Below are 57,182 nucleotides of genomic sequence, written 5' to 3'. Positions count from 1 at the left end.
GGCTCGAATGCCGGCGACTGGCAACCACGGTAAACGCCTCGCCCGCCGCCGGCACGTCACGTACCCGGATCGGCAGCGGCGCCGCGTCGGCATCCGCACGCCAGGCGCCCAGGCCGGCACCGCCGAAATAGCAGCGACCATTGGTCGGCATCGACACCACGCCAAACACCACTCGGCCCTGCTCGATCAGGGCAATGTTCACCGTGAACTCTTCGCTACCGGCGATAAATTCCTTGGTGCCGTCCAACGGGTCCACCAGCCACCAGCGCTGCCAGCCGGCCCGCACGGCCAGGGCGATATCGGCGTCCTCTTCGGACAACACCGGGATGCTCGGGTCCAGCGCCGTCAACCCATCGAGAATCAGGTGATGGGCAGCGATATCGGCGGCGGTCACCGGCGAGGCATCGGCCTTGTCCATGACCTGCACATTCGCCCGCCAGAACGGCAGGATCACCTCGCCGGCGCGGCGCGCCAGGTCGATCACCGGGGCCAGGTAGGGGTGCGGCAGATTCGAAAAAAACTCACTCACGATTGAAAAACTCCACGCTGGGTCAACAGGTCTCGCGCCAGGTACAACGCCGCCAGGGCCCGCCCCTCGCTGAACTGCGGGTTCTGCACCAGGGCGGACAACTCACGCAGATTGACGCGCTCGACCCGCATCGGCTCCGGCTCGTCGCCTTCCAGGCGCTCTTCATACAGGTCAGTGGCCAGGACCACCTGGATCTTCTGGCTCATATAACCGGGCGACAAGGACAGTTCGGTCAGGTGCTCCAGTTGCCGCGCGCCATAACCGGCTTCTTCCTTGAGTTCACGCTCGGCCGCCGCCAGCACGTCCTCGCCCGGCTCGATCAGACCCTTGGGCAGGGACAGCTCGTACTCGTCGGTGCCGCCGCAATACTCCTCCACCAGCAGGGCATGCTCGGCATCGATCATCGCCACGATCATCACCGCCCCGTAACCGGCGCCTCGGCCGACCAGGCGCTCGTAGGTCCGCTCAACGCCATTGGAAAAGCGCAGTTGCACTTCTTCAACACGGAACAAACGGCTGCTGGCGACGATTTCGCGGGCGAGGACGGTGGGTTTCTGGCGCATGGGGCGGCTCCTGGGCGTGAACGGGTTACTATACCGTGGCTTTTCCGATTGTCTGTGTCGGATATCCTTTACCGTTCGAGAAGTTTCCCATGCCCTCATTGCCCTGGCGCGACATCGACACCGTTCTGCTGGATATGGACGGCACCCTGCTGGACCTGCACTACGACAACCATTTCTGGATGGAGCACCTGCCCCAGCGGTATGCCGATCTGCATGGTGTCAGCCGGGAACTGGCCGAGCAGGAGCTGACGCCGTTGTTCAGGGACCATGCCGGCCAGTTGAAGTGGTACTGCCTGGACTTCTGGAGCGCCGAGTTGAAGCTGCCGGTGCGTGAGTTGAAGCTGGAGACGGCCCATCTGATTGCGCTGCGCCCGGATGCCGATACCTTCCTGGCAGCCATCCGTCGGGCTGGCAAGCGGGTCATCCTGATTACCAACGCCCACCGCGATTCCTTGTCATTGAAGCTGGAGCGCATCGAACTGGCGCCGTATTTCGAGCGTTTGATCAGTTCCCATGACTACGGTTTCGCCAAGGAAGACCCGCAGTTCTGGGACGCCTTGCAGGCCGATATCGACTTCGACCCGGCCCGCAGCCTGTTTATCGACGACACCTTGCCGATCCTGCGCAGCGCCCGGCGCTTCGGCGTGGCGCACTTGCTCGCGGTCAGCGAGCCGGACAGCCGTAAGGGCCCCAAGGACACCGAGGAATTCAACGCCGTAGGTGATTACCGGACCTTGATCGAAGGCCTGGAATAAGCAAGTTCGAAGCCAGGCGCGCTAGAATCCCCGGCTGTACAGCCCGCGGAGCGACGATGGACATCAAACAGCTGAAATTCCTGATTGCCCTGGACGAGACCCGACACTTCGGCCAGGCGGCAGCGCGCTGCCACATCACTCAGCCGACGCTGTCCATGCGCCTGCGCAGCCTGGAAGAAGAACTCGACCTGCAACTGGTCAACCGCGGCCAGCGTTTCGAAGGTTTCACCGCCCCTGGCGAACGGGTCCTGGCCTGGGCTCGTACCGTGCTGGCGGCCTACGACGGCCTGCAGGCCGAAGCCGCCGCCTGTCGCGGCAATCTGGTCGGTACCCTGCGCCTGCAACCCATCGCCGAAGCCCGGACCCTGGCCCGTCTCGGCCTGATCATGCGCCGGGGAGCACCACGCTCGGCCTTGGCGGAAGCCTGTTTCGCCCTCCACCAACGATCATCGAACAAGGCTTGATCGACGAGCTCTATCGGAAGATCAGTACTAGCGATTAGACGCGACCCTTTGTCGCGCCTAATCTTGACACTGGATATTCCGCCGGTAATGCCCCCATGAACGCCAAGGATCCCACCTGCGCGCTCCCTGCCGCCTCGACAGCCGTGCCCGCCGCCAGCCAGAGCTACCAGTACAGCGACCTCGATCGCAGCGAAACCGCTGAGACGGCGCTTGCCGAAGAAGTGGCCCTGGCGATTGCCTACAACGGCATCAGCCAGGCGGTCATGCTGGTCACCCCCACGGACCTCGAAGACTTTATCGTCGGCTTCAGCATCGGCAGCGGCATCATTGCCGACGCCTCTGAAATCTACGACCTGAAACTCAGCGGCAGCGGCTCGGCCCAGTACGCCCAGGTGGAAATCGCCAGTCGCGCGTTCTGGAACCTCAAGCAGCAACGCCGCCAGCTGGCCGGCACCAGCGGCTGCGGCCTGTGCGGCGTGGAAGCGCTGGAACAGGCACTGCCCGAACTCCAGGTGCTGCCCGGCGCGCCCTTGCCGCCGGCCGCCTGGCTCGACGGCCTGCGCCAACGCATCGGCGCCTTCCAGCCCCTGGGGCAATATTCCGGGGCCGTGCATGCTGCCCTGTTCATGAACGACCAGGGCGAATTGCTGCTGGGCCGTGAAGACATCGGCCGGCACAACGCCCTGGACAAGCTGATCGGCGCGCTGATCCGGCAGAACATCCCGACCACTGGCGGCCTGGCCATTGTCACCAGCCGTTGCAGCCTCGAACTGATCCAGAAAGTCCTGCGCGCCGGCATCCAGACCCTGGTCAGCCTGTCGTCGCCTACCGGCCTGGCCCTGCAGTGGGCGCGCCGGCACAACCTCAATCTCATCCACCTGCCGCAAAAGAATGCGCCGCGGGTCTACAGCCCTGCGATGGAGAAACCCGCGTGAGCAATCATCAACAAGCCGATCAGACCCCCACCCCGCGCTACAAGCCCTACAAGGGCGCGGCCGGTGGTTGGGGCGCGCTGATCAGCGTGGCCCAGGCCTGGCTGACCAGCGACAACGCGCTGAAGAACCTGCGCATGATGCTCAAGACCAACCAGAACGGTGGCTTCGACTGCCCGGGCTGCGCCTGGGGCGACTCGCCGGAAAGCGGCATGGTCAAGTTCTGCGAGAACGGCGCCAAGGCGGTCAACTGGGAAGCCACCAAACGGCAGGTGGACGCGGCGTTCTTTGCCAAGCACAGCGTCACTGCGCTGCTCGATCAGAGCGACTATTGGCTGGAATACCAGGGCCGCCTGACCGAACCGATGAGCTACGACCCGCTCACCGACCGCTACAAGCCCATCAGTTGGGAAGCCGCCTACGCCAAGGTGGCCAAGCACCTGCTCAACCTGACCAGCCCCGACCAGGCCGAGTTCTACACCTCGGGCCGCGCCAGCAACGAAGCGGCGTACCTGTATCAACTGTTCGTGCGGGCCTTCGGCACCAATAACTTCCCCGACTGCTCGAACATGTGCCACGAGGCCAGCGGCGTGGCCCTGGCCCAGAGTGTCGGGGTCGGCAAGGGCACCGTGACCTTCGACGATTTCGAACACGCCGACGCGATTTTCGTCTGGGGCCAGAACCCCGGCACCAACCATCCACGGATGCTCGAACCGCTGCGTGAAGCGGTGAAGCGCGGTGGCCAGGTGGTCTGCATCAACCCGCTCAAGGAGCGCGGCCTGGAACGTTTCCAGCATCCGCAGCACCCGCTGGAAATGCTCACCAATGGCGACAAGCCGACCAACACCGCCTATTTCCGCCCGGCCCTGGGCGGCGACATGGCCGTGCTGCGCGGCATGGCCAAGTTCCTGCTGCAATGGGAGCGCGAGGCCCAGGCGGCGAATGAGCCGTCGGTGTTCGACCACGACTTCCTCAACGAACACACCGCCAATGTCCTCGACTACCTGGCCGCCATCGATGACACCCCGTGGGAGCAGATCGTTTCGCAATCGGGCCTGCCCCTGGTGGAGATCGAGCAAGCGGCGCGGATGTACGTCAAAGGCAAGAGCGTCATCATGTGCTGGGCCATGGGCATCACCCAGCACCGGCACTCCGTGCCGACCATCCAGGAAATCGCCAACCTGATGCTGCTGCGCGGCAATATCGGCCGCCCGGGCGCGGGCCTGTGCCCGGTGCGTGGCCACAGCAACGTGCAGGGCGACCGCACCATGGGCATCAACGAGCGTCCACCGGTGGCGTTCCTCGACTCCCTGGAGCGACGCTTCCAGTTCAAGGTACCGCGCAGCAACGGCCATAACGTGGTCGAAGCCATCCACGCCATGCTCGACGGCCGGGCCAAGGTGTTTATCGGCCTGGGCGGCAACTTTGCCCAGGCGACCCCGGACAGCCCAAGGACCTTCGAAGCCCTGCGCAATTGCGAGCTGACCGTGCAGATCAGCACCAAGCTCAACCGCAGCCACCTGACCCACGGCAAGGAAGCGCTGATCCTGCCGTGCCTGGGCCGTACCGACATCGACATCCAGAGCGAGGGTCCGCAGGCCGTCACCGTCGAAGACTCGTTCAGCATGGTCCACGCCTCCAATGGCCAGTTGCAGCCACTGTCGAAGCAGATGCGTTCGGAGCCGGCGATCATTGCCGGCATTGCCGCCGCGACCCTGGGTACCCAGCCGGTGGACTGGCACTGGCTGGTGGCCGACTACGGGCGCATCCGCGACCTGATCGCCGACACCATTCCCGGCTTCAAGGACTTCAACCAGCGCCTCGCGCACCCGGGTGGTTTCCATCTGGGCAACGCCGCCGGCACACGCCGCTGGCACACCCCGTCGGGCCGGGCGAACTTCCGCTCGAATATCCTGCCGGCCGACCTGATCCACGAGCGCATCCATGCCACCGGCAAGGTGCCACATCTGATCATGCAATCGATGCGTTCCCACGATCAGTACAACACCACCATCTACGGCCTCGATGACCGCTACCGGGGGGTCAAGGGTCAGCGCGACGTGCTGTTCGTCAATGAGGCGGACATCATCCGCCTGGGCTTCAAGCCGGGCCAGAAGGCCGATATCGTCTCGCTCTGGGAAGACGGCCGCGAACGTCGGGTCAAGGGCTTCACCCTGCTGGCATTCGACATCCCCGCCGGACAGGCCGCCGCCTACTACCCGGAAGTGAACCCGCTGGTGCCGCTGGAAAGCATCGGCGACGGCAGCCACACCCCGACCTCCAAGTTCGTCGCCATTGTCCTGGAGCAGGCCAGCGAAACCGGTCTGATCATGGCAAAAGCAAGCTGATCCGCGAATGGCGGGGCGCTGCAACGGCGCCCTGCCAAATGGCAGAAGCAACGGGCTGCGGACTTCCAGGAAAATTCAGGCAAGTAAAAGAGCTCTTTCTGCATCCACCTTTTGAACCTGTTGGTGAATGATCAGCCACAAAGCCCATGCCTCAGCGCCGCCAACCTGCGCAGGTACACAGGGTGGAGGTGATCTGTGCTGATGCAATCGGTCGAGTCTCTTTTTGATGAACTTCGTCTACTCGATGAGCACCCGCGCATCGAGGCGAAACGTGCCGGACAAGTTGGTAGCTCAATCATGCAGACCCTCTGTGCCTTCGCCAATGAACCAGGGTTGGGTGGCGGGTATCTACTGCTGGGCGTGTGCGAGCCGGACGAGTTGCACGATAAGTTCTGGCTCGATGGCGTAACAGACATCGACAAGCTGCTGAATGACATTCAGGTCAATTGCCGTGAACAATTCGAAGCTCCCATTCCGGTGCAATGCGAAGCCGTAGTGCTGGAAGGCAAACGGATCATCGCCGTTTATGTGCCCGAGCTGGACGCAGCGGCAAAGCCTTGTGTGTTCAAGGGCAAATTCGACAGCAAAAACAAACGTAAGACTGGCGTCTGGCGGCGCGGTCTCAATGGTGATTACGAATGTTCCCAGCAAGAGCTTGAGCCTCTGTTACTGGCTAAGTCAGGACTGAGTTTCGAGCAGGTCGTTCTCCCGGATGCCGAGTGGGAGGACCTGGATTCTGGCACCATTTCTCTGTATCGCCAGCTACGCGCAAGGGTGCGTCCGCAGGCAGAGGAGTTGCTGGCTAACGACGAGGAAATGCTGCGCGCACTCAATCTCGTCAAGGAAACCAACGGACGCCTACGCCCTAACGTTGCAGGACTTCTATTGCTAGGCAAGTCTCTGGCTCTTCGTCGTCTATTGCCAGCCGTGCGCGTGGATTATGTGCGAATCCAGGGTGTGCAATGGGTGCAAGATCCGACACAACGTTTTGCGACCACCCTGGATTTCCGCGAACCATTGATTCGACTGATAGCACGACTGGAGGCCACGATTCTTGATGACATACCCCGGCACTTTCGTTTGCGTGAGGGAGAAACACAACGTTCCGATCAACCGTTGTTGCCTCAGAAAGTGATTCGCGAGGCGGTTGTGAATGCGCTCATGCACCGGGACTATCAGATCAACCAACCAACACTCGTGGTGCGTTACAGCAACCGACTGGAAATCCGCAACGCGGGCTACTCACTCAAACCCACGACGATGCTCGGAGAAATGGGCTCGCTATTGCGCAATCCGGTCATTGCCAGTGTGCTCTATGACTTGGATTTCGCCGAAACCAAAGGCACCGGTATCCGCACCATGCGCCGCTTGCTTCAGGAGTTGGGATTGACAGCCCCGGTGTTCAGCAGCCATCAACTGGAAAACCAGTTCACCGCTCACTACCTGCTCCACCAATTGCTGGGTGAGGAACAGTTACGCTGGCTTCAGCAATTCAACCACCTGCACCTGACTGATGATGAGGCCAAGGCCCTGATTTTAGCGTCGGAAACCGGCGCGGTTGATAATGCGGCCCTGCGTGATATCAGTGGACTCGACACGCTGGCGGCCAGCCAAGTGTTGCGCAGGCTGCATCATGATCGCGGCCTGCTGGTAAAAGGCGGTGGTGGTCCCTCAACCTATTACCAACTCGCCGAATTGCCCGCACCTCCATCTTTCGACGCACGACAAACCACCTCGATAGTCACAACCGACGCCACTAAGGTCCCAAATACGAGTGACCTGGCCCCAAATACGAGTGACCTGATCCCAAATACGAGTGACCTCACCCCGAATACAAGCGAGTTCCCCCCTACACTGCTGGTCGCGATCAAGACGCTCTCATCCAAAGCGCGCAAGGAAAAGCTGTGGCCTTTAATCCTCTGGCTTTGCTCAATCCGGCCACACAGCGCCGAACAGCTGGCCAGGCAATTACACAGGCAGATGGGGCCGCTGAAGACTGGGCATATCAACCCACTGCGCGACAAAGAAGGCTTTCTGGAATACCTACATCCCGAAGTGGTCAATCACCCGCAACAAGCCTATCGAACAACCGAGGCCGGCCGCCTGTGGCTTGCGGAACAAGGAATATCTCCTATCCCCTCGCCTCGACAGTAATAGGCCGATCATGGCCAAGGCGAGCTGATCGACACCCCGCGAGGCGCTCTATAACCAGGGCGTCGGATAGCCGCCTGGGCAATAGCAAAAGGCCATTCGACAAACCGCGGGCCCTTTACTAGAGTCTGCGGACGGTGCTGCGAATGTGATGTCCGGCACCCGCCCAGGGACCCTGCCCGCCCGTCGGGCCCGTCCTCCCAGCACGGATTGCGGAGCGCATTTATGTCTATCACGCCCGGTCATACCACGCACTACCACGGCGACACCCCTTCCTCCCCCAGCAAAGACAATCGCATCGTCAGCGCCGCGATCCACCCCGCCATCGGCGTGGCGCGGGTCGGCAACAGCGAGGCGGAATACTTTGTCGGCCCCCTGGTGACCTCACCGCGACCCGAGCCCCTGGGCTTCTACCGCGATGCCCAGGGGGCGCTGAAGCGCCAGGCCGCCGAGTTCCGGCTGTATGGCTACAACCTGGCCGGAGAAGTGGTCGCCGAGCTGACCGTGGAAAACGCCGATATCGTCTGGTCGGCCCATGTCGCCAACAGCAAGGCGCAGTGGTACCAGTGGCAACTGGCGATGGACATCCCCGAAGCCGCCACCGTGGTGCTGCCCCTGCGCAACGCGAAGATCACCGACCCCAAGGCCCGCGCGGCCCTGACCATCGACGGCGGCCTGCAAAGCATCAGCGGGCCGAACCAGAGCGGCGTCGAATTCAACGGGCAGTACGAAGACACCCCGGTCAACCTCGGCGAACTGCGCACCGATGCCCAGGGTCGGCTGCTGTTCCTCGGCGGGCGCGGTGTCTCGGCCTCGCCCGCCGGCACGCCGATCTTCAATCCCGCCGACGGCAACAGCTTCATCAACGCCGACGGCTGGTTCGACGACACCTCCGATGGCCCGGTCAGCGCCCAGGTCAGCATCGGCGGGCGCTCGATCCCGGTGGAGTCGGCCTGGGTCGTCACCGCGCCACCGAACTACGCGCCGCAGGTCAAGGCCGTGCGCACCCTGTATGACCTGACCTACGACCTGTTTATCCAGGCCGGCTGGCTGACGCCGAACACCTCGGTGTCGTTTCGCCATGACGTCTATCCGATCCTGCAACGCCTGTCGGGCCTGCAATGGGTCAACCAGGGCTTTGCCACCCAGTTCGGCCACAACGGCCGCTACAACTTCGAAGACCCGGCCTTTATCGCCCAGCTGGCGAGCAAACCGGCACCGGGTAACTATGACCTGTTCGCCGAAACCCGCCGGCAGATCTTCAACAGTTTCCGCCAGCCCGAACCGACCGATGGCAACGTGCTGCCCTGGCCATGGATCTATGGCGACTTCATGAGCTCGGTGCCCAACCAGAGCCCACGGCAGAATTCGGCGATTACCCAGACCCAGTACCTGGTCCTCTCCAGCTGGGCCGCCGGGACCTTCGAAGCCGACTGGACCCGCGAGCCGCCGCCGGGTCACCTCGACTCGGTGCCCCTGGCCGAACAGCCGGCGATGCTCGACCGCGCAGCCCTCGACTTCTGCCTGGCCGATGCCTTCCACCCCGGCTGCGAACTGACCTGGCCGATGCGCCACCTGCCGCTGTACGCCAAGCCCTGGCGCATCCGCCAACGCGCGGCGGGCAGCCCGCAGCCCGACTACGGGGCGACCCTGGACCAGACCCAGGCGCTGGCCGTCGGCGGTCCGCTGTACGGACAAGCCCCCGGCGACCTCAACCGCTGGATGGGGCTGCCCTGGCAGGCCGACACCGCGTATTGCCGTGGCGGCTACGACCAGGCCTACAACCCGTTCACCTCGACCTTCTGGCCGGCCCGCGTACCCAACCAGGTCCTCAGCGATGCCGATTACGCCCTGGTCATCGATCCCTCGGTGGCACCGGAGCAACGTCGCGACGCCTTTGCCGATCGCAGCAACTGGAACGCACCGCTGGACATCAACTATCCGAAAAAGACCCCGACCGCCGTCCAGATGCAGACCATGGTCGATATCTTCGGCTCCATGGGTTTGCTGGAAGTGCGCCAGGGCATCCCCGGTAACCCGGTGTATCCCGACACGATGATGGTCGCCAGCTATGGGCCGGCCATCACCCAGGCGCAGACCTTTGCCAGCCCGCAATTGGCCGCCGATTTCGCCGCGGCGGGCCGTCCGCCGAGCGCGGGCCCGCGTCCGCCCAAAGGCGCCAACTTCAGCAGCCCGGAAGAAGCGTTGCAGGCCCCTCGCGCCGTCAAACCCGGAAGCCGTCCGGTCTAGATGGAGCACTACGACGTCGCCATTATCGGTGGCGGCCCGGCTGGCTCGGCGACCGCGATTACCCTCGCTCGCCTGGGCTGGCGGGTGCTGCTGGCCGACTCGGCGCCCGCCGGGCGCTTTCGGGTGGGCGAAGGTTTTCCGCCTTCGGCGCGCTCGCTGCTCAGTGATCTGGGAGTGCTCGAGGGCTTCCTCGACGCCAGGCATCGCACCAGCTACGGCAATGTCTCCGTGTGGGGCTCGGATGAGCCACACGCGGATGACTTCATCTTTCACACCCACGGCCAGGGCTATCAACTGGACCGTGCGGCTTTCGACCAGCAACTGCGTGCGGCGGCGCGACAAGCCGGGGTATCGGTGCACGCCTCCACACGACTGAGCCAGAGCGCCGCCGAAGACGGTTTCCAGCTGCAACTGAGCCGCGACGGCCACGAACACCTGGCCCACAGCCGCTGGCTGATCGACGCCGGCGGCCGCCCGGCCGTATTCGCACGCCAGCAGGGCGCGCAACGCCTGACGGATGATCGACTGGTGGCGTTCTATCTGTTGCTGCACAGTTCACAAGGCAGCGACCAGGACGGTCGGACCCTGGTCGAGGCGGTCGAGCACGGTTGGTGGTACAGCGTGCTGCTGCCGTCGGGGGAACGGCTGGTAACCTACCTCAGCGATCTCGACCTGCTGGATCGCCAGCAACTGCTGAGCAGCGAAGGTCTGTGGCAGCAGTTGGCACAGACTCGCCTGCTATGGGGACTGTGCCAAACCCACGGCTACCGACCCGGAACCTCGGTCCACGGCATGGACGCCAGCAGCGGGCGGCTTTCGCTGTTCCACGGTGAACGCTGGGCGGCGGTCGGGGATGCGGCCTTGTCCTTCGATCCGTTGTCCTCGCAAGGTATCGCCACCGCCCTTTACTGCGGCCAACACTGCGCCCAGGCCGTGCATGCCGCGCTGCAAGGCGACCCCGAGGCATTGCCCGGTTATGCCGATCTGCTGACACGGATCTACGCCGCTTACCTGGGCAACCGGCAGCAGTTCTATGGGATGGAAAAACGCTGGAGCGAATCAATTTTCTGGAACCGGCGCTAGGTCCGGAAAAGCTCTTTTCAGCGGCGCAGGACGCGCAAAACAGGCGAGTTCAAGCGACGTGAGACTGACTAAAATCGACTAAGTTCCCCAGTAAAAACAGTAAGTTATGATTTTGTATACAACCCATGTTATTCGTCGGATTTCCATTGTAACTATTCCTACACAAGCCTCAGGATCGCGCCGTCATCCCTTGGAGGCTCCTCTCACATGAAGTTCTCGTCGATTCTCTTGTTGTCCCTGAGCCTGGCCAGTGGCTTCGCCTCAGCCGGTGGTACCGCCGAAGCCGGTATCGGTGGCGCATTGGGCGGGGTACTCGGTTCGGCCGTCGGTCAGTCCCTGGGCGGCAACACCGGCTCGACCATCGGCGCGGCCCTCGGCGGCGCCGGTGGCAGCGCAGTCGGCGCGAATAAACACAGCCGTGGCGAAGCCGCCATCGGCGGTGCCCTGGGCGCAGCCGGTGGCAACGTTGTCGGTCGCAACATGGGCGGTACCAATGGCGCCTTGCTCGGCGCGGCGGCCGGCGGTGGCGCGGGTGGCGCACTGGGCAACTACATGGGCAACTCCAGCGAACGCGAAGGTCGCCATTACCGTGGTGATCGCCGCGACTACCACGGCGAACACCGCGGTCATGGCTACGGCCATCGCAAGCATCGCCGACATTGGGATGACTGATCGCCCGGCCAATGCATAAAGCCCGTCACCCTGCGTCCAATCATGCAGTTTGCATGGGCTTCAGACCCTCTCGAAAATCCAACCTGTTGATAACACTGATAATTCAGCAATAAAACAGGTTGGCACGCGCTCTGCTCAGTCCTGCATGAAGGCTGCACGTCTTTCATTCATGGAGCAGAACAACAATGATCGAGCACACTCAATACCCATCTGCCATGCGCCACGATGCGTCGACTCACTCAGGGGTGTCCTGGGCGGCGATCTTCGCAGGCGCCGCCGCGGCCGCGGCACTGTCCCTGTTGCTACTCATGCTCGGTGCCGGGCTGGGCTTCTCGACGATGTCCCCCTGGGCCGGCGAAGGCCTCGGCGCCAAGGGCCTCGGCGTGTCGGCGATTATCTGGCTGGCCGTGACCCAGATCCTCGCCTCCGGCATGGGCGGCTACCTGGCCGGTCGACTGCGGGTGAAATGGGTCAACCTGCATGACGACGAAGTCTACTTCCGCGATACCGCCCATGGCCTGCTCGCCTGGGCCGTCGCGACCCTGGTGACGGTCACCCTGGTCGCCGGCTCCGTCAGCGGCCTGATGGGCGGCGGGATCAAGGCCGGGGGGGCAACGGCCGGCAGCAGCGTCCTGCTGAACACGGTGACGGACAGCGGCGACTACTACATCGACAAGCTGTTTCGTGATGGTCGCCCCGTGGCCGTCAGTGAAGACGCCGCCCATGGCGTGGCCACACGCATCCTTGCCCGCAACCTGAGTGTTGGCCCATTGAGCGTCGAAGACCATGCCTACCTGGCGCAACTGGTGACCCAGCGCACCGACCTCTCGCGCACCCAGGCGGAACAGCGGGTCGACCAGGTCTACGGCGAAGCCCGCCAGGACGTCGACGCCGCCACCAACAAGGCCAAGCAGGCGGCCGACAGCGCCGCGAAAGTGGCCGCCTGGTCGACCCTGTGGCTCTTTATCGCCCTGCTGATCGGCGCCTTCTTCGCCAGCCTGGCCGCCACCTTCGGCGGACGCCAGCGCGACGGCGTGCACTTTGTCGAAAGCACCGACTACCCAGCCCACACAACGACGCTGAGTTAACCCAAGGAGAACAAAAATGCGCTCATTACTGCTGTTTTTTCTAGGCGTGCCGATCCCGGTCATCATCCTGATTGCGTTGTTTGTGCACTGACAACACGCGTTATAAGGCGGCCACCTAAGCCGCCTGACAACACGCAATCCTGTAGGAGCCTGGCTTGCCAGCGAAGGCGTCCGCAAATTCGCTGCAAGTCTTACGGGCCTCATCGCTGGCAAGCCAGGCTCCTACAGGGTCGGTGGTGTGCTTGAAGGGGTTACACTCCATTACATCTTTTCCGTTACCGAACCTTAAGCCTAATTCCTAGAAACCGCCGACTAGAGCCGTTGCGCCATTCTCCCAGCAACCAGCATAGTTATTGACCGCCAGCGCAAATAGCTAGCCGGGCAGTCAATTTGAAAAGCGGCTTACCCCCCCGAAAACTGGACCTCCCGCCCTTTCGGATTAAGGGTTATCCCGATATTGATATCAATATGCTACCGATATGATCCGCCGATCTTGAGCTATGCAATGGAAGCAGGAGATGCGGATCTATCTTGGAGGTTGGCTAGGCATCGGGATAAGCACTGTCAGGTTGTTCTGCGATCAGTCCCTCCTCACTGGAGCAGGCCCGGTCATTGTCACGATGGCCTCCCCCGCCCTGCGCACCAGCCAACGTCGGAGCGCCGGGCCGGTCCCTCCCCTTACTCCACTGTCCGATAGCGACGCGGCCGATCTCAGGTTCCTGCCCGGTGCCACTACCCGCCTGGATCGTCAAATCGTTCCGACCCCAGCCGCCGCTGCCCGCCATGCAGCAGCGGCCAGGGTGATCACATTGTTCGAAACCCGGGACTGCTGAAATGTCCAGCGAGCTCAAGCTGCCCATCCTGGGCGACAGCGACTTCCGCCGGCTGCAAAAGCTCATGGCCGAGGACTCAGGTATCATCCTGGCACCGGCCAAAGGGCCGCTGCTGGCTGGGCGCCTGATTCCGCGCCTGCACCATTACCGACTCGACAGCTACGCCGACTACCTGTACCTGCTCGACCAACCACGCCACCTCGAGGAGCGGCGGCTGGCGGTGGAGTTGCTGATCAGTCACGAAACCTATTTCTTCCGTGAGCATCCGCACTTCGACTATCTCGGCAGCTGGCTGGCCGGTCGGCGAGGCCCACTGAGATTCTGGAGCGCGGCCTGTTCCTCCGGCGAAGAACCCTACAGCCTGGCCATGGTCGCCCAGGAACATTTGCACAACGGCGACTGGTCGATCCTCGCCAGCGATCTGAGCCAGAGCATGTTGGAGAAGGCCGCCGCCGCTATCTACGACATGGCTCAGGCCAAGTACTTTCCCCACGACTGGCTGCACCGCCATTGCCTCAGTGGCACCGGTGACATGAGCGGGCACTTCCGGGTCCAGGGAGCCCTGCGCGAGCGGGTCAGACTGCGCGCAATCAACATCGTCCGGCCGCTGCCCGATGACCTGGGGCAATTCGACGTGATCTTTCTACGCAATGTACTGATCTACTTCAACAACGACGAAAAGCAGCGCATCGTGCAACGCTTGGTCAACCGATTGCGTCCCGGCGGACTGCTGTTCATCGGTCATGCGGAAAACATCCACGGCTTCGACGTGCCGCTACGGCTGCTTGATCCCGCGGTCTACGAGCGCCTATGAGGGCACCGCTGTTTCCGTGCCCCGACGACGACTGCCGTGGTCGGCACGAAGGTCGCGGGAACACCCGATTCAACAGCAATCATGTGACGGTCTGGAAATTGCCACCGTTCAACATCCGCTGCAAAGGCACTCGGCGGCCCTCCGGTCACCCGGCACAAGCCATCGGTGGACGTGTTGTTTCGTTCAGTGGCCAGACACAAGGCATCCGGCCCTTGAACCCGACATAAACACCGCAGCCCGCCAAGGCGGCTGCGCCCTTCCCTTTGCGTCATTGGGCTTGAGCTTATGCTTTGTCGAATACTGCTTGCCGACGACTACCCGCTGTTTCGCGCGGGTATGAAGGCACTGCTGGAAAAACAACAAGAGTACGAAATCGTCGGCGAAGCAGGCGATGGCCAGGCGGCGATCGAGCTGGCCTCACGGCTCAAGCCGGATATCGTGTTGTTGGACATGTCCATGGAGCGGATGAACAGCGTGGCGGCGCTCAAGGAGCTGTCGTTGCACGCGCCGCGCAGCAAGGTGCTGATGCTGTCGATGCACACCGACAGCCACTTCGTGATGAAGTGCCTGCAACTCGGCGCCCACGGCTACCTGCTGAAAAACGCCACGGTGCTGGAACTGGAGCTGGCGCTCAAGGCCTTGCGCCACGGCGGCCAGTACCTGTCCTCGGCGGTGGTGCCGCTGGTGGTCGACCAGGCGGTGCGCCAGACCCACAACCAGCCGATCAAGGCCAACCAGGTCGCGCTGACGGCGCGGCAACTGGAAATCCTCAGGCTGATCGCCCGGGGCGAGACCACCCGCTCCATCGCGGTGGGGCTTGGCCTGAGCGTCAAGACCGTGGAGGCGCACCGCTCGCAGATCATGCACCGGCTGCGGATTCACGATATTGCCGGGCTGGTGCTGTTCGCGGTGCGCGAAGGGATCATTCAGCTCAACGACTGAAGGGCCTCGCGCAAGGTGGCAGGGATCGTCACCGGCTGGTTCGAGGCGCGATCGACGAACACGTGGACAAAGCGTCCGGCCGCGCAGGCATCGTCTTCACCGGCTTTGAACACCGCCAGTTCGTATTGCACCGAGCTGTTGCCCAGCTTGCCGACCCGCAGGCCGATCTCGATGTGTTCGGGGAAGGCGATCGAGGCGAAATAATCGCAGGCCGAACTGACCACGAAACCGACGACTTCGCCGTCATGGATATCCAGGCCACCCTCTTCGATCAGGTAGGTGTTCACCGCCGTGTCGAAAAAGCTGTAGTAGGTGACGTTGTTCACGTGGCCGTAGACATCGTTGTCGTGCCAGCGCGTGATGATCGGCTGGAAGTGGCGATAGTCGGCGCGTTGCGGCAGGCGGTCGGTCATGGCGGACTCTTGGGTCATGGCTGCAGGTGCTCGCTGATAAAGCGGAAATAGCGTTCGCGATAGGCCGGGATTTCATTGGCCAGGTGGTGCCGGGCGCCGGGCAGCATCAGCACTTCGGGATGGTCGAACTTACTGCGCAGCACGTCGAGGTTATGCGTCCAGTCGACGGTCATGTCGGCCTCGCCTTGTACGATCAGGGGTCGGCGCGGGCTTTTCACCGCGGACTCGATACCGGGGATCCAGCGGGCCAGGGCACCAACCCAGGCGGTCGGCAGGCGCTGTGGCTGCAAGGGGTCGGCCTGGAGGAACGGCATGAACGCCGGGTCATTGGTGTTCTCGCTGAAACGCCGGGCGATGCCTTTGACGAAAGGCTTGAGCAGGTAATAACTGAACTTCGACCAGCCCCAGGCCCGTGGCCGCACCAGCGGCGAAAGCAGGACCGTCTGGCCCTGGGCCGGGCTGTCGCTGCCGTGTTTGAGCAGGTGGTCGATGATAATCGCGCCGCCGGTGCTCTGGCCGAACAGGTGCCAGGGTTGCGGCAGGCCGAGGGTGCGGGCCTCGTTGAACAGGCCTTGCAACGCCTGCTGGTACTGGCCGAAGTCATCGATGCTGGCCCGCTCGCCGCTGGACAGGCCGTGCCCCGGCAGGTCGCAGGCAATCACCGCGAAGCCCTGGTCCAGCGCCCAGTCCACGACATGGCGAAACAGGCCCATATGATCGTAGAAGCCGTGGAACAGGAATAGCGTGGCCAGCGGATCGGGCGGCAGCCAGAGCTGGCTCGCCAGCTCGAAAGTGCCGCTGCTGAAGCGGCCCAGGCGACGCACGACAGGCGACTTGCGCTGGGGCAAGTCGAGGCCATAGAAACGCTGATAGGCTCGTGCCTCCTCCGACAACGGCTGCGCCTCGGCCAAGGGTCGCAGGCTGGAACGCAGGGAATCGGCGGCAAAGGTGGCGGACATAGGCTTTCCAGATAAAGGCACGGCAACGCCAAGGGCGTTTTACAGACCTGCGATATTCATCTGTCAGGGCAGGCATGGCAAGCTACGCGACCTTCGAGGACACAATCGTCATGCCCCAGATGCGTCACAAGACATTACTCGCCGGGTTGCTCGCCTTGATCTGCGCGGTGGGGCTGTGGTTCGCCTATGACTGGTTCCAGGGTCGTTATATCCGCGCCTTCAGCGAGCAGACGGCACTGTTCGCCGGCGACAACCTGAGCCTGCCGGCTGAGCTGGCCGGGCCGGGGCCGATCCGCCTGGTGCACTTCTGGGACCCGGCCTGCCCGTGCAATGTCGGCAACCAGCAGCACCTGGGGGAGCTGATCGAGCGGTTCGCGCCGCTGGGCGTTGAGTTCTACTCGGTACGGAAGCCTGGGACCCACGGTCAGTTGCCGGCCACCTTGAGTGCGATCAAGGCGCTGCCCGGCTTGCCGGGGGCCGAGCACCTGACGGTCAGCCCGGCGGTGGCGATCTGGGACCGCGACGGCAAGCTGGCTTACTTTGGCCCCTACAGCCAGGGCGCCACTTGTAATTCCAGCAACAGCTTTATCGAGCCGATCCTCCAGGCGCTGAGCGAAGGACGCGCGGTGAATGCCACCCACAACATGGCGGTGGGCTGCTATTGCCCGTGGCTGTCGTCCCCGTAGGGCGAACCGGACTTTTTACAGTAATCGCCCATTCGGCCGATGCATCCCCATACTCTCCTGTGCTAAACCTTCCCGGCCCAGTCCCGGTAGCCACAAGGATTCATGCATGAAACGCAGCCTGACCGTTCTCGCCGTCCTGATCGCCGCCATTGCCGGGGGTGGCCTGTGGTACGTCCAGAGCAAGCAGCCGATGCGTCAGGGCCAGGTCACGCTGCAGAACCTGCAAGGGTCGGTCACGGTGCGCTACGACGACCGTGGCGTGCCGCATATCCGTGCCGAAAACGACGCCGATCTCTATCGCGCCCTGGGTTACGTGCAAGCCCAGGACCGGCTGTTCCAGATGGAAATCATGCGCCGCCTGGCCCGCGGCGAACTGGCCGAGGTGCTCGGGCCCAAACTGGTGGACACCGACAAGCTGTTCCGAGGCCTGCGCATCCGCGAACGGGCCGACCAGTACGTCGCCCAGCTCGACAAGCAGTCCCCCAGCTGGAAGGCCCTGCAAGCCTACCTGGACGGCATCAACCAGTATCAGGCGAGCCACGCCAGACCCGTGGAGTTCGACCTGCTGGGCATCGACAAGCGGCCGTTCACCGCCGAAGACACCATCAGCATCGCCGGCTACCTGGCCTACAGCTTCGCCGCCGCCTTTCGTACCGAGCCACTGCTGACCTACGTGCGCGACAAACTCGGCGCCGATTACCTGAAGGTCTTCGACCTGCAATGGCGCCCCCAGGGCGCATTCGGCACCCCGGCGCCCTTGGCGGATGCCGACTGGAAGAGCCTCGGCGCCCTCGCCCAACTGAGCGACCAGGCCCTGGAACACGCCGGCCTGCCGCAGTTCGAAGGCAGTAATGCCTGGGTGGTGTCCGGCAGCCGGACCAAGAGCGGCAAACCGCTGCTGGCGGGCGACCCGCATATCCACTTTTCGACGCCCTCGGTCTGGTACGAGGCGCACCTCTCGGCGCCGAACTTCGAACTGTACGGCTATCACCAGGCGCTGGTGCCCTTCGCCTTCCTGGGCAATAACCAGGCGTTCGGCTGGAGCCTGACCATGTTCCAGAACGACGACCTCGATCTGGTCGCCGAGAAGGTCAACCCGGACAACCCTAACCAGGTCTGGTACCACGGCCAATGGGTCGAGATGACCAGCACCCAGCAGCAGATCGCCGTCAAGGGCGAGGCGCCGGTCACCGTTACCCTGCGTCGCTCGCCCCACGGTCCGATCGTCAATGACGCCCTCGGTGCCAACGGTGGAACCAAGCCGATTGCCATGTGGTGGGCCTTTCTCGAGACCCCGGACCCGATCCTCGACGCTTTCTACGAACTCAACCGCGCCGACACCCTGGAGAAGGCTCGCACGGCCTCGTCGAAAATCCAGGCCCCGGGCCTCAACGTGGTCTGGGCCAATGCCAAGGGCGATATCGGCTGGTGGGCGGCGGCGCTGCTGCCCAAGCGCCAGGCCGGGGTCAACCCGGGCTTTATCCTCGACGGCAGCACCGGCGATGCCGACAAGGACGGCTTCTACCCGTTCAGCGCCAACCCCCAGGAAGAGAACCCGACGCGCGGCTATATCGTCTCGGCCAACGCCCAGCCGGTATCCCCCACCGGAATGGAGATTCCCGGTTACTACAACCTGCCCGATCGCGGCCAGCAGTTGAATCGGCAACTGAGCGACAGCAGCGTGCGCTGGAGTTTGGAAAACAGCCAGAAGCTGCAACTGGGCACCACCACCGATTACGGCCCGCGCCTGCTCAAGCCGCTGCTGCCGGTGTTGCGCGAAGTGGTGAAAGACCCGTTGGAACTGAAGCTGGTGGAGCAGTTGGCACAGTGGAAGGGTGACTACCCAATGAGTTCCACCAGCGCCACGCTGTTCAACCAGTTCCTCTATGACCTGACCTATACCGCGATGCACGACAAGCTGGGCGACGACTATTTCAAGGCGCTGCTGAGCACTCGCGTGGTCGACGCCGCCCTGCCGCGCCTGGCCGCCGACGAGCACTCGCCGTGGTGGGGCAAGGGCCGCGCCGAGACGGTCAAGACCGCTTGGCAAGCGAGCATCGCCCACCTCAAGGGGCTCTATGGCGACGACCCGGCCAGTTGGGTCTGGGGCAAGGCCCATACCCTGACCCACGAGCATCCGCTGGGCCGGCAGAAGCCGCTGGACCGGTTGTTCAATGTCGGGCCGTTCGATGCGCCGGGCAGCCATGAAGTACCGAACAACCTGTCGGCGAAGATCGGCCCGGCGCCCTGGGCGGTGAGCAACGGGCCTTCGACCCGCCGTCTTATCGACTTCGCCGATCCGGAGCACAGCTTGACCATCAACCCGGTGGGACAAAGCGGGGTGCTGTTCGACAAGTATTACGACGACCAGGCCGAGACCTATATCGAAGGCGGCTATGAGCAGGTGCGCCTGGATGAGGTGGAGGTGTCGGCCAATACTCGCAGTGTGCTGAAGCTGCTGCCCGGGAAGTGATCGATCAACGTGCAGCCCGGCGGAGGCGCCCTGGCGCCTCGCCATAGATCTCCTTGAATTTCTTGCTGAACGCCGCCTGGGATTGGTACCCGACCTGGACGGCGATATCGCTCAAGCCCAGGTGCGAATGGCTCAGCAAGCTGTACGCCAGCTCCATCCGCACCTGCGTCAGCAACACCCAGGGCGACGCTCCGGCCACTGCGGCGAACACGCGCATAAAGGTCGCCCGCGACATATTCGCCAACGCCGCCAGGGCCTCGATGGTCCACTCATGGGCCGGTTCCTCGAGCATCGCCTGCCAGGCCCGGCTCAGGCGCTTGTCGGCCAGTAACGCCAGGGTCCCGCTGGCGGGCGTCTGCTGTTGCAGATAGGCCCGCAGAATCAAGGTGAACAACGCCGACGACAGCGCATCCACCAGAAACCGCGCCCCGGCCTGGTCACCATCAGCCTCCACCCGTAGCAAGCTCACCAGCGCCGCCAATTGGCCGTTGGCTTGCAGTTCGCGGCCAGAAATCAGCAAATACCCGGGCAACGCGGCGAACAACATCGACTCGCGCTGGTAGTGGAAGCGGCCACAGAGAAGGTCCAGGTCCGCCTTTTCAACGCCGAACCGATGCACCGGCAACAGACCGCCATGACTGATCCGCGCCGCCGTCGGCGCCACCCGTTGCCCCGGGCTGCGCAACAGATGACCGCCGCCACCGGGCAGCACCAGGATATCGCCGGCGTGCAGGCGCAAGGAGCGGCCGTCCGGCAACTCGGCCAGGCAATCGCCGGACAGCACCAGATGATAAGGCGCGACCCCGACGCTTTCCTGCCCGTGATCCATGGCCCAGTCGCCCTGCAACTGGCAACGCAGGTCGAGACAGCCGCGGACGCCGGCAAGGGTGATGAGTTTATCGATCGAATTCATTTGCGCGTTTCGGACAAAACCTTGAGTGAATCGAACAAGAGTCATGACACCGGACAAAGGAGACTGAGCTCGTTGCCAAGCCACTCTACGCTTACCCTTTCAGGAGTTACTACTATGTTTCTCAATTGGTCCGAACTGCTGCCAACCATCAAGAATGCCTTTGGTGCCCTGGGCAAATCCAATCCGAAGATGGTCCAGGCCTATATGAAATTGGGCGAGGCCGCCGCGGAAAACAATGTGCTGGATGCCAAGACCCGCGAGCTGATTTCCATTGCCGTGGCGATTTCCACCCGTTGCGACGGTTGCATCGGCGCCCATACCGATGCGGCGATCAAGGCCGGGGCGACTCGCGAAGAAGTGGCTGCGGCCCTGGCTACCGCGATTTCGTTGAATGCCGGTGCGGCGTACATCTACTCGCTGCATGCGCTGGAGGCTTACGACAGCCTGAAGTCCTGAGGCTTTCGATTTGCGCAAAGGCGACTGGCCTCTTCGCGGGCAAGCCCTGCTCCTACAAGTTCAGGTCGTACGCAAAATCTGTATACGACACCGCACTGTAGGAGCAGGGCTTGCCGGATCGCCGCACCGCCGCGAATGCGTACTCCCAGACAACACCGGCTTCAAAGCAACCCCGCAAAATGCCGCCGAAACTGCTGCGGCGTCACCCCCAACCGTCGCTGAAACACACTGCGCATATGGTGCGCATCACGAAAACCGCACTCATACGCCACGGTCTTCAATGGCGCCCCGGCGCTTTCCAGCATCACCCGCGCCGCATCCACCCTGGCCCGTTCGACAAACTCCGCCGGGGTCACCTGGGTCTCGCGGGCAAACACCCGGGAAAAATTCCGCGCACTCATATTCGCCGCCCGCGCCAACTCGGCAATACTCAAGTCCCCGGTGAGGTGCGCCAGCACATATTGCTGCACCTGGGCCACCGGCGACGAGGCCTCGGCGTGGGGCGCCAGGTACGGGCTGAACTGCGACTGCCCGCCCGAACGCTGGGTGAACACCACCAGCCGCTTGGCGACCTTCAGCGCCACCTGCGCACCGTGATCCTGTGACAGCAGGTACAACGACAAATCGATCCCCGCCGTCACCCCCGCCGAGGTGAACAGCCGATCGTCCTGCACATACAAACGATCGGCCTCGACCCGCGCGGCCGGGCACAACGCCGCCAATGCCGACGCATCACTCCAGTGGGTGGTCACCGTGCACCCGTCGAGCAATCCGGCCCGGGCCAGCATGAAGGCGCCGTTGCAGATCGAACCGAAGCGCTCGGCGCGGGCACTGGCTGCGCGCAACCAGGCATAAAAATCGTCACCGAAATCCAGCCCCGGCAGGCTCGGCCCGCCAGCGCACAGCAACAGGTCATAACGCTCCAGCGCCTCGCTGAAATGCCGATGCGCCTGGATCGCCAGGCCGTTGGAACAGGCCAGCCAACCGCGCTCGACACCGATCACTTCCAGCCGGTACTGGGTCTCGGGGGGCAGAAAGCTGTTGGCTTCGGCAAAGACATCCATGGGCCCGGTAACGTCCAGGGACTGGACGCCGGGGAACACCACAATGGCAAGGGTTCGAGTCATGGGCGGGTCTCGATGCAAGTCAGCGTTACGGTAACGCATGCCTCCGGCCGATGCGACAGCCGCTTCTATCACGCGCACACGCTGGCACGGAACCCGCCCCGAATGGCTGGATTCACCACCTTGTGTCGATTGTTGCCATCTCGCCCCGGCGCCAGACTGAACCCATCGGCGCCAACCGGGCGCTCCCCCAGAGGAAGTCTCGACATGAGCAACACCATTGCCGGCATCAAGATCCCCGACAGCACCCTGGCCAAGGCCACCACCGAATACATTCGCGATGTGGAAAGCGATCTGCTCTACCACCACTCGCGCCGGGTCTTCCTGTTCGGTGCCCTGAGCGGTGAACGCAAGCAACTGGCCTACGATCCGGAGTTGCTGTACGTCGGCGCGATGTTCCACGACCTCGGCCTGGTGGAAGGTCACCGCAGCGATGACGAACGTTTCGAAGTCGACGGCGCCAATGCGGCCAAGGTGTTCATGAAGCCTTACGGGCTGTCGGATGACGATATCGAGCAGGTCTGGCTGTCGATTGCCCTGCATACCACACCGGGGGTGCCGCAACATCTGCGGCCGACGGTGGCATTGGTCACGGCCGGGGTGGAAATGGATGTGCTGGGGATGGACTACGCGGCGTTTCCAAGCGCCCAGCGTGAAGCAGTGGTGCATGCGCATCCACGGGGGGAAGGGTTCAAGGAGTGCATCATCTGCGCGTTCGCCGAGGGGCTGCGCCATCGTCCGTTGACCACTTTCGGCAACGTGAAGACCGATGTGTTGAAGGACAAGGATGCGACGTTCAAGCCGATGAATTTTGTCGAGGTGATTCGGCGTTCGCCTTGGGCTGAATAAACCCCGGGAACATCGTGGCTAGCGCACGGAGTTGTCGGCGGTCTTGAGGGACTCTTCGCGGGCAAGCCCTGCTCCTACAGGTTTGGGTCGTCCACAAAATTTGTGAACGACGCCGTACCTGTAGGAGCAGGGCTTGCCCGCGAAGCTTTTTGAGACCTACGCGGTCTCCGCCACCTTCGCCCGACGCACGTCCGGCTGTTTCCAGGAGTCCGCCGCGCTTTCATCGATGGCCAACTGGATGGCTTTCTTGCGGCGCTCTTCGGCCTGGCGGCTGAAGTACCAGACGAGGAAGGTCACCAACGACACCGCCAACAGGATCAGGCTCGCCACCGCGTTGATCTCCGGCTTCACGCCCAGGCGCACCGCCGAGAACACTTCCATCGGCAACGTCGTCGAACCCGGCCCCGACACGAAGCTCGCCAGCACCAGGTCATCCAGGGACAACGCAAAGGACATCATGCCCCCCGCCGCCAGCGACGGCGCGATCATCGGGATGGTGATCAGGAAAAACACCTTCCACGGTTTGGCGCCCAGGTCCATGGCCGCCTCTTCGATGGACAGGTCCAGCTCACGCAGACGCGCCGACACCACCACCGCCACATAGGCCGCGCAGAACGTCGTGTGGGCGATCCAGATGGTGACGATGCCACGCTCCTGGGGCCAGCCGATCAACTGCGCCATGGCCACGAACAGCAGCAACAGTGACAGGCCGGTGATCACTTCCGGCATCACCAACGGCGCTGTCACCAGGCCGCCGAACAGCGTGCGGCCCTTGAAACGGGTGACGCGGGTCAGGACAAACGCCGCCAGGGTCCCCAGCGCCACTGCGGCCACCGCGGTGTAGCAGGCGATTTCCAGCGAGCGGGCCACCGAGCCCATCAGTTGGGTGTTGTCCAGCAAACCCACGTACCACTTCACCGACCAGCCGCCCCACACCGTCACCAGCTTGGAGGCGTTGAACGAGTAGATCACCAGGATCAGCATCGGCAGGTAGATGAACAGCAGACCCAGCACCAGCATCAGGTTGGAAAAACTGAAGCGCTTCATTCCTTGCCCTCCATTTCTTTGGCCTGACTACGGTTGAACAGAATGATCGGCACAATCAGGATCGCCAGCATCACCACCGCCAGCGCGGACGCCACCGGCCAGTCACGGTTGTTGAAGAACTCTTGCCACAGCACTTTACCGATCATCAGGGTTTCCGGGCCGCCGAGCAGCTCGGGGATCACGAACTCGCCCACCACCGGGATAAACACCAGCATGCAGCCGGCAATGATGCCGTTCTTCGACAGCGGCACGGTGATCTTCCAGAAGCTGTTGAAGGTGCTCGAACCCAGGTCCGAGGCGGCTTCCAGCAGGCTCTGGTCGTGCTTCACCAGGTTGGCGTAGAGCGGCAGGATCATGAACGGCAGATACGAATAGACCACACCGATATACACCGCGAGGTTGGTATTGAGGATCTGCAACGGCTCGCTGATCAGTCCGGTCCACAGCAGGAACCCATTCAACAACCCGTTGTTGCTGAGGATCCCCATCCAGGCGTAGACGCGGATCAGGATCGCGGTCCAGGTCGGCATCATGATCAACAGCACCAGCACGGTCTGCAATTCCTTGCGCGCGCTGGCAATGGCATAGGCCATCGGGTAGCCGATCAACAGGCACAGCAGCGTGCTGAAGAACGCCATCTTCAACGAGCCGAGGTAGGCCGCCAGGTACAGGTCGTCGTCCCCCAGCATCGTGTAGTTGCCGAGGTTGAGGATGATCTGCAGCTTCTGTTCGACGAAGGTGTAGATCTGGGTGTAAGGCGGAATCGCCACGTCCGCTTCGGCAAAGCTGATCTTCAGGACGATGAAGAACGGCAGCATGAAGAACAGGAACAGCCAGAGGAAAGGAATCCCGATGACCGCATGGCGGCCACTGGGGGTTATTCGCCGCACCAGGGATTTGAGGTTCATGAGCGCAGTACCACGCCGCTGTCGTCTTCCCACCAGACGTAGACTTCATCGCCCCAGGTCGGACGCTGGCCCTGGCGCTCGGCGTTGGCGACAAACGACTGCACCAGCTTGCCGCACGGCAGCTCGACGTAGAACACCGAGTGGCCGCCCAGGTAGGCGATGTCGTGGACCTTGCCCCGCGACCAGTTGTATTCGCAGGTCGGCGGCACCGGGGTCACCAACAGTTTTTCCGGGCGAATCGCGTAGGTGACACGCTTGTCCTGGACCGAGGTGGTGACGCCGTGGCCCACGTAGATGTCGCGTTCCAGCTCCGGGCTGGCGATCCGCGCGTAACCTTCGGCGTCGTCCACCACTTCACCTTCGAAGATATTGACGTTGCCGATGAACTCGCAGACCAGGCGGCTGGTCGGGGTTTCGTAGATGTCGATCGGGCTGCCGATCTGGGCAATCCAGCCCAGGTGCATGATGGCGATCCGTTCGGCCATGGTCATGGCCTCTTCCTGGTCGTGGGTCACCATGACGCAGGTCACGCCGACGCGCTCGATGATCTCGACAAGCTCAAGCTGCATTTGCGAACGCAGCTTCTTGTCCAGAGCACCCATGGGCTCGTCGAGCAACAACAGCTTCGGCCGCTTGGCCAGGGAACGGGCCAGGGCCACGCGCTGGCGCTGACCGCCGGAGAGCTGGTGCGGCTTGCGCTTGGCGTACTGGCTCATCTGCACCAGCTTGAGCATCTCGGCCACCCGGGCGTCGATCTCGGCCTTGGGGATCTTGTCCTGTTGCAGGCCGAAAGCAATGTTCTGCGCCACGGTCATGTGCGGGAACAAGGCGTAGGACTGGAACATCATGTTGATCGGCCGCTCATAGGGCGGCAGGTCGGTGATATCGACACCGTCGAGGTAAATCCGACCTTCGGTCGGGCGCTCGAAGCCGGCAAGCATGCGCAGCAAGGTGGATTTACCCGAACCCGATCCGCCGAGCAGGGCGAAGATCTCGCCCTTCTTGATTTCCAGGGACACATCGTCCACGGCAATCGTCTCATCGAACTTCTTGGTGACCCTGTCGATTTTGACCAGCACCTGTTTAGGTGTCTGGTCGCCCTCGAGGGCTTTCTTATAGGCGCCGGAGGCAACTGCCATTTGTAAAACTCCCAACAAGATTTAGCCGCCGGGCCTGGGTGACCCGGCTTTGGATGGTTCGACCCTCGGGCACTATTTGCCCGACTTGACCTTGGTCCAGCTGCGGGTCATCAAACGTTGGATTTTCGGGGGTAGTTCAGAATTGACATACAACTTGTCCAAGACTGCCTGCGGTGGGTAAACCGCTTCATCGGTACGCACGGACTGATCCATCAGAGCGCCAGCCTTTGGGTTCGGGTTGGCATAACCGACATAATCGCTGACCTGGGCAATCGCTTCAGGCTGCAGCAGATAATTGATAAAGGCGTGCGCTTCCTTGACGTTGCCGGCGTCCCTGGGGATCGCCAGCATGTCGAACCAGAGGTTGCCGCCTTCCTTGGGAATCACATAGGCGATGTTCACGCCTTTCTTGGCTTCTTCGGCGCGTTTCTTCGCTTGGAAGATATCGCCGGAGAACCCGGCCGCCACGCAGATCTCGCCATTGGCCAGATCGGAAATGTACTTGGACGAGTTGAAGTAGGTGACGTAAGGACGGACCTTCAGCAGCTTCTCTTCGGCCAACTTGTAGTCTTTTTCATTGGTGCTGTTGGGGCTCAGGCCCATGTAGTTGAGCACCGCCGGAAGCATTTCATCGGCGGAGTCGAGGAACGCCACGCCGCAGCTGGAGAGCTTCTTCAGGTTCTCCGGCTCGAACAGCACCGCCCAGGAGTCGATCTTGTCGACGCCCAGCGCCGCCTTGACCTTCTCGACGTTGTAGCCGATGCCGTTGGTGCCCCACAGATAAGGCACGGCGTACTGGTTGCCCGGGTCGTTCTTTTCCAGGCGTTTCATCAACGCCGGGTCGAGGTTCGCGTAGTTGGGCAATTGCGCCTTGTCGAGCTTCTGGAACGCGCCCGCCTTGATCTGCTTGCCGAGGAAATGGTTGGACGGCACCACCACGTCATAACCGGTGTGGCCGGCCAGCAACTTGCCTTCCAGGGTTTCATTGGAATCGAAGACGTCATAGACCGGCACAATACCGGTGGCTTTCTGGAAGTCCGCCAGGGTGGTCTGCCCGATATAATCCGACCAGTTATAAACATGCACGGTCGGTGCTGCTTGCACACTGACCGCCAAGGTCAGGCACGCGCCCGCCAGCATGGCTTTGCGAAAGAAAGAAATAGACAAGTGGAGGTCCTCTGGAAATCCGCGGGAGCTGCCAAAGGCTGCGCAACTCCCGCAGGTTGTCTCAAATCGGCTTATTTACCCGATTTGATCTTGGTCCAGCTGCGGGTCATTTCGCGCTGGGTCGCCGCCGGCAAGTCGGCGATGGCATACAGCTTGGCCTGCACATCCGCTGGCGGGTAGATGCCCGGGTCGCTGGTGATGCTCTTGTCAACCAGTGCGGTCGCCTTGTCGTTACCGTTAGGGAAACGCACGCTGTCGGTGATCGCCGCCATGACTTCCGGCTTGAGCAGGTAGTTCATGAACTTGTAGGCCGCTTCGGTGTTTTCCGCATCTTTAGGGATAGACACCATGTCGTAGAAGCTGCCAGCCCCTTCTTTAGGAATGCTGTAGGCGACTTTGACCTTGTCACCGGCTTCGACGGCACGGGACTTGGCCTGCTGGACATCACCCGAGTAACCGATGGCGACACAGATGTTGCCGTTGGCCAGGTCAGAGATGTACTTGGACGAGTGGAAGTAGGAAATCGAAGGACGCAGTTTGAGGAACAGGTCTTCGGCTTTCTTCAGATCTTCCTTCTTCTGGGTGTCGGTCGGCAGACCCAGGTAGTGCAGGGCCACCGGCAGCATTTCGGTCGGCGAATCGAGGAAGCTCACGCCGCAGCTCTTCAGCTTGGCGAGGTTCTCGGGCTTGAGCACCGCGTCCCAGGAATCGATCTTGTCCACGCCCAGCGCGGCCTTGACCTTCTCCGGGTTGTAGCCGATGCCGATCGAACCCCACATGTACGGGAAGGCGTGCTTGTTGCCCGGGTCGCTGACCGAGACGGCCTTGAGCAGCGACTGGTTCAGGTTGCCGTAGTTGGACAGTTTCGACTTGTCCAGTTCCTGGTAGACACCGGCCTTGATCTGCTTGGCCAGGAAGTTGTTGGATGGCACAACAATATCGTAACCGGACTTACCGGCCAGCAACTTGGCTTCCAGGGTTTCGTTACTGTCGAAGACGTCGTAAACCACCTTGATGCCAGACTCTTTTTCAAAGTTGGCAACGGTGTCCGGCGCGATGTAGTCGGACCAGTTGTAAACGTGCAGCACCTTGTCGTCCGCGTGAGCGGCACCGGCCAATGCACCTGCCAGGGACAGGGCGAGGAGAGTCTTGCCGGCTACGTTCTTACCTAATGCCTTCATGCGTCATGCTCCAATTTGTTCTTTTTAACCCGCTGTTCGGCGGCCGATTCCCGGGCAACTCGAAACAGTGGGGGTAGTCTGGCAAGATCCAAGGTAGCCTTTCAAGGAAAGACCACCCTTTCTGATTGCTCTGAGCGAAAGCACCTACACCGTACTTCCGGCTCAGAGCCTAGCACTTAGCCCTGCAACGCACTCAGGGTCAGATCCAGGCACTTGCGTGCCTTGGCCACCAACTCGTCGATCTCGGTTTTGCTGATCACCAGTGGCGGCGCAATGATCATGGTGTCGCCAACGGCACGCATGATCAGTCCATTATCGAAGCAGAACTGCCGGCAGATCATGCCGACGCCCTTACCTTCATACCGCGCACGGGTGGCCTTGTCCTTGACCAGTTCGATGGCGCCCAACAGGCCCACACCGCGAACTTCACCCACCAACGGATGATCGTTCAGTTCCCGCAGACGTTTCTGCAAATAGGGTGCCGTTTCACTCTGGACGCGCTCGATAATTTTTTCTTCGCGCAGGATACGGATGTTTTCCAGGGCAACGGCCGCGGCCACCGGATGGCCGGAATAGGTGAAACCGTGGTTGAAATCGCCGCCTTCGTTGAGCACCGCGACCACTTCGTCCCGCACGATCAGGCCACCCATGGGGATATAGCCGGAGGTCAGGCCCTTGGCGATGGTCATCATGTCGGGCTTGAGGCCGTAGAAATCGCTGCCGAACCACTCACCGGTGCGACCGAAACCACAGATCACTTCGTCGGCGACGAAGAGGATGTCGTACTTGGCGAGGATTTCCTTGATGCGCGGCCAGTAGCTGTCCGGCGGCACGATCACACCGCCCGCGCCCTGGATCGGCTCGGCGATAAAGGCGCCGACATTATCCACGCCCAGCTCGAGGATCTTCTCTTCCAGTTGATTCGCGGCCCAGACCCCGAACTCTTCAGGGCTCATGTCGCCGCCTTCGGCGAACCAGTAAGGCTGCGGGATATGGACGATGCCCGGGATCGGCAAGTCGCCCTGCTCGTGCATATAGGTCATGCCGCCCAGACTCGCACCGGCCACGGTGGAACCGTGATAACCGTTCTTGCGGCTGATGATGACCTTCTTGTTCGGCTGGCCCTTGATCGCCCAGTAGTGGCGGACCATGCGCAGCATGGTGTCGTTGCCTTCGGAGCCGGAACCGGTGAAGAACACGTGGTTCATGCCTTCCGGCGCGATCTCGGAAATGGCCTTGGCCAGTTCCAGCACCGGTGGGTGGGCAGTCTGGAAGAACAGGTTGTAATAAGGCAGCTCGCGCATCTGTTTGCTGGCGGCGTCGGCCAGCTCATCGCGACCGTAGCCGATGGCCACGCACCAGAGGCCGGCCATGCCGTCGAGGATCTGATGGCCCTCGCTGTCCCAGAGGTAGACGCCCTTGGCGTGGGTGATGATACGCGGGCCTTTCTCTTTCAGCTGCTTGAAGTCACTGAAAGGGGCCAGGTGGTGATCACTGCTGAGGGCTTGCCACTCACGGGTTTGCGGGTTGTTGCTGGTCATACGGATCTCCTAGTTCCAGTAAGGGCGCGGTCTTTATCTACCGCGCCCGGCGCATCAGACGGCGAAGAGCAGGAATTCCCGCTCCCACGAACTGATGACGCGCTTGAAGTTTTCATGCTCGGCCCGCTTGACCGCGACGTAGCCTGTGATGAATTTCTTGCCCAGGTATTTCTCGATGGTCTTGCTGTTTTCCATCCGCTCCAGGGCGTCTTCGATGGTCAGCGGCAGGCGCAGGTTGCGGCGTTCATAACCACGACCGACCACCGGCGCGCTCGGGTTGAGGCCTTCGACCATACCGATGTAGCCACACAGCAGGCTTGCCGCAATCGCCAGGTAAGGGTTGGCGTCGGCGCCCGGCAGGCGGTTTTCCACACGGCGGTTCTGCGGGCCGGCATCCGGGACCCGCAGGCCGACGGTGCGGTTCTCTTCGCCCCATTCGACGTTCACCGGGGCCGAGGTGTCCGGCAGGAAGCGGCGGAACGAGTTGACGTTCGGCGCGAACAGCGGCAACAGCTCGGGAATCAGCTTCTGCAGGCCGCCGATGTGATGCAGGAACAGCTCGCTCATGCTCCCGTCTTCATTGGAGAAGACGTTCTTGCCGGTGGCGATGTCGATGATGCTCTGGTGCAGGTGCATGGCACTGCCCGGCTCGCCGGTCATGGGTTTGGCCATGAAGGTCGCCGCCACGTCGTGCTTGAGCGCCGCTTCGCGCATGGTGCGCTTGAACACCAGGATCTGGTCCGCCAGGGACAACGCGTCGCCATGCCGGAAGTTGATCTCCATCTGCGCCGTGCCGTCCTCGTGGATCAGCGTGTCGAGGTCCAGCTCCTGCAGTTCGCACCAGTCGTAGACGTCTTCGAACAACGGGTCGAATTCGTTGGCCGCTTCAATGGAGAAGGACTGGCGACCGGTTTCCGGGCGGCCGGAACGGCCGACCGGCGGCTGCAACGGATAGTCCGGGTCGTCGCTGCGCTTGGTCAGGTAGAACTCCATTTCCGGCGCCACGATCGGCTGCCAGCCCTTTTCGGCATAGAGTGCCAGGACCTTCTTGAGCACGTTGCGCGGCGACAGCTCGATGGGGTTGCCCTGCTTGTCATAGGTGTCGTGGATCACCTGGGCGGTGGGCTCGATGGCCCAGGGCACCACATACACCGCATTGCTGTCGGGGCGGCAGATCATGTCGATGTCGGCCGGGTCGAGCAGTTCGTAATAGATGTCGTCTTCGACGTAGTCGCCGGTCACCGTCTGCAACAGCACACTCTCAGGCAGACGCATGCCTTTTTCGGCGATGAACTTGTTGGTCGGCGAGATCTTGCCCCGGGTGATGCCGGTGAGGTCGGCAATCATGCATTCGACTTCTGTGATCTTGTGGTCTTTCAACCAATCGGTGAGCTGGTCGAGGTTGTTACTCATAAGTGCCTCTGGGTTGGGGTTCCTGACGTCTATTATCGGTCAGGCGTTCCTGGACGTATCGACTTCGCGCTGTAAAACCCGCTTTCGACAGGCATCGCCGAAAGCCTGGAAGATCGCCAGGTAGACCGGGTTGCTCGTGACCTGCCATTCCGGGTGCCATTGCACCCCTAAAGCAAAAGCCTTGCCTTCGACCACCGAGACCGCCTCGATCAGGCCGTCCGGTGCCGTGGCTTCGACGCGCAACCCCGGTGCCAGGCGGTCCACGCCCTGGCTGTGAATCGAGTTGACCTGGAATTGCGTCGGCAGCCCGAGCCCCGCCAGTACGCCGCCGGGTTGAACCTGCATGGCATGGGCCGGACCGTACTGTACGTCCAGTGGCTGGGACTCGTCTTCACGATGATCCATGAAGGTTCCAACCTCATGAACCTTTTGATGCAGGCTGCCGCCGAAGGCCACGTTCATTTCCTGGAAGCCCCGGCAAATACCGAGCACGGGAATACCCGCGGCGACGGCGGCACGGATCAGCGGGAGGGTGGTGCGGTCGCGTGCAGAATCATGAGCAGTGCCCGGCGCGCTGGCCGGACCGCCGTACAAATGCGGTTCGACGTTGGACGCAGAGCCGGTAAACAGGATTCCATCCAGGCCGTCGAGAATATCGGACGGCTCAAGCAGTTCAGCCAGGGACGGAAGGATCAGCGGCAGCCCTTTGGCGGCGACGGCGACGGCACGGACATACTTGTCGCCACTGATGTGATAAGCATGCAAACCGATCTGTTTGGAGCATGCGGTGACGCCGATCAACGGCAGGCGAGACATGAAGCACCCCGGTATTATTGCTGTTATGGGTTTCAATCGAGCTTAGCCTTGTTCATTTTTTTACACAACACCCCCGTAAAAAATACAACACGGCCCGCTCAAGCCCGCGGTGCCGGAGAGCGTCCGGTGCAAAAAATTGCCCCAAAAGGCCGCAAAAAAGCCCCTTGAGCGCTTTTTCAGGGCAAAAAAGGCCTCGCTTGACTTCGGCATGCCGTTCGGGTTGACTGAAACCAGAAAAGATCAATGATTGATATTTTTAACAACAAAGGTGTTGCATCATGTCGGTACCCCCGCGTGCCGTTCAGCTTAACGAAGCGAACGCGTTCCTTAAGGATCATCCTGAGGTTCTGTACGTAGACCTTCTAATTGCGGATATGAATGGTGTGGTGCGCGGCAAGCGCATCGAACGCACCAGCCTCCACAAGGTTTACGAGAAAGGCATCAACCTGCCTGCCTCTCTATTTGCCCTGGATATCAACGGCTCGACGGTGGAAAGCACCGGCCTGGGTCTGGATATCGGTGATGCTGACCGAATCTGTTATCCGATCCCCGACACCCTGTGCAATGAACCTTGGCAAAAGCGCCCGACCGCGCAGCTGCTGATGACCATGCACGAACTCGAAGGTGAACCTTTCTTCGCCGACCCTCGCGAAGTCCTGCGGCAAGTCGTGAGCAAGTTCGACGAACTCGGCCTGACCATCTGCGCCGCGTTCGAGCTGGAGTTCTACCTGATCGACCAGGAGAACGTGAACGGTCGCCCACAACCGCCCCGCTCGCCGATCTCCGGCAAACGCCCGCACTCGACACAGGTCTACCTGATCGACGACCTCGACGAATACGTCGACTGCCTCCAGGACATCCTGGAAGGTGCGAAAGAGCAAGGCATCCCGGCCGACGCCATCGTCAAGGAAAGTGCCCCGGCGCAGTTCGAAGTGAACCTGCACCACGTGGCCGATCCGATCAAGGCCTGCGACTACGCGGTATTGCTCAAGCGCCTGATCAAGAACATCGCCTACGACCATGAGATGGACACCACCTTCATGGCCAAGCCTTACCCGGGCCAGGCGGGCAACGGACTGCACGTCCATATCTCGATTCTCGACAAGGAAGGCAAGAACATCTTTGCCAGTGAGGATCCCGAGCAGAACGCCGCGCTGCGTCACGCGATCGGCGGTGTGCTCGAGACCCTACCGGCACAGATGGCCTTCCTCTGCCCGAACGTCAACTCCTACCGTCGTTTCGGCGCACAGTTCTACGTGCCGAACTCGCCGTGCTGGGGCCTGGACAACCGGACGGTGGCGATTCGCGTACCGACCGGCTCGTCCGACGCGGTACGTATCGAACACCGCGTCGCCGGTGCCGATGCCAACCCGTATCTGCTGATGGCTTCGGTCCTGGCAGGCGTGCACCACGGCCTGACCAACAAGATCGAGCCGGGCGCTCCGGTGGAAGGCAACAGCTACGAGCAGAACGAGCAGAGCCTGCCGAACAACCTGCGTGATGCCCTGCGTGAGTTGGATGACAGCGAGATCATGGCCAAATATATCGATCCGAAATACATCGATATCTTCGTCGCCTGTAAAGAGAGCGAGCTGGAGGAGTTCGAACACTCCATCTCCGACCTCGAGTACAACTGGTACCTGCATACCGTGTAAGCGCTTGAAGCAATAAAAAGAACGCCGCCGGCCTTGGGCCTGCGGCGTTTTTTTATGCCCGCCTGCCAGCGATGCGGACTCACAGACACCACACCAGCGTCCTCGCGTACAATGCCCGCTGCCCTTGCCGGAGAACCACATGACCCGCCCCGCCACCGCTCGCAAACCCCGCGCACGCAGCCAGGCCCGGATCGACTCGATCCTCGACGCCGCGCGCACCTTGCTTGCCGCCGAAGGCGTGGCCAGTCTGTCGATCTACAGCGTGGCGGAACGGGCCGAGATCCCGCCGTCCTCGGTCTATCACTTCTTCGCCAGCGTCCCGGCCCTGCTCGAAGCCCTGACCAACGATGTCCACGCGGCGTTCCGCGCCACCCTGCAGGCGCCCATCGACCACCAGGCCCTCACCAGCTGGCGCGACCTGTCACGGTTGGTGGAGCAGCGGATGCTGAATATCTACGAGGAGGATGCGGCGGCGCGTCAGTTGATCCTTGCGCAGCACGGCCTGACCGAAGTGACCCAGGCTGACCGCCAGCACGACATCGAACTCGGCGATCTGATGCACAAGCTGTTTATCCGGCATTTCGAATTGCCGACGCTGCCCAAGGAAGTCGATGTGTTCGCCCTGGCGATGGAGCTGGGGGATCGGGTCTATGCGCGGTCGGTACAGTTGCACGACCAGATCACGCCGCGCATGGCCGAAGAAGGGATGCGGGTGTTCGATGCGTACCTGGGGCTGTATTTGCCGCCGTATCTGCCTCGGCGCGAAAGCCCGCTCTGAAGGCTGTCGCGAACCCTGCGTCGCTTGATCCGGCCTCTTCGCGGGCAAGCCCTGCTCCTACAGTACGGTGTCGATCACGGATTTTGTGCACGACACAAACCTGTAGGAGCAGGGCTTGTCGGGACGCCGCACCGCCGCGAAGAGGCTCTTGAGCCTGGCCTCACTCATACAAGCACTCAGAACGGCGCATCACCCAGAATGGTCGCCCGGTGCATCACCCGCCGGTTCGGCCGGTAATCGTCCACTGCGTAATGCTGGGTCACGCGGTTGTCCCAGAATGCCACGTCATTCTCCTGCCAGCGCCAGCGAATGGTGAACTCCGGACGCGTCCCATGGGCGAACAGCAACTTGAGAATCGCCTCGCTCTCGGCCTCCTCCAGCTCGTTGATCCGGGTGGTGAAACCCTCGTTGACGAACAACGCCTTGCGTCCGCTCACCGGGTGCGTGCGGATCACCGGATGCGACAGCGGCGGGTTCTTCCTGCGGGTCTCCTCCCAGCGCGCCAGGTCCTCGGGCGTATTGCCGAAACGCTCGACAGGAAACGACTTGATGAAGTTGTGCGTCGCCGTCAGCCCGTCCAGCAACTGCCGCAACGGCGCCGACAAGGCTTCAAACGCCGCGATGCCACTGGCCCACAGGGTGTCGCCACCAAACGCTGGCAGCTGCTTGGCGCTGAGCACCGCCCCCAGCGCCGGGGTCGGCAGGAAGGTCACGTCGGTGTGCCAGACCGCGTTGTCGCGCACGTCGGTCACCGCCGTGTCGAGGATCAGCACTTCGGGCTGCTCCGGCACGTTCGGGTAGATCGGATGAATATGCAGGTCGCCGAAATACGCCGCAAAGGTCGCCTGCTGCACCGGGTTCAACGGCTGGTTACGGAAGAACAGTACCTGATACTTGAGCAGTGCCTGCTGGATGGCGTCGCGATGTTCGACGGTCAACGGCCGGTTCAAGGTAACGCCGTCGATCTGCGCGCCCAGGGCGGCGCTCAGGGGAGTAATGGTCAGGCTCATGATCGATCTCTTCAAATACGCGCCGGGCTGTCGGCGTGGTCAATAGGCTGCGGGCTGTCAGTGGGCCTGGCCGTGCCACGGCACCAGCTTGCGCTGCAGGGCGCGCAGGCCCATCTCCATGGCAAAGGCGATAAAGGCGATCACCAGGATCCCCAGCACCACCACATCGGTCACCAGGAACTGTGCCGCCGACTGCACCATAAAGCCCAGGCCGCTGGTGGCGGCGATCAGTTCGGCGGCCACCAGGGTCGACCAGCCGACACCGAGGCCGATACGCACACCGGTGAGAATGTCCGGCAAGGCGCTGGGCAGGATCACATGGCGAATCAGCTGGGCACGGGTGGCCCCCAGGGATTGCGCGGCCCGCAGCTTGGCCGGATCGACAGTCCGTACGCCGGTGGCCGTGGAGATGGCGATCGGGGCGAAAATCGCCAGGTAGATCAGCAGCACTTTCGACAGCTCACCGATCCCGCACCAGATCACGATCAGGGGCAGATAGGCCAACGGTGGAATGGGCCGGTAGAACTCGATCAGCGGGTCGAAAATACCCCGGGCGATGCGGTTGTGGCCGATGGCGATGCCCACGGGAATCGCGGTCAGTACCGCAAAGCCGAGGCCCAGGCCGATACGCCCAAGGCTCGCGCCCAGGTGCTGCCAGAGGGTCGAGTCCATGTAGCCCTTGGTTGCCAGCAACCAGCCTTTTTCCAGCACCGCTCCAGGTGGCGGTAGAAACAACGGTTCGATGACGCCCGCGGCAGTCACTGCCCACCAGAGCAGAACCAAGGTCAACAGGGTCAGCACACTGATCCAGCGCGTACTCAGGCTGCGGCGAACCGGTATGACTTTCGGTTTGCCCGCCAGCGTCACCGGCAATTCATAGCTGCTCATACGAACTCCTGCCGCTGGGCGGCGCTGCGTTGGGAGAACACACGGGCCAGCACGTGCTCGCGGGTTTCGATAAAACGCGGGTCGGACTTGATCGCCCGGGCCGATTCACCGGCGCTGTAGCGCTGGCCGAAATCCAGGCTCAGGCGTTCGACGATCTGCCCCGGATTCGGCGCCAGCAGGATCAGGTCGGTGGCGAGAAAAACCGCCTCTTCTATATCGTGGGTAATCAGGAACACCGGCTTGGCGGTGCGGCGCCAGACTTGCAGCAACAGCTCCTGCATCTGTTCGCGGGTAAAGGCATCGAGGGCGCCGAAGGGCTCGTCCATCAGCAACACCCGAGGGTCCGCCGCCAGGGCACGGGCCAGGCCGACACGCTGTTTCTGACCACCGGACAGTTGCCAGATCCGACGCGTGTCGAAACCGGCCAGGTCCACCAGGGCGAGCATCTCCCGGGCACGGCTTTCACGTTGCGGCCGGGGCACACCCGCCAGCTCCAGACCGAAGCCGACATTGGCCAGTACATCCTGCCAGGGCAATAGCGCGTCATCCTGGAACACCACGCCACGCTCGGCACTCGGTCCCTTGACGGGCACGCCGTCGAGGGTGATGCGCCCGGCGCTCGGCTCGACGAAGCCGGCGATCAGGTTCAACAGCGAGGTCTTGCCACTCCCCGAAGGCCCGAGGGCCACCAGCAGTTGCCGGGGGCCGAGGCTGAGGGAGATGTCCGCCAGCACCGGCTCGGCCGCGCCGGGGTACTGTGCGCTGATGCGCTCCAGCTGTAACAAGGCCATGACGGCGGCTCCTCGGCGGAATCAGTTGGTGATGAACTTGGCGCTGACATAAGGGGCGTAGTCCGGCAGCACGGCATCGACCTTGCCCTGCTCTTTCAGGAACGCGGCGGTGTCGGTGATGGCCTGGGCGGTCGGCTTGCCGAGAACGGTGACCTGGTCAGCCGCCAACGGGTAGACGTTGCCTTGCAGCAGCAGGGGAATATCAGACGCCTTGGCGCCAGAGAGCTTCACCAGCTTGTCGACATTGCCCTGGGTCGCCAGCCAGGCTTGCGGGTCCTTGCGGTACTGGGCGTAGGCATCCAGGGTGACCTTGGCGAAGGCCTTGACGATTTCCGGGTGCTTCTCGGCGAAGTCCTTGCGCACGATCCAGGCATCGAAGGTCGGCGCACCGAACTTGGCCAGCTCGCCAGACGTGATCAGCACCTTGCCGTTTTCCTTGGCCACGCCCAGGGCCGGGTCCCAGACGTAGGTGGCGTCGATATCACCGCGTTTCCAGGCGGCGATGATGGCCGGTGGCGCGAGGTTGAGAATCTGTACTTTCGAAGGATCGATATTCCAGTGCTTCAGCGCGGCCAGCAGGCTGTAGTGCCCGGTGGAGACAAAAGGCACGGCGACTTTCTTGCCGATCAGGTCCTGGGGCGATTTGATCCCGGAGCCGTCACGGGCCACCAGGGCTTCGGCACCGCCGATCTGGGTGGCGATCAGGAAGGTTTCCACCGGCACCTTGCGGGTGATGGCCGCGGTCAGCGGGCTCGAGCCGAGGTAGCCGATCTGCACATCGCCCGAAGCGATGGCGGCGATGATATCGGCGCCGTTATCGAATTTGCGCCAGTCGATCTTTGCATGCGTGGCTTTTTCATAAGCGCCATCAGCCTGGGCGACTTTCGCCGGATCGACGGTGGTCTGGTAGGCCACGGTCACATCGGCAGCCTGGGCAAACCAACTGGCCCCGGCCAGGGACAAGGCCGCCAGAAGGCGGAGCGGAGCAGGGAGTTTCATGGGACAAGTTCCTCGACAGGCGACCGGGAATCGGCATGTAGAGAGACTAAATGATCTAAGAATCTTAAAATAAATAACTTATTTGCATTAGCTTATGAGTCAAAATATGACACGCGTCAGCCGGCGGCCGGCGCTTGCAGTGCCAGCTCGTGTCTGCGGGACGCCGTACCATCAGACGCTCAGCGGAAAATCCGCAAAATAACTAAACCCGACGAATGAAGGTGCGTTCCGCGTTTTTTCTTCTATGGTTCTTGGCACAGCAACATGTCAGCGGTCCGGCTTAATCAGCCAAATGCTGTAATAAATTGACGGGAGTGGCAGCGTTTAGCCATGATTGCGTCGCTTTTATGAACTTTCCTGTCCCTGAGAACAGCTCTCAAATACGGATTGTTCGAAAAAGGCTGCTACAAATACTTTTCAGAAATAAGTCTGGAGGCCGACAAAGACCTCAGGGCCGGGTAAATTCTCAGGCAGCTTATTCCTGAATCGTCTTAAAAAGGACGAAACAGTTCTTTTTGGGTTTATGAAGAATTTCATTACCCTGCAGGGACCAAATTTACGGCGAGTTAGACCAAAGTCTAGACGTGGTTTGTTACGATTGACTTGCCAGTCACGATCTGGTGCTAATCGCGCATCTGTGGCTACAAAGGGACGCTAGATCCCAGGCCAGGACACACAAAAATTAGAAATGAGAGGAGCTGTACCATGAAGAAGTCCACCTTGGCCCTAGCAGTGGCCGTAGGCGTTTTGGCGCAACACGCATATGCCGATGGGCAAGCGGATGCCAAAGGTTTTATCGAAGGCGCTACGTCGACCCTGGGTCTGCGTAACTTCTACATCAACACCGATAACCGTAGCGGGAAACCCGCTCAGAGCCTGTCCTCGGAATGGGGTCAAGGCTTTGATCTGCGCTTCAACTCCGGTTACACCCAAGGCACCGTGGGTTTCGGCCTTGATGTGATCGCCCTGACCGCTATCAAACTGGACACCGGTGGTGGCTCCAACGGTGCGACCAAAACCAGCGCTGGCAGTACGCTGTTCCCGACTGAAGCCACTGGCGGTAAAAACGCCCGCTCGGTCAATGACGCCAGCAGCCTGGGTCTGACCGGAAAAATGCGCGTTTCGCAGACCGAACTGAAGATCGGTACCCTGCTGCCGAACAACCCGGTAATCAAGTCCAACGACGGTCGCCTGCTGCCACAAACCTTCACCGGTGGCCAGATCACTTCGAACGAGATCAAGGACCTGACCCTGACTCTCGGCCAGATCGAGAAGGCCAAAGGCCGTAACTCGACCAACGACGAAGACCTGTCGATTGCCGGTGCAAACGCCAGCTCGAACTACTCAGAGGGTACTGCGGGCCGGTTCAGCAACAAGTTCCTGTACGGCGGTGCAGACTACAAGATCACCAAGGATCTGGTCGCTTCGTACTACTACGGCGAGCTGAAAGACTTCTACTCGCAGAACTTCCTGGGTCTAGCACACAATTGGGCCATCGGTCCTGGCGTGCTGAAAAGCGACCTGCGCTACTACCGTAGCCGCGACAACGGTGCCAACGCCAACACCTCTGGCTACTTCACCACCGGTCTCTACGACAACAATGTCACCAAGGGCAAGGTCGACAACGACCTGTACAGCTACCTGGCCCTGTACTCGGTTGCCGGTCACACCTTCGGCGCTGGTTATCAGTACACCAAGGGCGACAGCGACTTCCCATGGTTGAACCAGGGTGACGGCTCGTCCAACAGCACCATCACCGACATGCAGATCCAGAAGTTCGCCCGTGCTGGCGAGCGTACCTGGCAAGCTCGCTACGCCTACGATTTCGCCAAGGTTGGCGTACCCGGCCTGACCGCTGGTGTGATTTACCTGCACGGCGACAATATCCAGACCACCGCTGGCAACCAGAGCGAGTGGGAACGCGATATCACCCTGGCCTACGTGATTCCTGAAGGCACCTTCAAGAACCTCGGTTTCGCCTGGAAAAACGCCATGTGGCGCACCAACTCGATCGTTGCAACTAGCGACCAGGACGAAAACCGTCTGATCGTCAGCTACACCATCCCGCTGTTGTAAGCGTGATCGTTTAAAGTCGAGATCCACACTCAGCCCGGCGCAATGCCGGGCTGAGTGCTTCACGTACTGCCTAACACTACCTCTCAGCTTCGACTCGAACGCCAACCTTCGACATCACGGCGCCCGGCACCCCACTGAGTTACATCCCCTTAGCCCTCTCACAAGCTGTGGACAAGGTTGCTCCTGCGCCCGTCCGGCGTCCAATGAAGAACTTTTTAATATTCGATTTAGATCTAGATAAATCGATATTTATTCTTTTTAAATAAACCCTGCAGCAGGCACAGTAGGCTCATCACGCACTCACCAGGAGCAGCACCATGAGCCTAAGACTCGGCGACATCGCCCCCGACTTCGAACAGGATTCCAGCGCCGGCACGATTCGTTTCCACGAGTGGCTCGGCGACAGCTGGGGCGTACTGTTCTCCCACCCGGCGGACTTCACCCCGGTGTGCACCACGGAACTTGGCTTTACCGCCAAGCTCAAGGACGAATTCGCCCGGCGCGGCGTCAAGGCCATCGCCCTGTCGGTGGACCCGGTGGATTCGCACCACAAGTGGATCGAGGACATCAACGAGACCCAGCACACCGTGGTCAACTTCCCGATCCTGGCCGATGCCGACCGCAAGGTGTCCGATCTCTACGACCTGATCCACCCGAATGCCAACGACACCCTCACCGTACGCTCGCTGTTCGTGATCGATCCGAACAAGAAGGTGCGGCTGACCATCACCTACCCGGCCAGCACCGGGCGCAATTTCCACGAGATCCTGCGGGTGATCGACTCCTTGCAGCTCACCGATAACTACAAGGTGGCCACCCCGGCCAACTGGCAGGACGGTGACGAGGTGGTGATCGTGCCATCGCTCAAGGACGAAGACGAAATCAAGAAACGCTTCCCCAAAGGCTACCGCGCGGTGAAGCCGTACCTGCGCCTGACACCACAACCCAACCGCTGAACCGAATTGTTTACCGACTCACGATGCAGGGGTTTCAGGCCGTTTCGACGGCCTGTTTTTTTGCCTGGAAGAAAGCCATCCGCATATTCATTTAAAGAATAAACAAATGAAAAAATAAGATTTATAGATATATAAATCAGCTGATATGGTCTGTCCATCACGGTGAGATCGCAGCCCGCGAATCGCCGACAAACGCTTAAGGAATTAGCCACATGCTGGTCGTCACACTTGGAGGAAGCCCCAGCCAGCGATCACGCTCCGGGGTACTGCTGGACCAGGCCAGGCGCTGGTTGATCGAACAAGGCGTGGAAGTGGTGAGTTACCAGGTCCGCGACTTCCCGGCCGAAGACCTGCTGCACGCACGCTTCGGCAGCCCGCAGATCATCGACCTGCTGCAACAGATCGAACAGGCCGACGGCCTGGTCATCGCCACGCCGGTGTACAAGGCCTCATTCTCCGGCGCCCTGAAAACCGTGCTCGACCTGCTGCCCGAACGTGCCCTGAGCCACAAGGTGGTGCTGCCCATGGCCACCGGCGGCAGCATCGCCCATATGCTCGCGGTGGATTACGCCCTCAAGCCGGTGCTGTCGGCGCTCAAGGCCCAGGAAATGCTCCACGGCATCTTCGCCGAAGACAACCAGATCGCCTATGGCGAAGGCAGCGCCCAGGCGCAGCTGGCCCCGGCCCTGGAACAACGCCTGAACGAGGCCCTGGAACAGTTCCACAGCGCCCTGGCACGACGTCCCAAGCCCCTGGACCCGACACTGCTCAACGACCGCCTGCTCACGGCTCGCTGGAGCATCTGAACCGCTTTACCCAAAATCGATGTACTGGCCTTACTCGCCCGCCAACGGGCCAGCAGGTGCAGCCAAAACCCTCACCGCAAAAAGGAGAGCGCCATGCGCACTGTCATTTTGCGTCGCGGTCTGGTCGCTCTGTTTGCTGCGGCTGTCACCTTCGGCGCCATTACTCAAGCTCAAGCCGAGACACTTCGGATCGGTTATCAGAAATACGGCACCCTGGTGCTGCTCAAGGCCAAGGGCACCCTGGAAAAACGCCTCGCGGCCCAGGGCGTGCAAGTGCAATGGACCGAGTTCCCCGGCGGCCCGCAACTGCTCGAAGGGCTGAACGTCGGTTCCATCGACTTCGGCGTGACCGGCGAAACACCGCCGGTCTTCGCCCAGGCCGCCGGTGCCGACCTGCTCTATGTCGCCTCGGAACCACCGGCGCCCACCAGTGAAGCAATCCTGGTGCCCAAGGACTCACCGATCAAATCGGTGCAAGAGCTCAAGGGCAAGAAGGTCGTCCTCAACAAAGGCTCCAACGTCCATTACCTGCTGGTCCGCGCCCTCGAAGACGCCGGCCTGAAATACAGCGATATCCAGACCGTGTTCCTCGCGCCGGCCGATGCCCGCGCCGCCTTCGAGCGTGGCAGCGTCGACGCCTGGGTCATCTGGGACCCCTACCAGGCCGCCGCCGAGCAACAGCTCAAGGCCCGCACCCTGCGTGACGGTACCGGCCTGGTGGACAACAACCAGTTCTACCTCGCAACCCGCCCCTATGCCGAAAAACATCCTGAGGTGATCAAGGCCCTGGTGGAAGAAGTCCGCGCAGTAGGCGACTGGTCCAAGGCCAATCCCGAGGAAGTCACCACCCAGGTGGCACCGCTGCTCGGCTTGCCCGCCGACATCACCCGGATCTCGGTGAAACGCCAGGGCTATGGCGCGCAGTTCCTCACCCCGGAAGTGATCGCGGCGCAACAGAAAATCGCCGACAGCTTCTACCAGCTCAAATTGATTCCCAAACCGCTGAGCATCAAGGACGTGATCTGGACCCCGCCGGCGGCCGTTGCCAAAGCACTTTGAACCGTATTCCTTAGGAGACCACTCCATGAGCCTCAATATTTTCTGGTTCCTGCCTACCCACGGCGACGGCCATTACCTTGGCACCGCCGAAGGCGCTCGCGCCGTTGACCACGGTTACCTGCAGCAGGTGGCCCAGGCTGCCGACCGTCTCGGTTTCGGTGGCGTGCTGATCCCTACCGGACGTTCCTGCGAGGACTCCTGGCTGGTGGCCGCTTCGTTGATCCCGGTGACCCAGCGCCTGAAATTCCTGGTCGCCCTGCGCCCCGGAATCATTTCCCCGACGGTGGCGGCGCGCCAGGCCGCAACCCTCGACCGGCTGTCCGGCGGGCGGGCGCTGTTCAACCTGGTGACCGGCGGCGACCCGGACGAACTGGCCGGCGACGGCCTGTTCCTCAGCCACGAAGAGCGCTACCAGGCCTCGGTGGAATTCACCCGCATCTGGCGTCGTGTGCTGGAAGGCGAAACCGTCGACTATGACGGCCAGCACATCAGCGTCAAAGGCGCCAAGCTGCTCTATCCGCCGATCCAGCAACCGCGTCCGCCGCTGTACTTCGGCGGCTCGTCGGAAGCCGCCCAGGACCTCGCCGCCGAACAGGTGGAAATGGTCCTGACCTGGGGCGAACCGCCTGCCGCCGTTGCCGAGAAAATCGAGCAGGTGCGGGCCAAGGCCGCCAAGCTCGGGCGCACCGTGCGCTTCGGCATTCGCCTGCATGTGATTGTCCGTGAAACCAATGCCGAAGCCTGGCAAGCGGCGGACAAACTCATCTCCCATCTGGACGACGAGACCATCGCCCGCGCGCAGAAATCCCTGGCGCGTTTCGACTCCGTCGGCCAGCAACGCATGGCCGCCCTGCACGGCGGCAGCCGCGACAACCTGGAAGTCAGCCCCAACCTCTGGGCCGGCGTCGGCCTGGTCCGCGGCGGTGCCGGCACGGCGCTAGTGGGCGACGGCCCGACCGTGGCCGCGCGGGTCAAGGAATACGCCGATCTGGGTATCGACACCTTTATCTTCTCCGGTTACCCCCACCTGGAAGAGTCATACCGAGTCGCCGAACTGCTGTTCCCGCACCTGGATATCGAACGTCCGGAACTGCCGAAAAGCGCCGGTTACGTCAGCCCCTTCGGTGAGATGGTCGCCAACGACATCCTGCCCAAAGCCGTGTCCCAGAGCTGAGGCCGGCCATGACGACCTTGACCAGACTTACCCACAAACTCGCGCCCTGGGCCCTGCCGGTGCTGTTGCTAGCGGTGTGGCAACTGTCGGTGTCGGCCGGTTGGCTGTCGACCCGGATCCTGCCCGCGCCGAGCGCCGTGGTCGAAGCCGGCATCGCCCTGGTGAAGAGCGGCGATCTCTGGAAACACCTGGCCATCAGTGGCTGGCGCGCCGGTATCGGCTTTGCCATCGGCGGCGGCATCGGCCTGGCCCTGGGCTTTATCACCGGCCTGTCGAAATGGGGTGAACGCCTGCTCGACAGCTCGGTGCAGATGATCCGCAACGTGCCACACCTGGCGCTGATCCCGCTGGTGATCCTGTGGTTCGGCATCGACGAGTCGGCGAAAATTTTCCTGGTGGCCCTGGGCACCCTGTTCCCGATCTACCTCAACACCTACCACGGCATCCGCAACGTCGACCCGGCGCTGGTGGAAATGGCCCGCAGCTACGGCCTGTCCGGTTTCAGCCTGTTTCGCCAGGTGATCCTGCCAGGCGCCCTGCCCTCGATCCTGGTGGGTGTGCGCTTTGCCCTCGGCTTCATGTGGCTGACGCTGATCGTCGCGGAAACCATTTCGGCCAGTTCCGGCATCGGCTACCTGGCGATGAATGCCCGGGAGTTCCTGCAGACCGACGTGGTGGTGCTGGCCATCGTTCTCTACGCCGTCCTCGGCAAACTGGCGGACCTCGCGGCCCGCGGCCTGGAGCGGGTCTGGCTGCGCTGGCATCCGGCCTATCAAGTGAGCAAGGGCGGTGCGCAATGACGGCTCAACAACCTCCACGCCTGCTGCGGGGTATTCCGCTGGCGGTGCGCAACCTGCAAAAGACTTTCGGCCAACGCCAGGTGCTGCGGGAGATCGACCTGCATATTCCGGCCGGGCAATTCGTCGCCGTGGTCGGCCGTAGCGGGTGCGGTAAAAGCACCCTGCTGCGCCTGCTGGCCGGTCTCGACCAACCTAGCGGTGGTGAATTGCTGGCCGGTTCCGCCGCGCTGAGCGAGGCCCGCGAAGACACCCGGCTGATGTTCCAGGAAGCGCGTTTGCTGCCCTGGAAAAAAGTGATCGACAACGTCGGCCTGGGTCTCAAGGGCAACTGGCGACCGCAGGCGCTGGAAGCGCTGGAAGCGGTCGGCCTGGCGGACCGCGCCCATGAATGGCCGGCGGCCCTGTCCGGCGGCCAGAAGCAGCGCGTGGCCCTGGCCCGCGCCCTGATCCACAAACCGCGCCTGCTGTTGCTGGACGAGCCGCTGGGGGCCCTGGATGCCCTGACCCGGATCGAAATGCAGCAGCTGATCGAACGTCTCTGGCAGCAGCATGGTTTTACCGTGTTGCTGGTGACCCACGACGTCAGTGAAGCCGTGGCCATCGCCGATCGGGTGATCCTGATCGAAGACGGCCAGGTCGGCCTGGACTTGCACGTCGAACTGCCGCGTCCACGGGCGCGTGGCTCCCATCGCCTGGCGGCGCTGGAGACCGAAGTGTTGAACCGGGTGTTGTCGCTGCCGGGCGTACCGCCCGAGCCGGAACCTGTATCGCCCTTGCCCACGCAGTTGCGTTGGGCGCTGTAACCCATGCCTTGCCTACTCAATCCACGACAGGAATCAATGCCATGACCATCAAAGCCATCAACGTTCGCAACCAGTTCAAGGGCACCATCAAGGAAATCGTCACCGGCGACGTGCTCTCGGAAATCGACGTACAGACCGCTTCGGGGATCGTCACCTCGGTGATCACCACCCGTTCGGTGAAAGAGCTGGAACTGCAGATCGGCAGTGAAGTGATTGCCTTTGTGAAATCCACCGAGGTGTCCATCGCCAAGCTGTAAGCGATGGATACCTATAGCCCCGAAGGGCTTGGCCCTTCGGGATTTTCTTTTTTGGCGAGAGGGACAGATGCCGTCCCTTGATCGAAAAAACCGGCGCAGGGCCGTTTTTTTTTACCCCAACGGCCAGTGAACTGAATCGCTGCGTACGGGGTTGAGTGGTCCGCCAAGGGTGCCACAGACGAGATTGATGTCAACATACCGCGACGGCTGAATACACACTTGCCCGCTCGCCACAAAGAGGGTGTTCCACGCACCGTCCGAGGACTATTCCCTTTCCCTTGCATGAACTTTCCTAGAAAATCCTTTCGGCTTGCGCCTGCGATTCTCGGGACCTAGGCTTGGACCTGTCACTGCAAAAACACAGTGATCGGGTTTGGTCACCCGCCCAATGTCAGGCGCACCAGCGCCACTACGGTCTCAGGCGCTTTTTTGTGTCTGTCGCTTTATGGTGGGCTGTGCGCGGGGCACCTTCGGGTGCGCCGGGTGCCTGACATCCCGGTTGGCCAACCTGCGTACCGCCCGCCACCTTTCGTTTGGCCACGAAAGTGATGGGTTCTCAATATGTCAGGAGAATCACCATGTTCAAAGTCACGCCCAACCCACCTGTTCAATCGCTGGAAAAGAACGATCCGGCTTTCAAGGCGGCGGCCGAACGCGCTTTCGCTCACTATGAATTGCCACGTCATCCAGTGCGCAAATCGCCCCTTCCGAACCCCGAAGACACCCTGAACAATCTCGACTCGATCCTGCGTTCAGCGGCCGCGACGGCGTATGAGTCCGCCGATCATCTGAGCGGCACGCCTCGCCAACTGGCGATGGCCTCGGTGCATCTGATCGAACTGGCGCAGAGCCAGGTGGATGACTTGCTCGCGCAACAGCACTGAAGCGCCAGTCATGCTCTTTGTGGGGTATTGAAAACACTGCGTAACCTTGTACCGCAAAGCTTTTGGCGGTCTCACCGGCCCCTTCGCTGGCAAGCCATGCTCCTACAGGGAGGTGTTCTGGGCACAGACCGAGGACTATTCCCTTTCCCTTGCGTGAACTTTCCTAGAAAATCCTTTCGGCTTGCGCCTGCGATTCTCGGGACCTAGGCTTGGACCTGTCACTGCAAAAACACAGTGATCGGGTTTGGTAGCCCGAGGTCAATCAAGGCGCATAGCGCCACCAAGTCGATTCTCTGTTGGCGTTTTTTATTGCCCACGGTTTTCGTCTATGGCGGCTCTGCGCGGGGCACTTTCGAGTGCGCTGGGTTCCTTGATTCCCGGTCTACCAACCTGCGTATAGCCGCCACCCATATCGTTTGGTAGCGATCAGTGTCGGCTCCATCAATCAAGGAGTTGCCATGAAAACAATCGTTCCTGATCCGCCCTTACAAAATGCATCTTTTGTAGAGGCCGAGGCCGCCGAACGTGCCTTCGCTCACTATGGATTGCCAGATCAGCCTGTGCGCAAATCGCCCCTCCCGAACACCGAAGACACCCTGAACAATCTCGATTCGATCCTGCGTTCGGCCGCCGCGACGGCGTATGAGTCCGCCGATCATCTGAGCGGCACGCCTCGCCAACTGGCGATGGCCTCGGTGCATCTGATCGAGCTGGCGCAGAGCCAGGTGGATGACTTGCTCGCACAACAACACTGAGGCGCTGGACAGGTCCCTTTCTGGAGGCCTGAAGGCAGCCAAAAGCTTCGCGGGCAAGCCCTGCTCCTACAGTCTTCCGTCGTTCACCGATTTTGTGTACGGCACAAAACTGTAGGAGCAGGGCTTGCCCGCGAAGAGGCCCCGGAGCCTTGCGCTGCCTATGCAGACGCCACCGCCAGCAAGCCGGCGCCTACAGGGGGCGGTATCTGGCGTCAGACCTTGCGCCAGACGCTCGCCAACCATGGCTGTTGCTCTCGCGGCAGTCCGGCGGGGCGGTAATAGTGTTCCAGCTCGACAAAACCCGCCGCCGTCAGCAACTCCCGCCAGGCGTCCAGGTCGTGGTACGAGCCATAACGCTCGCCATTCCACCCCTCCTGGTTTTCCCCACGCGGATTGGAACTGAACAACACGCCATCGGGTTTCAAGGCACCGTGCAATTGCCCCAGCACTCGCGGCAATTCCTGGCGCGGAATATGGAACAACACGGCATTGGCGAAGATTCCGTCGAAGCGCCCAGACGGCAACTCGAGTTCAAGGAAGTTCTGCTGCAGCACCTCGCAACCACTGTCCTCGCGAGCCATCTGCGCAAAGCGCTCGGAGCCGTCGAGACCGACCGCGATATGGCCCATGCGGGTGAAGGTCTTGAGATCACGACCCGGTCCGCAACCGAAATCCAGCACGGTAAACGGCGCCTCACCCTGGATATGCCGCAACAACGCATCGATGTTCTGGCTCACATCGTGATCGCGGGTGCCTTCACGAAAACCTTCGGCCGTGCGGTTGTAATGGCCGAGCGTGGTGGCGGTGATGGTAACGAGAGCGTCGGGAGCAAGTTTCATGGCAGCGGCATGCAAGACTGAGATGCAGCGACTATACGCTTGGCACCCGAAAAGCAGCGAGCCCAAATCATGGGGAAGCAAGAAGCCGACGCTGCCAAAGCAAGCCGGCCACGCTTATGTTGCCCACTCGCCTCTGCGCTCAATCATCGCGCAAGGCTTTTATCGGCTCCAATCTAGCCGCCGAAACAGCTGGGTAAATGCCAAAGAAAAGGCCGATCAACACTGAACTGCCAATGCCCATCGGCACAGAAACAATAGACAGGGCAAAGGTCCAGCCAGACAAAGATACAAAAATCAGCGTGCCGACCAGACCGAGCACGGCGCCTATCAACGCACCGCTGATAGAAAGACAAACGGCTTCCATCAAGAATAAATTAAGAATGTCTCGACGGCGCGCGCCCAAGGCCATCCGAATGCCAATCTCTCTACGGCGCTCCGTGACATTTGAAAGCATCACGTTCATCACGCCCGCTCCGCCCACCAGCAGCGAAATCGCACCCAGCCCTGCCAGCAGATTGGAAAAAGTCCTCGTCTGCTGTTTGATGCTGTCAAGCAGTTGCTGAGGTATTTGAATCAGGATATTACGTTCACCCAGGACACCGACCAGGTACTCTCGCAGCGACTTGGCATGGCGTTCCATATCCGCGGTATCCCGTTCCTTGATAACAATCGCACTGACCTGCGGGCTGGAGGTCAGCCTTTTCATTCCTTCGATCGGAACAAATATCGAATTATTTATTTGTATCGGAATCAGCGGATTATCGAACTGATCCTCAAGCACACCCACCACTTGAAAGATATAACCTTCAATTTGCAACTGACGCCCAATCAACAGTTCGTCGGAAGGCTGGCTGAGCGCGCGCGCCACTTGGCTGCCGACGACGGCATAGGTGGCATGTCGGTCGAAATCCGACAAGAGCCTCCCACTGAAGACATTGAACTTCAGCGCCACCGACAAATCACTTGTGCTGCCGACGACAGTGGCACCGGTGGAGCGACCGTTGTAGCGGATGTCTGTCGCATAAATCGCCATGGGGGCGGCGTAGGATATATTCGGTAGCTTCTGGCGAAGCCTGGCGAAATCAAGCGCTTCGGGAGCGATACTTTGTTGCGAAGTGGAACCCGGAAATGAAGCAACCAAGGTATCAATGCCCATGTTCTGGAATGCACTGATCGCTTCAATTTCCGCGTTATGCCCGATGTTGAGCAGGGCGATGATAGCGGCACAGCCTACGGCAATCCCAAACAGCGCCAGCAAGGATTTGCGACCGAGTACTCTCAGCCCACGAACGGCTTCGGCAAAGGCGTGTGCCAGCGATGGGCCTCTCTCTTCATCCATTACAGAGAATCTGAATAATAAAGCTCCATGCCAACTGGCTAATTCCTTGATTCCCTGTGAATCCGCACCGACTGCCGCAGATCAATCGGCGCGGAGAATAACTTAATGCTCAGCGTTTGTTGAGCACCTTCGCCAACCGATCCCCACCCAACTGGATCACCGCCACCAGGATCACCAGCAACACGATCACCGTCAGCATCACCTGGCTGTCGAAACGCTGGTAGCCATACCGATAGGCGATATCCCCCAACCCGCCCGCGCCAATGGCGCCGGCCATGGCCGAGGAGTTGATCATGGTCACCAAGGTGATGGTGAAACCGCCGACAATCCCCGGCAACGCCTCGGGCAACAGCACATGCCAGACGATATGCCAACGCCGGCAGCCCATGGCTTGGGCCGCTTCGATCAGACCATGATCGACCTCCCGCAGACTCACCTCGGCAATCCGCGCAAAGAATGGCGTGGCCGCGATGGTCAGCGGCACCACGGCGGCCCACACCCCATAGGTGGTGCCGACGATCAGCCGGGTAAAGGGAATCAACGCCACCATCAGGATCAGGAACGGGATCGAACGGAACAGGTTCACGAACGCCCCCAGCACCCGGTTCACCACCGGCGCTTCATAGATCCCGCCCTTGTCGCTGGTGACCAGGATCACCGCCAGCGGAATGCCCAGCAGCAAGGCGATCAGCGACGACACGCCAACCATCAGGAAGGTGTCGATCACTCCCTGCCATAACCGATCAAGCCACATAACCCAGCACCTCCACCTGTTGCGCCCAACGCCCGGCGCGCTGGCGCAGTTCCTCGGCTCCCAGGGACGAACCGCTCACCGACAACAGCAACTGCCCCAGCACATGCCCCTGGATTCGTTCGACACCGCCCTGTAGCAAGCGCACCCGCCCACCGAGGGCGCTGAACAACGCCGCCAGGTCCGGTTCGTCGGCAGCGCTGCCGGTCAATTGCAGACGCAACACCACCGCCGATGCCGCTGACTCGGGCCGCGCCTGCAAACGCTCTTGCAGCTCCGCCGGCAAGGCGTGTTGCAACGGCGCCAACAAGGTCCGGCTGACCTCATGTTGCGGATCACCTAACACCTGCCAGACCGGCCCCTGTTCCACCACCCGGCCATGCTCCAGCACCACCACCCGATCGCACATCTCGCGGATCACCGCCATCTCGTGGGTGATCAGGACAATGGTCAGGCCCAGGCGCTGATTGATCTCGCGCAGCAAGCCAAGGATCGATTGGGTGGTTTCCGGGTCCAGCGCCGAGGTGGCCTCGTCACACAGCAGGATCGCCGGGTCATGGACCAGCGCCCGGGCAATCCCCACCCGCTGTTTCTGCCCGCCGGACAACTGCGCCGGGTAGGCCTTGTATTTGTCCCGCAGGCCGACCAGATCCAGTAGCTCGCGAACCTTCTGTTCCCGTTGCAGCTTCGGCACCCCGGCCACCTTCAGCGGCAGTTCGACGTTCTGCCAGACCGTCTTGGCCGACATCAGGTTGAAGTGCTGGAAAATCATGCCGATGCGCCGACGCAGTTCCACCAGGCGGTTTTCGTCGAACTCACCGATATCGACCTGGTCGATCAGCACCCGCCCCGCACTGGGTTGTTCCAGGCGATTGATGGTGCGGATCAAAGACGACTTGCCGGCGCCGCTGCGGCCGATGATGCCGAACACCTCGCCACGCTGGATCGCCAGGTCGATGCCTTGCAAGGCATGCACCGGGCCCTGGCGGCCTTCGTAGGTCTTGCCCAGGCCAATAAAACGCACATGGGCACGATTGAGTTCGGGGTGCAGTTCGGTTTGCTCGGCACTGCGCGGCGTTTCCTCACGCGGGCGCTGGAGGTTGACGACACTCATGTCAGCCTTCCCAACCGGCCTGGTACAGCTTGCCGTGGGCTTTATCCAGGGCGGCGCGGACCACCGGCGAGTGCTGGTAGATATCGACGAACTTGATCAGCCGCGGGTCGGTTTTTTCTTTCGGCTGGATCACGAACTGGATCACGTATTCCTTGTGATCGAGACCGTCGAACAGCAGCGCGGAGCCGGCATCGAAGGTCTTCGCCAGGCGGATATAGGCCGGGTAGCCCTGGACCAGATCGGCGTCATCGTAGGCGCGCACCAGTTGCACGGCTTCAACCTGGAGGATCTTGATCTTTTTCGGGTTGTTGACGATGTCGTCTTCGGTGGCCTTGTAGCCGACGCCGGGTTTCAGGGTGATCAAGCCGGCCTTGGCCAGCAGTTGCAGGCCACGACCGCTGTTGATCGGATCGTTGGCGATGGCCACGGTGGCGCCTTGTGGCAGCTCGTCGAAGCTTTTGTATTTCTTCGAGTAGAGGCCGACGTTGTTGATGATCCCCGGGGCAAAGGGCACCAGGTCGAAACCGGCGGCGGCCTTGGCGTTTTCCAGGAAGGGAATGTGCTGGAAGTAGTTCACGTCGATATCGCCGGCCGCGAGGCTGACATTGGGTGCGATCCAGTCGGTGAATTCCACCAGCTCGACTTTCAGGCCCTGTTTGCCGGCTTCTTCGACAGCGGCTTCCAGGGGGATGGCAAAGGCTGCGGTGGTGCCGACCTTGAGTGGGGCGTCAGCGGCGTGGGCCATGGCGCTGAAGAGGCCGAGGGCCAGGACCAGTGCTTTGACTGGTTGGGGGAGACGTGTTGTTTTCATGATGGGTTTCCAGTCATAGGTTTTGGGGTGTCTGGGCGGGCCTATTCGCGGGCAAGCCCTGCTCCTACAGTTTCGAGTCGTACTCGAATCTTGTGTACGACCATAAAACTGTAGGAGCAGGGCTTGCCCGCGAAGACGGCGGAACAGGCACAGCAACATCAAAGGGTGACTCAGGCTCTCAGGACCGGCGATAACCCGCCCCAGCATGTTGCTGCGGCAAATGCGCCTCACCGTGAAACAGCTTTTCGCGCAATGTCCCACTGTCATAAGCGGTCTTGTACGAGCCGCGCCGCTGCAACTCAGGAATCACCAGCTCGATAAAATCCACATAGCTTTCCGGAGTGACAATGCGGGTCAGGTTGAAACCATCCAGCCCGGTTTCGGCGATCCACGATTCCAGCTCATCAGCCACCTGCCCGGGCGAGCCGACCACAGTGAAATAGCGCCCACCCAACGCGTGCTGCTCAAGCAACTTGCGCCGGGTCCAGTCGTTGTTCTGCAGGTTCCTGGTCGCCGACTGGATCGCGTTGCTCTTCACATACTGGATCGGCTCATCCAGCTCGTACTCGGAAAAATCGATCGCGGTGGACGCGGAAAAATGCGCCACCCCAGCCTCCGCGCTGGCATACCCCAGATACTCGGCATGCTTGGCCCAGGCCGCTTCCTCGGTCTCGCCGACGATCACGTTCAAGCCCATGAATACCTTGATGCCATCGGGATCACGCCCCGCCGCCACCGCACTGGCCCGCACCTTGTCCACCTGGACCTTGGTCGCGGCCTTGTTCTGCCCGCTGATAAACACGCACTCGGCATGTCGCCCGGCGAACTCCAGGCCACGCTCCGAACTGCCGGCCTGGAACAGCACCGGCGTACGCTGCGGTGACGGCTCACAAAGGTGATAGCCCTCCACCTGATAGAACTCGCCGGCGTGTCGCACCTTGTGCACTTTCTCCGGCTGGGCGTAGATCCGCCGAGTCGGATCATTGAGCACCGCGTCGTTTTCCCAGCTGCCTTCCCAGAGTTTGTAGAGCACCTCCAGGTACTCGTCGGCCTGGTCGTAGCGTCGGTCATGCTCGACCTGCTCCTTGAGGCCCATGGCCCGGGCGGCGCTGTCGAGATAACCGGTGACGATATTCCAGCCGACCCGCCCACGGCTCAGATGATCGAGCGTCGACATACGTCGGGCAAACAGATACGGCGCCTCGTAGGTGAGGTTCGCGGTCAGGCCGAAACCCAGGTTTTTCGTCACCGCCGCCATGGCCGAAACCAGCAGCAGCGGATCGTTGACCGGCAACTGGATCGACTCCCGCAGCGGCACCTCCACCGAGCCCTGGTAGACGTCGTAGACCCCGACGATATCGGCGATAAACAGACCGTCGAACAAACCGCGCTCCAGCAGCTGCGCCAGCTCGGTCCAGTAGTCCAACGTCTTGTACTGGGTCGAGTTGTCCCGCGGATGGGTCCACAAACCGTGGTTGATATGCCCGATGCAATTCATGTTGAAGGCGTTGAGCAGGATCTTTTTCTTCGCCATCAGATCGTCCCCCGCAGCGGTGGGTTTTGCGCATTGAGGTAGTAGTTGCCCACCGCGTGGTACTTCCAGCGCACCGGGTCGTGCAGGGTGTGCACCCGCGCATTGCGCCAGTGGCGATCCAGCCCGTGTTCGGCCAGGGTCGCCTGGCTGCCGGCCAGTTCGAACAGGCTGCTGCCGGCCGCCAGGGAGATTTCGGTGCTGATGGCCCGCGCTTCGGCAACGGCAATCGAAGCCGCCGCCACGGTTTCGGCGTTGGTCTCGGCCTGGGCCCGGTCGAGGTATTCACCGGCCCGCTCCAGCAAGGCCTCGGCGGCGTGCAGGCGAATGCTCAGGTGGCCGATGCTCTTGAGGGTCAAGGGATCTTCAGTGGCCTTGTCGCTGCCGGCATCGATCCAGGGCCGCGTGCGGGTGCGGACAAAGTGCAAGGTGTCTTCATAGGCCGCGCGGGCAATACCGGTGTCGATGGCCGCATGGAGAATCTGCGCCAGCGGGCCGACCGGGGTCGGACGTTCGAATGCCGTCTGAAAAGGGATCACATCTTCGGCGGCGACATACACGTCCTCGAACACCACTGAACCGCTGCCGGTGGTGCGCTGGCCAAAGCCGCTCCAGTCATCGATCACGTTCAGGCCGGCGCTGTCACGGGGCACAAAGGCCAGTTGCTGGACACCCTGCTCATCCACCACCGAAGTCGGAATGCGCTGGGCATACAAGGCCCCCGTGGCGTAGAACTTGCGACCGTTGATGCGGTAACCGTCGCCGTCCCGGCGCAGGCTGGTGACACGGTCGTGGGCGGTCTTGGTGCCCAGTTCGGCCAGGGCATTGCCAAAGCGCCGCCCCGCGAGCACCTCGGCATACAGGCGCTGTTTCTGTGCCTCGCTGCCGTTGACCCGCAGCACTTCCAGGGCATAGAAATGATTCTGTGGAATCTGTCCCAGGGACGCATCCGCCTCGGCGATCAGTTGCGTGACCTTGGCCAGGGTCACGTTGGACACGCCGGCACCGCCGTAGGCTTTCGGCACGCTGATGCCCCAGAGGCCGGAGCGGGAAAACACCTCCAGCTCGGCCAGCGGCAGGCGCCGTTCACGGTCGCGCAGGATGCTGTCGCGCTTGAAGTCTTCGGCCAGGTCGCTGGCCACGATCAGGGCTTGCTCGTCGCTGCTGATGACCGCGACGTGTTGGGAAAAAGTCATGTGCTTCTCCAGAGGTCTGGTCGTCAAATCCAGGAATGCCGGGCCGGCAAACTGCCGTTCAGGTGATAGGCGCCCACGGCGTGGTATTTCCAGCGCACCGGGTCGTGCAGGGTGTGCACCCGGGCGTTGCGCCAGTGTCGGTCGAGGTTGAATTCGGCCAGGGTGGCGCGGCTGCCGGCCAGCTCGAACAGTTTCTCGCTGGCCAGCAGGGCGATTTCGGTGGTGAGGACCTTGGCCTCGGCCACGGCAATCGAGGCACGCGCGGCAGAGGCCGCATCCACCGGCTTGGCGCTGACCTGATCGAGCACCTGCCCGGCCTTGCGCAACAGCGCCTCGGCGGCGTGCAGTTCGATTTTCAATTTGCCGATATCGGCAATCACGTAGAGGTCGTCACTGGCGCGCTCGACCTTGGCATCGACCCACGGCCGCGAACGCTCGCGGACAAAGGCGATGCTGTCATCGATGGCCCCACGGGCGATGCCCGCGTCGATGGCGGCCTGGATCAGTTGCGAGTAGGCGCCCTGGATATTCGGCACCTCGCCCTGGCGCCAGTTGTCGACAACGTCTTCCGCTTCCACCCGCACCTGATTCAGCAACACGGTGCCGCTGGCAGTGGTGCGCTGGCCGAAGCCCGACCAGTCGTCGACGATGCGCAGGCCCGGCGTGCCGCGCCGCACGAAGGCCATGACCTGCCGCCCTTCGTCGTTGATCGCCTTGACCGCCACCCAGTGGGCAAACAGGGCGCCGGTGGAATAGAACTTCTGGCCGCTGATGACAAAACCGTCACCGTCGGCGGTGATCCGGGTCTTGAGTTCCAGGGTGTTTTTCGTGCCGCGTTCCGGCCCGGCATTGCCGATGCGCCAGCCTTCCAGCACGCTCTGGAACAGCTGCTTTTTCTGGCGTTCGGTGGCGGTGCCTTGCAGCAACTGAAGAATGCCGAACTGGTTCTGCGGGATCTGTCCGAGCGCCGGGTCGGCGGCGGAAATGATCGCGAACACCTCGGCCACGGTCACGAATGAAACCTGCGGGCCGCCGTACTCGCGGGGAATGGTGATGCTGCCCAGGCCGCTGCGGGTGAACTGCTCGATCTCGGCCCAGGGCAGCTTGCGCTGACGGTCGCGGCGCGCGGCCTGCAAACGGGCAGCCTCGGCCAGCTCACGGGCGGCCTGCAGGGCTTCGGCGTCGTTGCGCAGCACCCGGGCCGGGAGCAACAACGGGGCAATATCCAGGTCGCTCCGGACCTGTGCTTCATGCAAATTAGACATCAACGCCACTCCGTGGCGTGCGCAATGCCCTGGCGATCCGCACAAGGGTGATTGTGTTCCTGACCATACCGTCCTCATCTCTCTTTGGAGGCGTCGCGAAAGCGCGACGCCAGCGAAATCAAACAAGTCCGGTGGT

At 61.8% G+C, this 57,182-nt stretch carries 52 protein-coding genes and 1 pseudogene (1 of these 53 cut by a window edge); 27 read left to right on the top strand and 26 right to left on the bottom strand.

The annotated features are described in order from the left end of the window. A protein-coding gene (gene cysQ / locus M5C56_RS25325) for a 3'(2'),5'-bisphosphate nucleotidase CysQ (RefSeq protein WP_103495419.1) crosses the window boundary here: on the bottom strand, window positions 1-529 show its 5' portion. 314 nt of this gene lie to the left of the window's left edge; the window shows 529 of its 843 coding nt (coding positions 1-529); it begins with the start codon at window positions 527-529; the stop codon falls past the left edge of the window. After that, window positions 526-1,092 (bottom strand): ADP compounds hydrolase NudE, encoded by a 567-nt coding sequence (gene nudE, locus M5C56_RS25320; RefSeq protein ID WP_103495420.1) that lies wholly within the window; start codon window positions 1,090-1,092, stop codon window positions 526-528. Before nudE ends, cysQ begins: the two co-directional genes overlap by 4 nt. Before the next feature lie 89 nt (window positions 1,093-1,181). Here nudE and yrfG point away from each other — a divergent pair, with 89 nt between their 5' ends. The 11 genes and pseudogenes from yrfG to M5C56_RS25265 all read left to right on the top strand — a co-directional run bounded on the left by yrfG (window position 1,182) and on the right by M5C56_RS25265 (window position 15,424). Further along, window positions 1,182-1,847 (top strand): GMP/IMP nucleotidase, encoded by a 666-nt coding sequence (gene yrfG, locus M5C56_RS25315; RefSeq protein ID WP_103495421.1) that lies wholly within the window; start codon window positions 1,182-1,184, stop codon window positions 1,845-1,847. A 56-nt stretch (window positions 1,848-1,903) separates the two neighbouring features. Next, window positions 1,904-2,188: pseudogene (locus M5C56_RS25310) on the top strand (LysR family transcriptional regulator); the annotation flags it as partial. A 218-nt stretch (window positions 2,189-2,406) separates the two neighbouring features. Then, window positions 2,407-3,246, top strand: a complete 840-nt coding sequence (gene fdhD / locus M5C56_RS25305) for a formate dehydrogenase accessory sulfurtransferase FdhD (protein WP_103495423.1) — start codon at window positions 2,407-2,409, stop codon at window positions 3,244-3,246. Continuing rightward, complete coding sequence (locus tag M5C56_RS25300; protein WP_103495424.1) at window positions 3,243-5,591, top strand: FdhF/YdeP family oxidoreductase; 2,349 nt, start codon at window positions 3,243-3,245, stop codon at window positions 5,589-5,591. Before fdhD ends, M5C56_RS25300 begins: the two co-directional genes overlap by 4 nt. Before the next feature lie 201 nt (window positions 5,592-5,792). Continuing rightward, window positions 5,793-7,745: an ATP-binding protein gene (locus M5C56_RS25295; RefSeq protein ID WP_103495449.1), complete on the top strand. Its 1,953-nt coding sequence runs from the start codon at window positions 5,793-5,795 to the stop codon at window positions 7,743-7,745. Between the two features lie 222 nt (window positions 7,746-7,967). After that, entirely contained in the window at window positions 7,968-9,992 is a 2,025-nt protein-coding gene (locus M5C56_RS25290; RefSeq protein ID WP_103495425.1) for a LodA/GoxA family CTQ-dependent oxidase, read from the top strand. Continuing rightward, entirely contained in the window at window positions 9,993-11,075 is a 1,083-nt protein-coding gene (locus M5C56_RS25285; RefSeq protein ID WP_103495426.1) for an NAD(P)/FAD-dependent oxidoreductase, read from the top strand. Window positions 11,076-11,282: 207 nt separating this feature from the next. Next, window positions 11,283-11,747 (top strand): hypothetical protein, encoded by a 465-nt coding sequence (locus M5C56_RS25280; RefSeq protein WP_103495427.1) that lies wholly within the window; start codon window positions 11,283-11,285, stop codon window positions 11,745-11,747. Window positions 11,748-11,932: 185 nt separating this feature from the next. Continuing rightward, a complete protein-coding gene (locus M5C56_RS25275) occupies window positions 11,933-12,835 on the top strand; it encodes a hypothetical protein (RefSeq protein ID WP_103495428.1) in 903 nt (300 codons plus the stop codon). 834 nt (window positions 12,836-13,669) lie between these two features. After that, a complete protein-coding gene (locus M5C56_RS25270; protein WP_103495430.1) occupies window positions 13,670-14,482 on the top strand; it encodes a CheR family methyltransferase in 813 nt (270 codons plus the stop codon). A gap of 285 nt (window positions 14,483-14,767) precedes the next feature. Beyond that, window positions 14,768-15,424: a response regulator transcription factor gene (locus M5C56_RS25265; protein ID WP_103495431.1), complete on the top strand. Its 657-nt coding sequence runs from the start codon at window positions 14,768-14,770 to the stop codon at window positions 15,422-15,424. Here the strand turns inward: M5C56_RS25265 and M5C56_RS25260 are convergent. Together M5C56_RS25260 and M5C56_RS25255 are read right to left on the bottom strand one after the other, a co-directional pair. Continuing rightward, complete coding sequence (locus M5C56_RS25260) at window positions 15,409-15,837, bottom strand: thioesterase family protein (RefSeq protein ID WP_103495432.1); 429 nt, start codon at window positions 15,835-15,837, stop codon at window positions 15,409-15,411. The two genes, M5C56_RS25265 and M5C56_RS25260, sit on opposite strands and share 16 nt — an antisense overlap. A gap of 14 nt (window positions 15,838-15,851) precedes the next feature. After that, window positions 15,852-16,796, bottom strand: a complete 945-nt coding sequence (locus M5C56_RS25255) for an alpha/beta hydrolase (RefSeq protein WP_103495433.1) — start codon at window positions 16,794-16,796, stop codon at window positions 15,852-15,854. A gap of 110 nt (window positions 16,797-16,906) precedes the next feature. Here M5C56_RS25255 and M5C56_RS25250 point away from each other — a divergent pair, with 110 nt between their 5' ends. Beyond that, window positions 16,907-17,482, top strand: a complete 576-nt coding sequence (locus tag M5C56_RS25250) for a DUF6436 domain-containing protein (protein ID WP_247263352.1) — start codon at window positions 16,907-16,909, stop codon at window positions 17,480-17,482. Window positions 17,483-17,588: 106 nt separating this feature from the next. Beyond that, window positions 17,589-19,955, top strand: coding sequence for a penicillin acylase family protein (locus tag M5C56_RS25245; protein ID WP_103495435.1), 2,367 nt, complete (start codon window positions 17,589-17,591; stop codon window positions 19,953-19,955). 4 nt (window positions 19,956-19,959) lie between these two features. Here M5C56_RS25245 and M5C56_RS25240 read toward each other — a convergent pair whose 3' ends face one another. Continuing rightward, on the bottom strand, window positions 19,960-20,868 hold the full coding sequence (locus M5C56_RS25240; protein WP_103495436.1) for an AraC family transcriptional regulator: 909 nt from the start codon (window positions 20,866-20,868) through the stop codon (window positions 19,960-19,962). A gap of 114 nt (window positions 20,869-20,982) precedes the next feature. Here M5C56_RS25240 and M5C56_RS25235 point away from each other — a divergent pair, with 114 nt between their 5' ends. Continuing rightward, window positions 20,983-21,324 (top strand): carboxymuconolactone decarboxylase family protein, encoded by a 342-nt coding sequence (locus tag M5C56_RS25235; protein WP_100944057.1) that lies wholly within the window; start codon window positions 20,983-20,985, stop codon window positions 21,322-21,324. Window positions 21,325-21,485: 161 nt separating this feature from the next. Here M5C56_RS25235 and M5C56_RS25230 read toward each other — a convergent pair whose 3' ends face one another. Then, window positions 21,486-22,451, bottom strand: a complete 966-nt coding sequence (locus M5C56_RS25230) for a helix-turn-helix domain-containing protein (RefSeq protein ID WP_103495437.1) — start codon at window positions 22,449-22,451, stop codon at window positions 21,486-21,488. A gap of 204 nt (window positions 22,452-22,655) precedes the next feature. Here M5C56_RS25230 and M5C56_RS25225 point away from each other — a divergent pair, with 204 nt between their 5' ends. Beyond that, window positions 22,656-23,297 carry an HD domain-containing protein gene (locus M5C56_RS25225; RefSeq protein WP_103495438.1) on the top strand — a complete coding sequence of 214 codons (642 nt, stop codon included), beginning with the start codon at window positions 22,656-22,658 and terminating at the stop codon, window positions 23,295-23,297. 156 nt (window positions 23,298-23,453) lie between these two features. On the opposite strand, the gene M5C56_RS25220 is transcribed toward M5C56_RS25225, so the two are convergent. The 8 genes from M5C56_RS25220 to M5C56_RS25185 all read right to left on the bottom strand — a co-directional run bounded on the left by M5C56_RS25220 (window position 23,454) and on the right by M5C56_RS25185 (window position 32,509). After that, window positions 23,454-24,344 carry an ABC transporter permease subunit gene (locus tag M5C56_RS25220; protein WP_103495439.1) on the bottom strand — a complete coding sequence of 297 codons (891 nt, stop codon included), beginning with the start codon at window positions 24,342-24,344 and terminating at the stop codon, window positions 23,454-23,456. Next, entirely contained in the window at window positions 24,341-25,252 is a 912-nt protein-coding gene (locus M5C56_RS25215; protein ID WP_103495440.1) for an ABC transporter permease subunit, read from the bottom strand. Before M5C56_RS25215 ends, M5C56_RS25220 begins: the two co-directional genes overlap by 4 nt. Continuing rightward, window positions 25,249-26,391 (bottom strand): polyamine ABC transporter ATP-binding protein, encoded by a 1,143-nt coding sequence (potA, locus tag M5C56_RS25210; RefSeq protein WP_103495441.1) that lies wholly within the window; start codon window positions 26,389-26,391, stop codon window positions 25,249-25,251. The genes M5C56_RS25215 and potA overlap by 4 nt, the downstream gene beginning before the upstream one ends. 72 nt (window positions 26,392-26,463) lie before the next feature. Then, window positions 26,464-27,558, bottom strand: coding sequence for a polyamine ABC transporter substrate-binding protein (locus M5C56_RS25205; protein WP_103495442.1), 1,095 nt, complete (start codon window positions 27,556-27,558; stop codon window positions 26,464-26,466). Between the two features lie 71 nt (window positions 27,559-27,629). Next, complete coding sequence (locus M5C56_RS25200; protein WP_103495443.1) at window positions 27,630-28,739, bottom strand: polyamine ABC transporter substrate-binding protein; 1,110 nt, start codon at window positions 28,737-28,739, stop codon at window positions 27,630-27,632. 176 nt (window positions 28,740-28,915) lie between these two features. Next, window positions 28,916-30,280, bottom strand: coding sequence for an aspartate aminotransferase family protein (locus tag M5C56_RS25195; protein ID WP_103495444.1), 1,365 nt, complete (start codon window positions 30,278-30,280; stop codon window positions 28,916-28,918). A gap of 54 nt (window positions 30,281-30,334) precedes the next feature. Continuing rightward, the gene (locus M5C56_RS25190; protein WP_103495445.1) at window positions 30,335-31,693 is read right to left on the bottom strand and encodes a glutamine synthetase family protein; all 1,359 of its coding nucleotides are present in this window, start codon (window positions 31,691-31,693) and stop codon (window positions 30,335-30,337) included. A 39-nt stretch (window positions 31,694-31,732) separates the two neighbouring features. Then, window positions 31,733-32,509, bottom strand: coding sequence for a gamma-glutamyl-gamma-aminobutyrate hydrolase family protein (locus M5C56_RS25185; protein WP_103495446.1), 777 nt, complete (start codon window positions 32,507-32,509; stop codon window positions 31,733-31,735). A 278-nt stretch (window positions 32,510-32,787) separates the two neighbouring features. On the opposite strand from M5C56_RS25185, the gene M5C56_RS25180 reads away from it, so the two are divergent. Further along, the gene (locus M5C56_RS25180) at window positions 32,788-34,164 is read left to right on the top strand and encodes a glutamine synthetase family protein (RefSeq protein ID WP_103495447.1); all 1,377 of its coding nucleotides are present in this window, start codon (window positions 32,788-32,790) and stop codon (window positions 34,162-34,164) included. Between the two features lie 139 nt (window positions 34,165-34,303). Beyond that, on the top strand, window positions 34,304-34,942 hold the full coding sequence (locus M5C56_RS25175) for a TetR/AcrR family transcriptional regulator (protein WP_103495448.1): 639 nt from the start codon (window positions 34,304-34,306) through the stop codon (window positions 34,940-34,942). A gap of 176 nt (window positions 34,943-35,118) precedes the next feature. Here the strand turns inward: M5C56_RS25175 and tauD are convergent, their stop codons facing one another. From tauD to tauA, 4 genes are read right to left on the bottom strand one after another with little or no spacing between them, the layout of a single operon-like run. Next, window positions 35,119-35,952, bottom strand: a complete 834-nt coding sequence (tauD, locus tag M5C56_RS25170; protein ID WP_103499442.1) for a taurine dioxygenase — start codon at window positions 35,950-35,952, stop codon at window positions 35,119-35,121. Between the two features lie 57 nt (window positions 35,953-36,009). Then, window positions 36,010-36,840, bottom strand: a complete 831-nt coding sequence (tauC, locus tag M5C56_RS25165; protein ID WP_103499441.1) for a taurine ABC transporter permease TauC — start codon at window positions 36,838-36,840, stop codon at window positions 36,010-36,012. After that, window positions 36,837-37,631, bottom strand: coding sequence for a taurine ABC transporter ATP-binding subunit (tauB, locus tag M5C56_RS25160; RefSeq protein WP_103499440.1), 795 nt, complete (start codon window positions 37,629-37,631; stop codon window positions 36,837-36,839). Before tauB ends, tauC begins: the two co-directional genes overlap by 4 nt. A 21-nt stretch (window positions 37,632-37,652) precedes the next feature. Beyond that, on the bottom strand, window positions 37,653-38,630 hold the full coding sequence (gene tauA / locus M5C56_RS25155; RefSeq protein ID WP_103499439.1) for a taurine ABC transporter substrate-binding protein: 978 nt from the start codon (window positions 38,628-38,630) through the stop codon (window positions 37,653-37,655). Between the two features lie 705 nt (window positions 38,631-39,335). On the opposite strand from tauA, the gene M5C56_RS25150 reads away from it, so the two are divergent. The 10 genes from M5C56_RS25150 (at window position 39,336) to M5C56_RS25105 (ending at window position 48,200) form a co-directional block, all read left to right on the top strand. Continuing rightward, complete coding sequence (locus M5C56_RS25150; protein WP_247263351.1) at window positions 39,336-40,706, top strand: OprD family porin; 1,371 nt, start codon at window positions 39,336-39,338, stop codon at window positions 40,704-40,706. A gap of 317 nt (window positions 40,707-41,023) precedes the next feature. After that, a complete protein-coding gene (locus tag M5C56_RS25145) occupies window positions 41,024-41,662 on the top strand; it encodes a peroxiredoxin (protein WP_103498913.1) in 639 nt (212 codons plus the stop codon). Window positions 41,663-41,874: 212 nt separating this feature from the next. Next, on the top strand, window positions 41,875-42,468 hold the full coding sequence (gene ssuE / locus M5C56_RS25140) for an NADPH-dependent FMN reductase (RefSeq protein ID WP_103498914.1): 594 nt from the start codon (window positions 41,875-41,877) through the stop codon (window positions 42,466-42,468). A 93-nt stretch (window positions 42,469-42,561) separates the two neighbouring features. Then, window positions 42,562-43,527, top strand: a complete 966-nt coding sequence (locus tag M5C56_RS25135; RefSeq protein WP_103498915.1) for a sulfonate ABC transporter substrate-binding protein — start codon at window positions 42,562-42,564, stop codon at window positions 43,525-43,527. A gap of 25 nt (window positions 43,528-43,552) precedes the next feature. Further along, entirely contained in the window at window positions 43,553-44,701 is a 1,149-nt protein-coding gene (ssuD, locus tag M5C56_RS25130; protein WP_100942593.1) for an FMNH2-dependent alkanesulfonate monooxygenase, read from the top strand. Between the two features lie 8 nt (window positions 44,702-44,709). After that, window positions 44,710-45,501, top strand: coding sequence for an aliphatic sulfonate ABC transporter permease SsuC (gene ssuC, locus M5C56_RS25125; RefSeq protein ID WP_103498916.1), 792 nt, complete (start codon window positions 44,710-44,712; stop codon window positions 45,499-45,501). Beyond that, on the top strand, window positions 45,498-46,304 hold the full coding sequence (ssuB, locus tag M5C56_RS25120) for an aliphatic sulfonates ABC transporter ATP-binding protein (RefSeq protein ID WP_100942595.1): 807 nt from the start codon (window positions 45,498-45,500) through the stop codon (window positions 46,302-46,304). The genes ssuC and ssuB overlap by 4 nt, the downstream gene beginning before the upstream one ends. 41 nt (window positions 46,305-46,345) lie before the next feature. Next, on the top strand, window positions 46,346-46,561 hold the full coding sequence (locus M5C56_RS25115; protein WP_017125347.1) for a TOBE domain-containing protein: 216 nt from the start codon (window positions 46,346-46,348) through the stop codon (window positions 46,559-46,561). A gap of 578 nt (window positions 46,562-47,139) precedes the next feature. Continuing rightward, the gene (locus M5C56_RS25110; RefSeq protein ID WP_247263350.1) at window positions 47,140-47,445 is read left to right on the top strand and encodes a hypothetical protein; all 306 of its coding nucleotides are present in this window, start codon (window positions 47,140-47,142) and stop codon (window positions 47,443-47,445) included. 458 nt (window positions 47,446-47,903) lie between these two features. Beyond that, complete coding sequence (locus M5C56_RS25105) at window positions 47,904-48,200, top strand: hypothetical protein (protein ID WP_247263349.1); 297 nt, start codon at window positions 47,904-47,906, stop codon at window positions 48,198-48,200. Between the two features lie 212 nt (window positions 48,201-48,412). Here M5C56_RS25105 and M5C56_RS25100 read toward each other — a convergent pair whose 3' ends face one another. The 8 genes from M5C56_RS25100 to M5C56_RS25065 all read right to left on the bottom strand — a co-directional run bounded on the left by M5C56_RS25100 (window position 48,413) and on the right by M5C56_RS25065 (window position 57,046). Further along, a complete protein-coding gene (locus tag M5C56_RS25100) occupies window positions 48,413-49,039 on the bottom strand; it encodes a class I SAM-dependent methyltransferase (RefSeq protein ID WP_103498514.1) in 627 nt (208 codons plus the stop codon). Between the two features lie 139 nt (window positions 49,040-49,178). Further along, entirely contained in the window at window positions 49,179-50,378 is a 1,200-nt protein-coding gene (locus M5C56_RS25095) for an ABC transporter permease (protein WP_103498513.1), read from the bottom strand. A gap of 109 nt (window positions 50,379-50,487) precedes the next feature. Beyond that, window positions 50,488-51,132 carry a methionine ABC transporter permease gene (locus M5C56_RS25090; RefSeq protein ID WP_103498512.1) on the bottom strand — a complete coding sequence of 215 codons (645 nt, stop codon included), beginning with the start codon at window positions 51,130-51,132 and terminating at the stop codon, window positions 50,488-50,490. After that, window positions 51,122-52,243 (bottom strand): ATP-binding cassette domain-containing protein, encoded by a 1,122-nt coding sequence (locus M5C56_RS25085; RefSeq protein WP_103498511.1) that lies wholly within the window; start codon window positions 52,241-52,243, stop codon window positions 51,122-51,124. The genes M5C56_RS25090 and M5C56_RS25085 overlap by 11 nt, the downstream gene beginning before the upstream one ends. Window position 52,244: 1 nt before the next feature. Then, the gene (locus M5C56_RS25080; protein ID WP_103498510.1) at window positions 52,245-53,054 is read right to left on the bottom strand and encodes a MetQ/NlpA family ABC transporter substrate-binding protein; all 810 of its coding nucleotides are present in this window, start codon (window positions 53,052-53,054) and stop codon (window positions 52,245-52,247) included. Window positions 53,055-53,232: 178 nt separating this feature from the next. After that, a complete protein-coding gene (locus M5C56_RS25075) occupies window positions 53,233-54,588 on the bottom strand; it encodes an LLM class flavin-dependent oxidoreductase (protein WP_103498509.1) in 1,356 nt (451 codons plus the stop codon). Continuing rightward, window positions 54,588-55,781, bottom strand: coding sequence for an SfnB family sulfur acquisition oxidoreductase (locus tag M5C56_RS25070; RefSeq protein ID WP_103498508.1), 1,194 nt, complete (start codon window positions 55,779-55,781; stop codon window positions 54,588-54,590). The genes M5C56_RS25075 and M5C56_RS25070 overlap by 1 nt, the downstream gene beginning before the upstream one ends. Window positions 55,782-55,804: 23 nt before the next feature. Then, on the bottom strand, window positions 55,805-57,046 hold the full coding sequence (locus M5C56_RS25065; protein WP_103498507.1) for an SfnB family sulfur acquisition oxidoreductase: 1,242 nt from the start codon (window positions 57,044-57,046) through the stop codon (window positions 55,805-55,807). Window positions 57,047-57,182: the final 136 nt, after the last annotated feature.

The organism is Pseudomonas sp. MWU13-2862 (genome assembly GCF_023242495.1).
GTDB lineage: Bacteria > Pseudomonadota > Gammaproteobacteria > Pseudomonadales > Pseudomonadaceae > Aquipseudomonas > Aquipseudomonas gingeri_D.
The sequence above is the reverse complement of the archived record's forward strand: the minus strand, read 5'-3'. Positions and strand labels throughout refer to the sequence as shown.

Bases quoted from the DNA above. Each gene is read 5' to 3' on its own strand.
- nudE (WP_103495420.1), bottom strand. From the start codon at position 1,092: ATGCGCCAGAAACCCACCGTCCTCGCCCGCGAAATCGTCGCCAGCAGC.
- yrfG (WP_103495421.1), top strand. From the start codon at position 1,182: ATGCCCTCATTGCCCTGGCGCGACATCGACACCGTTCTGCTGGATATG.
- fdhD (WP_103495423.1), top strand. From the start codon at position 2,407: ATGAACGCCAAGGATCCCACCTGCGCGCTCCCTGCCGCCTCGACAGCC.
- M5C56_RS25295 (WP_103495449.1), top strand. From the start codon at position 5,793: ATGCAATCGGTCGAGTCTCTTTTTGATGAACTTCGTCTACTCGATGAG.
- M5C56_RS25290 (WP_103495425.1), top strand. From the start codon at position 7,968: ATGTCTATCACGCCCGGTCATACCACGCACTACCACGGCGACACCCCT.
- M5C56_RS25285 (WP_103495426.1), top strand. From the start codon at position 9,993: ATGGAGCACTACGACGTCGCCATTATCGGTGGCGGCCCGGCTGGCTCG.
- M5C56_RS25280 (WP_103495427.1), top strand. From the start codon at position 11,283: ATGAAGTTCTCGTCGATTCTCTTGTTGTCCCTGAGCCTGGCCAGTGGC.
- M5C56_RS25275 (WP_103495428.1), top strand. From the start codon at position 11,933: ATGATCGAGCACACTCAATACCCATCTGCCATGCGCCACGATGCGTCG.
- M5C56_RS25270 (WP_103495430.1), top strand. From the start codon at position 13,670: ATGTCCAGCGAGCTCAAGCTGCCCATCCTGGGCGACAGCGACTTCCGC.
- M5C56_RS25265 (WP_103495431.1), top strand. From the start codon at position 14,768: ATGCTTTGTCGAATACTGCTTGCCGACGACTACCCGCTGTTTCGCGCG.
- M5C56_RS25260 (WP_103495432.1), bottom strand. From the start codon at position 15,837: ATGACCGACCGCCTGCCGCAACGCGCCGACTATCGCCACTTCCAGCCG.
- M5C56_RS25255 (WP_103495433.1), bottom strand. From the start codon at position 16,796: ATGTCCGCCACCTTTGCCGCCGATTCCCTGCGTTCCAGCCTGCGACCC.
- M5C56_RS25250 (WP_247263352.1), top strand. From the start codon at position 16,907: ATGCCCCAGATGCGTCACAAGACATTACTCGCCGGGTTGCTCGCCTTG.
- M5C56_RS25245 (WP_103495435.1), top strand. From the start codon at position 17,589: ATGAAACGCAGCCTGACCGTTCTCGCCGTCCTGATCGCCGCCATTGCC.
- M5C56_RS25240 (WP_103495436.1), bottom strand. From the start codon at position 20,868: ATGAATTCGATCGATAAACTCATCACCCTTGCCGGCGTCCGCGGCTGT.
- M5C56_RS25235 (WP_100944057.1), top strand. From the start codon at position 20,983: ATGTTTCTCAATTGGTCCGAACTGCTGCCAACCATCAAGAATGCCTTT.
- M5C56_RS25230 (WP_103495437.1), bottom strand. From the start codon at position 22,451: ATGACTCGAACCCTTGCCATTGTGGTGTTCCCCGGCGTCCAGTCCCTG.
- M5C56_RS25225 (WP_103495438.1), top strand. From the start codon at position 22,656: ATGAGCAACACCATTGCCGGCATCAAGATCCCCGACAGCACCCTGGCC.
- M5C56_RS25220 (WP_103495439.1), bottom strand. From the start codon at position 24,344: ATGAAGCGCTTCAGTTTTTCCAACCTGATGCTGGTGCTGGGTCTGCTG.
- M5C56_RS25215 (WP_103495440.1), bottom strand. From the start codon at position 25,252: ATGAACCTCAAATCCCTGGTGCGGCGAATAACCCCCAGTGGCCGCCAT.
- potA (WP_103495441.1), bottom strand. From the start codon at position 26,391: ATGGCAGTTGCCTCCGGCGCCTATAAGAAAGCCCTCGAGGGCGACCAG.
- M5C56_RS25200 (WP_103495443.1), bottom strand. From the start codon at position 28,739: ATGAAGGCATTAGGTAAGAACGTAGCCGGCAAGACTCTCCTCGCCCTG.
- M5C56_RS25195 (WP_103495444.1), bottom strand. From the start codon at position 30,280: ATGACCAGCAACAACCCGCAAACCCGTGAGTGGCAAGCCCTCAGCAGT.
- M5C56_RS25190 (WP_103495445.1), bottom strand. From the start codon at position 31,693: ATGAGTAACAACCTCGACCAGCTCACCGATTGGTTGAAAGACCACAAG.
- M5C56_RS25185 (WP_103495446.1), bottom strand. From the start codon at position 32,509: ATGTCTCGCCTGCCGTTGATCGGCGTCACCGCATGCTCCAAACAGATC.
- M5C56_RS25180 (WP_103495447.1), top strand. From the start codon at position 32,788: ATGTCGGTACCCCCGCGTGCCGTTCAGCTTAACGAAGCGAACGCGTTC.
- M5C56_RS25175 (WP_103495448.1), top strand. From the start codon at position 34,304: ATGACCCGCCCCGCCACCGCTCGCAAACCCCGCGCACGCAGCCAGGCC.
- tauD (WP_103499442.1), bottom strand. From the start codon at position 35,952: ATGAGCCTGACCATTACTCCCCTGAGCGCCGCCCTGGGCGCGCAGATC.
- tauC (WP_103499441.1), bottom strand. From the start codon at position 36,840: ATGAGCAGCTATGAATTGCCGGTGACGCTGGCGGGCAAACCGAAAGTC.
- tauB (WP_103499440.1), bottom strand. From the start codon at position 37,631: ATGGCCTTGTTACAGCTGGAGCGCATCAGCGCACAGTACCCCGGCGCG.
- tauA (WP_103499439.1), bottom strand. From the start codon at position 38,630: ATGAAACTCCCTGCTCCGCTCCGCCTTCTGGCGGCCTTGTCCCTGGCC.
- M5C56_RS25150 (WP_247263351.1), top strand. From the start codon at position 39,336: ATGAAGAAGTCCACCTTGGCCCTAGCAGTGGCCGTAGGCGTTTTGGCG.
- M5C56_RS25145 (WP_103498913.1), top strand. From the start codon at position 41,024: ATGAGCCTAAGACTCGGCGACATCGCCCCCGACTTCGAACAGGATTCC.
- ssuE (WP_103498914.1), top strand. From the start codon at position 41,875: ATGCTGGTCGTCACACTTGGAGGAAGCCCCAGCCAGCGATCACGCTCC.
- M5C56_RS25135 (WP_103498915.1), top strand. From the start codon at position 42,562: ATGCGCACTGTCATTTTGCGTCGCGGTCTGGTCGCTCTGTTTGCTGCG.
- ssuD (WP_100942593.1), top strand. From the start codon at position 43,553: ATGAGCCTCAATATTTTCTGGTTCCTGCCTACCCACGGCGACGGCCAT.
- ssuC (WP_103498916.1), top strand. From the start codon at position 44,710: ATGACGACCTTGACCAGACTTACCCACAAACTCGCGCCCTGGGCCCTG.
- ssuB (WP_100942595.1), top strand. From the start codon at position 45,498: ATGACGGCTCAACAACCTCCACGCCTGCTGCGGGGTATTCCGCTGGCG.
- M5C56_RS25115 (WP_017125347.1), top strand. From the start codon at position 46,346: ATGACCATCAAAGCCATCAACGTTCGCAACCAGTTCAAGGGCACCATC.
- M5C56_RS25110 (WP_247263350.1), top strand. From the start codon at position 47,140: ATGTTCAAAGTCACGCCCAACCCACCTGTTCAATCGCTGGAAAAGAAC.
- M5C56_RS25105 (WP_247263349.1), top strand. From the start codon at position 47,904: ATGAAAACAATCGTTCCTGATCCGCCCTTACAAAATGCATCTTTTGTA.
- M5C56_RS25100 (WP_103498514.1), bottom strand. From the start codon at position 49,039: ATGAAACTTGCTCCCGACGCTCTCGTTACCATCACCGCCACCACGCTC.
- M5C56_RS25095 (WP_103498513.1), bottom strand. From the start codon at position 50,378: ATGGATGAAGAGAGAGGCCCATCGCTGGCACACGCCTTTGCCGAAGCC.
- M5C56_RS25090 (WP_103498512.1), bottom strand. From the start codon at position 51,132: ATGTGGCTTGATCGGTTATGGCAGGGAGTGATCGACACCTTCCTGATG.
- M5C56_RS25085 (WP_103498511.1), bottom strand. From the start codon at position 52,243: ATGAGTGTCGTCAACCTCCAGCGCCCGCGTGAGGAAACGCCGCGCAGT.
- M5C56_RS25080 (WP_103498510.1), bottom strand. From the start codon at position 53,054: ATGAAAACAACACGTCTCCCCCAACCAGTCAAAGCACTGGTCCTGGCC.
- M5C56_RS25075 (WP_103498509.1), bottom strand. From the start codon at position 54,588: ATGGCGAAGAAAAAGATCCTGCTCAACGCCTTCAACATGAATTGCATC.
- M5C56_RS25070 (WP_103498508.1), bottom strand. From the start codon at position 55,781: ATGACTTTTTCCCAACACGTCGCGGTCATCAGCAGCGACGAGCAAGCC.
- M5C56_RS25065 (WP_103498507.1), bottom strand. From the start codon at position 57,046: ATGTCTAATTTGCATGAAGCACAGGTCCGGAGCGACCTGGATATTGCC.